Genomic DNA, 57,671 nt, shown 5'->3' on the forward strand with positions numbered 1-57,671 from the left:
TGATGATGATGGTGTCCGGGTGGGTGGGAGGTCAGGCGGTGGCGGCTGACGGGGTGGTTTCTTCATCGGCGAAGCGGATCCGGATGGCGTCGAATTGCGGCGCCACCGACAGGAAAGCGTCCACGATGGCGGGGTCGAAATGGCTGCCACGGCCTTCCGTGATGATGTCGACCGCCTGCCGGTGCGAGAACGGCGGTTTGTAGACGCGCCGTGAAATCAGCGCGTCGTACACGTCGGCCACCGCCATCAGGCGCGCCGACAGGGGGATTGCCACGCCCGCCAGGCCTTGCGGGTAGCCGGAGCCATCCCACTTTTCCTGGTGCGAATAGGCGATTTCCTTGGCATAGCGCAGGAACGGAATGGCGCGGCCCAGCTCACGCTCGGCCTGTTCGATGGCGTCCCGGCCCAGGGTGGTGTGGGTCTTCATGATCTCGAATTCCGCCGCATCGAGCCGGCCGGGTTTCAGCAGGATGCTGTCCGGTATGCCGACCTTGCCGATGTCGTGCAGCGGCGCCGATTTGAACAGCGCATGGATGGTGTCGTCGGACAGTTCGGCGCGGTAGCGTGCATCGGGCCGCAGCTGTTCGGCCAGCACCCGTACGTAATGCTGGGTGCGGCGGATATGGTTGCCGGTTTCGTTGTCGCGGGTCTCGGCCAGCGACGCCATGGCGCGGATCGTCACGTCCTGGATATCGACCACTTCCTGCGTGCGCTGCGCCACTTCCTGTTCCAGCTGTTCAGCGTGGTTGCGCAGCAGGTCGCGCGCCAGCTTCAGTTCCAGGTGGTTGCGCACGCGCGCCAGCACGATGCCCGGATTGATTGGCTTGTTGATGTAGTCGACCGCGCCCAGGTCCAGCCCGACCCGTTCGTCGTCGGACGCGCTCATCGCGGTCAGGAAGATCACCGGGATGCGGCGCGTGGCCGGGTCTTGCTGCAGGCGGCGCATGACTTCCAGGCCGTCCATGCCGGGCATCATGATGTCCAGCAAAATCAAGTCGGGCGGCTGGGGTCCGGCCGCGATCTGCAGCGCGCGCTGGCCGTTCGGCGCCAGCTTGACCTTGTAGTGGTCGCACAGCAGGCCGCTCATCAGGCTCAGGTTGTCGGTGGTGTCGTCGACCACCAGCACGGTGCGTCGTTCAGGGGCTTCAAGGGCAGTATCCATCGCTTCACTTCATTCAGGTGTGGCTTCAGGGGTGGCAATAGCGCCGGGGATGGCGCGGATGGCGCGCAGCATCAGCAGCGCGGCGAACAGGTCGAGCGCCTGCATGCGCCGCGCCAGGTCCGCATAACGCGGTCCCAGCGCGGCCTGCAGCAGCGGCCCGGCCTGTTCAAACAGGGTGTAGGCGGCGAAATCGTCGCCGGCCAGCAAGTGATCGAGGTTGTCGAGCAAGGGCTCGATGGCCAGTCCGCTGGCCTCCGCCGCCCGCGCGCCGCGCAATCGCTCCGGGTGGAACCATAGCGGCGGCAGCGCGGTGGGCAAGGGGGGCTGCGGATACCAGCCCTTGCGTGGCGCGCGGTAGGCATCGGCCGCCGCCAGGCAGGCATGCAACACGCTGCCGCCATCGGCTTGCTGCGACGGGCGGGCAAAGACATAGACCCGGGCCGGCACGCCGGTGACGGCATGGCGCAGGCGCAACTGGGCAAACCACGGTGCGGGCTGCCTGGCGGCGCGCGCTAGCGCCGTGGCCAGGCGCCGCTGGCTGGCGGGATCGAACAAACCATACAGTTGGCCGGGATCGCGCAGGCAGTCGTGTGGCGTCAGGCCGGTAAAGGCGGTGATGGACGGGTCCATGAATTGGCAGCGCCAGCGCTGTCCGGCGCCGAGCCGGAATTCGCAGGCGGCCAGCTGCAGTTGCCCGGCGATGGCGCCGGCCCGGCGCGCATGGCGCCACCGGCGGCGCAGCAGCACGGCGCCCAGGGCGCCGAGCGCCAGCGCGGCGGCGATGGCGGGCCATAGCGGGATCAGGTCGCGCATCGCGGTTCTCCTGGCGTGGCCGCGCCGGCGCCTTGGCGGCCGCGTGCCTTGTCCTGGTACATGCGGCGGTCGGCCAATTGCATCAGCTGTTCCGGGTCGAGGCTGTCGCCGGGCCAGCGCGCGGCGCCGATACTGGCGTCGATCAGTGGACCGTTGACGGCGGCGCGCAGGCGGGCGGCGGCGCGTTCCAGCTGGCTGTCGCAGGTCACGCCATGGATCAGCGCGACGAATTCATCGCCGCCCAGGCGGCCGACAAAATCGGCGCCGCGCCGGAACTTCAGCAGCCGCTGCGCCATGTCGCGCAGCAGGGCGTCGCCGGCATGGTGGCCATGGCGGTCGTTGACTTGCTTGAAATGATTCAAGTCCAGGACGATGACGCCGAAGCCCAGGCCGGTGCGCGCCGCCTGCGCGGCAAACTGTTCCAGCTGTTCCCCGACATGGCGCCGGTTCGGCAAGCCGGTCAGCACATCTTCGCGCGCCAGTCCGTGGCCCACCTCGCGGGTGCGGCCATTGCAGGCGATGCTGGCGCAGCAGGGGGCGGCTGCCATGCCGATGATGCAGGGCAGCAGCAACGCGGCGCCGCTGTCGCCGGCCGCCAGCGCGGCGGCGCCAGCCGCCAGCAACAGCAGGGCCAGCCAGCGCCAGCCGGGCTGCGCGGCGCGGAAGCGCAGCACGCCTTCGAGCGCCAGCAGGGCCGCCAGCAGCACCAGCGTGATGGCCAGCACCGGCCACAGGTCTGCCGCCATGTCCGGGGCGGCCAGCGCCGCCAAGACCGGACCCAGGAACGGCGCCGGCAGCACGGCGCCGGCCGCCGCGGCCCACCAGGCCGTGCCGGGAAACGCGCGGTTGGCGTGCCAGATGGCCAGCATGGCCAGCGCCGACAGCAGGCAGAGCGGCTGCAATACGGCGAGCAGGGTGGGAACATCGAAGCGGGACATGGCGCGGACGGAATTAGCGTACGAGGGTGCGATAAATCAAACCGCTTTGAATTTTTAAATAAGCCATTTGATTCGTAAACATTGCAAAATTTCCTGTGTATTCGTGGCGCTGCGGCCTTGCCGCGGGCGGGATAAAAAAAGGGGCCTCGTCGGGCGATGGCGGACGATGGGGGCAGGCCCGGGGAGCTAAAGATTACTAAACAAATGTGAGTTTAGTTTAATTTCCAGTTTGCATCAATGTTTGCGTGATCTCAATCCAACAAGTTGCCAGGATGCTTCAAACCGGTTTCAGACGCCGCCGGGGAAACCCTTTCGACTCTGGTGGTCAGGCCACTGTGCAGGATGCGGAAGGGAAGGCAGCAATGTAGTTTTGTTTCTAAATGAAATAAATCCACGCAAAATCGCTGAAAAAGAAGCTTTATGGCTACATCTTTTGATTAAATATCAACTTGAGCGGAGTGTAGCATGGCTACATTTTTGAACTCAATAGGGATGTGGTATGACCGCAATGCCAAACCACGGAATTGGCATGACCGGATGCCGGCAATGGGGTGCTGTAGTTTCCCTTTGGAATGTCTTGCTGCTATAGGGAAATTGTTGCGGAATGGAGGTGATGCACGGCCGCGCCGGGCCGTGGAAATGTGAATTTAGAGGAAAGACTCTAAAGTGTTTTAGCGCACGCCAGCGGCGCTGCTGCCGCGCACGATGACATGCGCCGGCAACAGGGTGTCGCCGGCGGCCGCGCCGCCCAGCAGCAGGGTGGTGGCCGTGTGGCCGAGGCGTTCCTTGTCGACGTGGACCGTGGTCAGCGGCGGTTCGGCAGCCTGGCCCGCTTCGCTGTCGCCATAGCCGGCGACGGCGACGTCCTGCGGCACGCGCAGGCCCGCGTCCTGGCAGGCGCGCATGATTTTCAGGGCGGCGTCGTCGTTGCAGGCGAAGACCGCGTCGGGACGGGGCGCCAGCGCCAGCAGCCTGCGGGCGCAGGCGGCGCCGGACGGGTCGTCTTCGCCGAGTTCCAGTTCCAGGTCGGGATCGGCCAGGATGCCCGCGTCGAACAGCGCCTTGCGGTAGCCGCGCGCGCGCTGCAAGTGGGCCTGGTGGGCCGGCGCCGTGCCGACATAGGCGATGCGGCGCCGTCCCAGGCTGATCAGGTGGCGCACCGCCGCCATGGCGCCGTCCAGGCTGTCGCCCTGGACGCAGGCATGGCCGGCGGCGTGGTGATCGACGCAGACCATCGGCAGCGCCAGCGCGGCCAGGCGCGCCAGCACCGGCGGCTCGAAATAGCCGGCGCACAGCAGCAAGTCCGGTTCGTGGCGCTGCACCAGCTTTTCGATGGTGTCGTCGGGGCCCAGCATCAGCAGTGACAAGGTGGCCAGGTGTTCGCGGCAACAATCTTCGGCGCCCTGCAGGACGCGCCCATAGGCCGAATGGGAGAACACGTCGCCGGCGCCGCGGCGCTGGACATACAGCACGCGCCGGGGCGGCTTGCTGCGCAATTTATTGCGGTTGTAGCCAAGCTGGTCGGCGACCTGCAGGATGTGTTGCCGCAACTCGTCCGACAGCCCCTCGTTGTCGTTCAGGGCGCGCGACACGGTACCGGACGAGACGCCGGCCTTGGCGGCGATATCGCGCAATGTGACATTGGGCATGGTGGGAAAAGCGAAGCAACGAAAAGCGCTATCTTACATTGCGACTAAACAAATGTACATGTTGCGTATTGTTGCGTAGTGCTACGGATTGCGCCCCGCGCCGGACTGTGCTGGAACCGTATGGGGTCGTGCTCAGTCGTGGCAGCGCACCAGCACGGCGGTGATGTTGTCGCGGCTGCCATCGCGCTTGGCCATGGCCACCAGTTCCGCGCAGCATTGCGGCAGGTTGTCGCGGGTGGCGCGCGACAGGATGGCGGCGATGGTTTCCGGCGTGGAGTTGCCGTACAAGCCATCGCTGCACAACAGGTAGACGTCGCCCGGCGACATCGCCTGCGTCTGCAAGTCCGGCTTGATGCCGGGGGCGGGGCCGAGCGCCTGCAGCAGCAGGTTGCGGGCCGGCAGCGGTTCGCGCATGCCGGCTTCCAGCGCCTGCTGGTACAGCGTCTGGTCGCGGGTCAGCTGGTTCAGGCGGCCGTGGCGGAAACAATACAAACGGCTGTCGCCGACGTGGAAGATGAACACCGGGCCGTGCGGCGCCACTTGCCACATGCCGGTCAGGGTGGTGCCCATGCCGGCGCCGTCGGCCTGGTGGTTGGCACGGTTGGTCTGGTACATGCGGTCGTTGGCGAATTCCACCGCGTCGTGCAGCGTGATCATGGCGCGCATGGTGGCGTCGGTCCAGGTGGCGTCCGGGTCGGCCTGCACCGGATCGAACGCGCTGGCGTGGAAGGCGGGAACGGTGGCGTCCTGTACGGCCGGCGGCAGGTCCGACTGCGCCGCCTGGATAAACCCGTGCAGCAAGGTGATGGCGTCCGCGCTGGCGATTTCACCGGCCTCGTGGCCGCCCATGCCATCGGCCACGACCACCAGGCCGATGTCGGGCGCTATGAAGAAATTATCCTGGTTGGCGTCGCGCACCGTGCCCACGTCCGTCAATCCATATGCAACACCCATGTCCATGTGGTGCAGGGTCGACGGAGATAATTGCTTCCAGTTGCCCAAGGTGTCTCCTGTCGTTGAAAATATAACAAAGCCCAGGACCGCATGCTAGCATGCGCAGTGACGCAATGGGAGACTTGGCTGCATGGAAGAGAAACAACAACGGACTGGCGTGGAGGGCTCGGTGGACGCGGAACACGCGCCGCCGCAAGGTGATTCGGCCGGGCGCAACGCCGCGGCCGAGGCGCGCGCGGCCATCCTCGCGCGCCGCGTGGCCGCGCTCGAAGCCGTGGTGGCGGTGGAGCGGCGCATGCGCGATGTGCAGGAAATGACGGCCCGCGCGGCGGCCGGCCAGTTGGCCGCGCGCGACGGCCAGGCCGACATCACGGTGCCGCGCCCCCATGCCCATCCGGTCGACGACGATGCGACGATTCCCGTGCCGCATTACCATCGTCCCGACGGCGCGGCGCCGCGCCCGCCCGCGCCGCCCGATCAACCTGGCCAGTCCGGCGACATCGCCGCACTCCATGCCGATGCCGATGCCCACGCGCACCCGCCGGCGCGGCCGACACCTTCACAGCCAGCGCCATTGCAGCCCGCGGCGGCCCACACGTCCACGCAGCCGCTGGGGCATTCGGAGGGCAGCACCACGGCCACGGTCTCCACGGTCTCCACGGTATTTACGCAGCCATCCCGTTCGCTGACCGGGCAAAGCCGCCCGCAGCCGCAGCGCGGCGCCTTGCCGGACCGGATGGCGGTGCCGCCGCTGCCGGCCATTCATAACCGTTCGTTCCAGCCCGGCGCCGCGAGCCCGCTGGCGCTGGCGCCCGGCTTTGAATTGTTTGAATACCGCATCGACGCCGTGCTGGGACAGGGCGGCTTTGGCATCACGTACCTGGCCACCGACATCAACCTGAACACCAAGGTGGCGATCAAGGAATACCTGCCGGCGGAATTCGCCACCCGCGCCAGCGACAAGTCGGTGTCGCCGCGCTGGCCGGAAGACAATGATTTTTACCTGAACGGCCTGGAGTGCTTCCTGGTCGAGGCACGCACGCTGGCCACGTTCCGCCATTCGAATATCGTGCGCGTGGCGCGCTTTTTCGAAGCGCACCGCACCGCGTACATGGTGCTCGAATATGAGCGGGGCCAGGCGCTGAAGCAGTGGTGGGACGGCCACAAGACCATGCCCGAACAGCAGTTGCTGTCGCTGGTGCAGCCGCTGATGGATGGCTTGTCGCTGATGCACGAAGCGGGCTTCCTGCACCGCGACATCAAGCCGGACAATATTTATGTGCGCAAGGAAGACGGCAGCTGGGTGCTGCTGGACTTCGGCGCGGCGCGCCAGACGGTCGGCGGCATGCAGGCCATGGCGGACGTGGTCACGCCCGGCTATGCCCCGCTGGAGCAATACCAGGGCGGCGCGCAGGGCCCCTGGACCGACATTTACGCGCTGGGCGCGACCCTGTACTGGATGATCACGGGCGCCAAGCCGGCGCCGGCGCCGGAACGCGACAACGGCATGGCGGAGTATGTGCCGGCGCTGACGGCGGGCAAGGGCCGCTACAGCGAAGAATTCCTCGGCGCGGTCGATTGGGCGCTGGCCGTCAAACCGCAAGACCGTCCGCAAAGCATCGCCGAGTTTTCGCAGCGCCTGTTCGCGTCGCACGCCGGCACCCTGGGCTTGCAGGAAGCGCTGCGCGCCAGCGAGCAGGATGGCAAGCGTACCGTCAAGCAGGGCGTGCGCAAGCTGGGCAAGTCGCTGTTCCGGCCCGCGTCGTGGCCGCTGGTGGTCAAGATGACGATCGCCATGGTGCTGGCGGCGCTGCTGCCGATGATCATTACCGCGTACTACAACTTGAACGGCAGCGTGTCGGCCGTGTCGTCGAGTGAGTTGCGCAACCTGGAAAGCCTGGCCCAGGCCACGGCGGGCCGCATTTCACAACTGATCGCGGACAGCCGCTACCTGGCCAATTACCTGGCCACCGACCGCGATTTCATCGATTACCTGCGCGCGCCCACCGACGCCAAGAAAGCCGTGGTCAGCGACAAGCTGGCCAACCTGATCAAGACCAATCCCGACGCGCACCTGATGTTCCTGATGGATAAGGAGGGTACCGCGCTGGTGTCGAGCGAACCGGGGGTGGCGGGGGTGAACTTCAAGTTCCGCCAGTACTTCCAGGAAGCCATGAAAGGGCAGCCCTTCATGACCGGCGTGATTATCGGTTCCACCGCCGGCAAGCCGGGCGTGTATTACGCCAATCCGGTCTTCGATGACCTGGGCAACGTGATCGGTGTGGTGGTGCTGCGCATCAAGGGCGCCACCATTTCCGCGATCCTGACCGACGTCAGCGCCGGCAGTTCCCGGGTGCCGTTCATGATCGATGGCGACGGCATCCTGGTGCACCATCCGGACCAAAACCAGCTGTATCGCAGCCTGGCGCCGCTGCCGAAAGCCACCCTGCAGAAAATCGTGGCGGACCAGCGCTTCCGCCGCCACCGGATCGAAAGCGTCGACATGCCGGAACTGGCGCAAGTGCTGATCGGCGCGAAGAAAACCGGCAACATCAGTTACCACTCCACGCTGTCCGGCGTCGATGAACACGCGGGCTATGCGCCGGTACAGGGCCACAATTGGGTGGTGGGCGTGACGGAATCGCGCACGCGCTTCGAAGAACCGTTGAAACGCTTGTTCAGCCACGTGCTGTACAGCGTGGCGCTGGTCGGCCTGGTGTTCCTGGTGCTGGCGGTGATGTTCACCCGCAGCATCACGCGGCCGGTGGTGCGCCTGACGGAAGCGGCCAATGCGCTCAAGGATGGCGACTTTGACCGCGCCAACATCCGCGTCACCAGCGCCGATGAAATCGGCCAGCTGGCGCGCACCTTCAACGTCATGATCGACGTGCTGCGCCAGCGCGAACGGGAGCGCCAGCGCGGCAAGCTGGGGCACCAGGGGCGCGATGACGCGTGACGCGGTGGTGTGCGTTTTGGTTAGATTATTGCTAGCTGGAAAATGGTAGGATGCGTGCTTTTCGCGTTTTATTGTATCCCATGGCCGCCGCAACTCCGACTGACGACTTCGCATCCGACTCTTCCACCGCTGGCACCCTCACAGCCGGTCAATCAAGTACCGGCACCCTGCATTACGGGGACCACGACTGGCTCAAGCTGGAGATGGCGGCCGGCGTTCCTTACCTGTTCCAGTTCAACGGTGAGCGGTTGCAAATTCCCGGTGGTTACGCTTGGCCATTGTTGGCGTTGCGAGATGCGAATGGCGTGAAGGTGGCCGAGACATCCGGTTACCACTACTATTCACGGACGTTCGTGCAGTACGCATCGGTCACGGGAGGCACGTATTACCTGGACGTGAGCGTAGAGGGAGGCATTGGCAATTATGCGGTAACGATGAAGCAGATGGAACCGGATCTCCGGGCGTCACAGCCAGCAGGAGCGCCCGTCCTGGCCGCAGGTAGCAAGGTGGAGGGCGTGTTTGATTATGACGGTGACAGTGACTGGTACAGTTTTCACGCGGAAGCAGGACAGCACCTGAAATTCAGCACGCCCAAAGGACCCGCGTCGGATGCGAGGTTTGCTTCCCAGTATGACTTCTACGACGTGACCGGCAAGCTGCTGGAATACGACTTCCCTTTTGAACCCTTGGTGTCAGGCGACTATTACGTTGCATTGCGGGGGGACGACAAGGGTACTTACACGCTGCAGATGGCAGAACTGTCGGACGACTATGCGGGGCACACGTCGACCAGCGGCCGGTTGTCGCCTGGCGGGACGGTATCAGGAACAATCGAGTATACCTTCGACACGGATATGTTCCGCATGCCTGTCGAAGCGGGCAAGATATATACCGTGCGTTTCTCGGGTATCTCCGAAGACCTGTTTAATGTGGTAACGCGTCTGACTGATACAGATGGGGTGCGGTACCAGCTTGCCGTGAATGATGGCGCATCCAGCTTCATGGCAAAAAGTACCGGGGACTACTTCTTCTCGTTGGGTTCATACGCGAACAGCCTGCCTGCTGTGTCCGGCGCTTATACGCTGCAATTGAGCGTAGGCCAGTCCGACGACCATGGCGGCGATGCGGCCCACGCCACGGGGGCAACGCTGGGCCAGCCAGCCAAGGGCGCGCTGCAAGGCGGCGGAGATACCGATGTCTTCAAAATCGAATTACAGGCTGGCGTGACCTACCAGCTGGAAGCCGCATCCAGTACGGCTGGGAGGTCCGCCATGCTGGTGCTGAAAGATGGGAGCGGCGACATCATTGCGGGTGAGTACCAGTGGGTCTCCAAATTTACTGTAACGCCGCGCGAGGCAGGGACGTACTTTGCTTGCATTACTGGAAATGAACTGACCTATACGTTCAACGCGGTGACTGTACCGGACGATTTTGGTGCCAATATCAGCAAGCCGGGGTATCTGCCCATTGGCGGCAGCGCACAGGGGGCAATTGAAAGCAGTGCCGACAACGACTGGTTCGCGGTCCACCTCACTGCCGGGGTGACATACTGGTTTGGCAGCGAATCCCTGGACAGCACCCAACACATGAAGTACAGCGGCCCGCACCTTGCCCTGGTCGATGCACAGGGCAAGGACCTGGCATCGCTGCCAACCGGACTGGCCTCCGATGTCAAGGCTACGATGTCCTATGTACCGGAATATTCCGGCACATACTATGTCAGTGCGAGGAGGGCATTCAGTGATACCTACCCGGCCAACTATACCGTCACGGCGCAAATTGGCGAGCGCGATGACTATGGCGCGACCCGCGCCACTGCCGGCACGCTGCCTGAAAACACCCAGGTCAAGGGCCGGCTGGCGCTGGCCCAGGATACCGACATGTTCCGCATCACCGCCACGGCGGGCACCACCTACGTGGTGGAACTGACTGGCGGCAATGTTGGTTATTCGGACAGCGGATTATCCGTGCTGCTGGAAAGCGATTTGCCGACGGCGGGGGAATTGCGCGAGATCAGGAATTCCAGTTCGAAGACCACCGTGTTCGAGCCACAGGCCAGCGGTGACTACTATTTCACCGTCAAGGGCAACCTCTCTGTCACGGGTGACTATGCTTTGCGTTTGAAGCCAGTCCCTGGCGATACCATTGCGGCGGGCAAAACCACAACGGCCGTGCTGCAGGCGGGTCAGCGCATCGACGGTGTGCTGGAGTCGCGTTATGACGGCGACTGGTACAAGGTCGCGGTGCAGGAGGGACATACCTATGCGATGGAATTGCTGGGCGCGCTGAGCGGAAACGGCACGCTCGATACACATGCGGCGGTGCTAGGCGGCACGGATGACTGGGGCAGAACCACCAGCCTTAGCGATAGCTTTATGTACAGTGGCTATTCCGAACCGGTGACGACGTTTACGCCTTCTAATAATGGCGACTATTACGTGGGGGTGGATGGAAAAGGTGTGGCGGAAGGTAGCTACGTATTGAAGGTGACAGACATCACAAATGACAGGAAGGGGCCGGCGCTGACCTCCGTGTCGCACGGCGCCGACACACCGCTGGACTTATTCGACACAATCACGATGGCATTCGATGAGCGCATCAAGGCCGATGCCGGCGCCGTGGTCCTGAAAAGCGCCAATGGCGGCACCGTCGGCCTGAAAACTTTCAGCGGAACATTGGGGGCTGGGCCTGCGGCTGGCAACAAACTGGTGCTGGATCCGGGGTGGCGACTGGCGCCTGGCACCACCTATACGTTGGAACTGAAGGCGGGTAGTGTGGTGGACCTGGCTGGCAATCCTTACACAGGTCAACTGTCGTATACCTTCACCACCCGCCCCCTGCTGGAAACCGGCACCGCAGGGAACGATTACCTGAAAGGCGCCGGCGTTTCCGGCGAAGTTCGCGGCGGCGCCGGGACCGATACCGCGATGTTTACGGAACCCCCTTATTACTACAGCATCAATGCAACGGGCGCCGGTAAGTTCACGATCATCAACCGCTTTTCCAGCGACGCCGGCATAACGCTCGATGGCGTGGAACGCGTAATGTTTGGAATTGGCGCCGTTGCCCTGGACGTCGAAGGCGTCGCCGGCCAGGCCTACCGCCTTTACCAGGCCGCCTTCAACCGCACCCCGGACCAGCAAGGCGTCGGCTACTGGATCGCCCAGATGGACAAGGGCATGGCGCTGACGGATGTCGCGCGCAGCTTCGTCGCCAGCGCGGAATTCCAGAAGCTGTATGGCGCCACGCCAACGGATACGGCGTTTGTAGACCTGTTGTACAGCAATGTGCTGCACCGCGCGCCGGATGCGGCCGGCGCCGCCTACTGGAACGGGGCGCTGCGCGACGGCCTGGCGCGCGAACAGGCGCTGTCGTACTTCAGCGAGGGCAAGGAAAACCACGACGCCGTGGCCAAGCTGATCGCCAATGGCTTTAGCTATACCCCCTACGGTTGACGGCTTGCCGGCAGGTCGTCAACTCAGGCGTAATCAATAAACCACTGCTGCGCCCCGTCCTGCCAGCAGTGCGTGCCCTGTAACCCTTGCGCCAGTGCGCGCTGGTGGCCGGCATGGTCGGCTGCCGCCACGTGCACCATGGCGGTGACAGGGGCCGGCGCCGGCAGCAGCAAGTCGCGCTGCACCACCAGCCGCGCCAGCCCGCCATACACCACGGCATAGCGGCGCACGGTAAAGCCTTCCTTCATCAGGCCGCGCAGGCTGCGCATGTTTTCCGGCGCCACCGTGGCCGACACCAGCGTGCGGCCCAGTTCCCGGCCCAGCGCCATGCGTTCCACGATGCCGGCGCAGTGCAGGCGGCGGCCGCGCCATTCCGGTAGCGACGCCGCGCCGTCAAGCACGCACATGCGGGCGCGGTCCGCCGCGCCGAGGCGCAGCAGTTCCGCCATATGGTCGACGGTGGGGGAATCGAGTCCCAGCACGCCATACGCCACCAGGTCGCCGTCGGCGAAACAGCCGAGGATGCGGCCGCATTCGGCCACGTGCCGCTCAAAATGCTCGAGGCGGTCCGGCCGCACCATGCCGGCCGGCGTCAGCGCGGCCACATGGCTGTGCAGCGCGTGAATTGCCCGCGCCTCGTCGGCGCACATGGTGCGCCAGGTGAACACCACGTCGTCTTCACAGCAATTCATTTGAGGAGCTCCGCATAGTTAATGACTTTTAATGGCGGATATAAATCCAGTTCGGCGGCCACCGACATGTTGACCAGGTAAGAGAAGCGCGCCAGCGTTTCAACCGGGATCGAGGCGGGCTGCCGCCGCTCCACCAGGATTTGCGCAGCCTTGTGGGCGGTCAGGCGGCCCACGTTTTCATAGCCGGACACCAGCCCGAACAAGGCCTTGCCGTCGCGCAGCGCGACTTCGGTCGCGGAAAACGTTGGCAGGCGGCGCGCCAGCGCGGCTTCCGTCAGCACTTTGCGGTTGGCGGCCAGGAAGCTGTCCGGCCCGATGTACAGCAATTGCACGCCGCCGGCCGCCAACCGGTCCACCATCTGCGGCAGGGCGGAGGGCACCGGCTGGCCTTTGGGGTCCAGCGGCACCGGCCGTTCATCGAGGCGGAAGCGCTCCTGCGCCGCCACGGCCCGTAGCTCCTTCACGTTCACCACGGAATTCGGTTCGGCCGGGTTGTAGATGATGGCCAACCGGTCGAAGCGGCGGTAGGCGCGCACGGCATTCAATTGCTGCACGGCGGGGACCACGTGGGACGCGCCGGTCAGGTTGCGGCCGGAGGACGCCAGTGTTTTGACCAGGCCCGCCGCGACCGGCGAGGCCACCATGGTGAAAACAATAGGGATGTCGGTGACGTGTTTGGCGGGATCGGTTTGCCCCTGCTTGCCCGCCACCGCCAGGGTGACCGGCGTGCCCCAGGTGTAAATCAAGTCGGCTTCCAGCGCGCGCGCCTCCGCCACCAGCGCCGGGACCTTGGTGACGTCGAGCGCCACGTCGCGCACGATCAGCTCCACCGGGATGCGGTTCACCTCGAAATAATTGCGGAAGCCTTTTTCGACCCCGGTTTCGCCCCGGAACAGGATCATGTAGATGCGGTAGGGCCGGGCGCCCGCCGCTCCGGTGATGCCGGCCGCCTGCGCGCCCGGGGCGGCTGCCACGACCGGCCCCAGGCAGCCAGCCAGCGCCGCCGCTTCAATAAAGGTGCGCCGCTTCATGCCGCCGCTCCTTCCGCCACCGCGGCGCGGCTGGCCGCCGTGAAGACCAGCGCAAATACCAGCGAGGACACCAGCGCGAAGCCGCCCAGCGCCAGCATGGCGTGCGGCGCGCCGTGGCGCTCCACCAGCATGCCGGTCACCAGCGGACCGGCGGCGGCGCCCAGCCGCTCCAATAAACGGAACAGGCCGACGATCGGACCGGTGCCGGCATCGCGCGCCTCGCCGCGGGTGACCCGCGCCACCAGTACCAGCTGGGCGGAAATGCTCATCGACTGGCCCACGCCCAGCGCACCGATCCCCAGCATCACCATTTCGCTGGTGGTGCCGAAATAGATGGGCAGCATGCCGAGCCCGGTCAATACACCGCCCGCCACCACCAGCCGGGCATAGGCGTTATAACGGTCCGCCAGGTGCGCGAACAGCGGCGCCAGCGCCAGCGAAGCAAGGCCGTACAGCATCGTATAGCGGCCGATTTCGGATTTCGAATGGCCCAGGGTCGACAGCAGCACCGGCACCAGGAAAATTAAAAAGCCGGAATACAGGAACTTGGCGGGTATCCCGGACAGCACCGACAAGGCAATGAATCGGCGGTTGCGCGCCAGGCGGCCCAGCAGCGACAGGCTGGCGCCGGGCAGGGCCACAGGGGGGCCCCCGGCCACTGTACCGGCTTTGTCGAAATCGCCGCGGTGCGCGCCATGCAGTACCGCCGCCGCCAGCAGCGCCGCGCCCAGCGCCACCACGGCGCCGAGCAGGAACACCAGGCGGTAGCCGATGCGGTCGGCCAGGATGCCGCCCACGGCCGGCGCACAAATTTCCGCCACCATGATGGCGCCGACAAACAGCGCCATGCCCTTGGCGCGGTTGCCGGCATCGGTATGGTCGAAGACATAGCCCTGGCACGCCATGAACATCACGGCATAGCCGGCGCCGGTCACGGCGCGCGCCACCACCAGCGCCAGGTAATCGGGCACCAGCCCCGTCACGGCCAGCCCCGCCATGACCGTCAGCGCGCCGCCAATATAGCTGCTGCGCCGGCCCAGCCGGTCGGACCAGCCGCCCGCGAACGGCATGGTCAGTGCCACGCCCAGCAGGAAGGCCGTGATCGGCAGGCTGGCGTGCAGGCCGCTGTCGAGTCCCGGCGCGGGCAGCGACGCCGCATACACGGGCAGGAAGGGGCGCGACAGCATTTCCGCAAACATGAACAGGAAACTCAGTACGCGCACCAGCACGATGCGGTGCGTGACGAGGTCGCCTTCGGTGGTGGCACCGAACGTGTACAGCGACTTCAGGCGCCGCAGCAGCGGCTCGGCCTTCGCCGCGTTCAACGGCGCCTGCCTGCGCTGCTGTTCCGCGTCGCGCAGCAGCGCGTCGTATTCCCGGTTGGCGCTGGCCGCCAGGCCGTGCAAGTGCGCCGCGATGGGCACCCCTGGCGGGGGTGCGGGACGTTGGCGGAAGTCGCCCGCCGCGATGCGCGCCATCATGGTGACAATGTGGCGCATCGGCGCCGTGAAATTCAGGGTGACGATAAACCACAGGATTTCAAACGCGATCAGGAGGCTGGTGACCAGCACGATGCCGATGTCGTAGCGCAGCTCGCGGATGCGCGCCGCCACATAGCGCTGGTCGACGCCGACGTGCAAATGGCCGACGGTCTTCCCGTTCAGCACCAGCGGCAGCGCGGTATCGAGGAAGCGTTCGGGCGCGCTGGTGTCGGCCGTGGTGCTGCCATACAGGACGGTACCGGAACGGTCGCTGACTCGCAGGTACGCGAGGTCGCGGTTTTCCTTCAGCACGTCGGCAAAATATTCCGGCACCCCTTCCAGGCGCTGCAGCGGAATCCCATAGCCCAGCGCGCGCACCATCAGCGCGGATAACTCCACGCCCGTGGTGTGGGCCTTGCGGCCCAGTTCCGGCAACAGCCGCTGTTCCGACAGCGACCACGCATACAGCGACAGCGCGGTCTGCACCACCAGCAGCAGCGCCAGCACAAAGGCAAACAGTTGCCGCACCGGGCGGCCATACAGCCGCTCCGACGGGGCCGAGGCGGAGCTCATATCCGCGCCCCGGCGGCATTCTGGCCGTGCAAGGCGGCCCGCGCTTCCTGCAAGTCGCGCCCGGCCTGGCCGACCGCGCGGTTGACGTCTTGCGCCAGTTCCGATGCTTGCCGGTCGGGTTTGGCAACCTGCGGGGCATGCGGGTCGAACGCCAGCTCGATCGTGCCCAGGGTGCGGTCGATGCGGCGCACCCACAGCCGGATGCCCAGCGCCGCCAGCACGCCGGACAGGACGGTGGCGACCAAAGCGGCTTTCAGCAATTGCCCTGTGATGCCCGACATGAAGGCTTCATGGGCGCTGCGCGAATAATGCAGTTCGACCGCGCCCGCCATGACGCCGAGGTCATTGGACAGGGGCGACGCGACACGGATATCGCGCTTGTCCGGCGTGCGCCCGGTCGAGTAGACCGGCGTCCCGGCCGCATCGCGTACGATGATGGCGACAATGCCGGTGTCCTGCGCCGCCTCGAAATCAATCGCGGCTTGCGCGTTGCCCAGGCTGTTGATGGGCAAGCCGAGGTCGAGCCCGGTTTCCAGGTTGTCGCGCAGCGCGTTGACGGTAAAGCGCAGGCGCGAATCTTCGAGTTCGGACAGCGTGCGGTCGAGCTTGCCGATGTTGAGGAACACCGTCAGGGCGATCGCCAGCACCGACAATAAAATGATCGGGGCTGTAATCGTAACGCTGAGTCGTGACATCGCCATTGCAAACACACCAGGACCACTTGAATTGCAAAAATTGTAGCACTGTTGAGTTTGCTCAATATTGCTTTTCTACTACTGTGGTTGTCCAGTGTGGCAATGGCGCCATAAATTACTCGTAAGCGCCCAATCTGCGCTGTTCATCCGGCGAAAAGTGCGCATTGCGCAGGCTTTGTTCGGCCTGGGCATCGCCCGGCTGTGCCAATCCGGCGAGAAGTACCTTGCGTTCCGCAAGGTACGATTGCATGCGGCGCTGCCACGCGGCCTCGTCGCGGTCCACTTCCGCCATGCGGGCGGCGGCATTGGTGTCCAGCACGGCGGCGCGCAGGCGATAGATGTCGTTGTCATCGGCGCCCTGGGCGCGGCGCTGCGCCACTTGCTCTTCCAGCCGCACGATGCGCAGCGGCGCGTCGCGCTGTTCGCGCAAATGCTCCGGCAGGCGCGCATCGAGTTCGGCCAGTTTGCGCATGCGTTCCGGCGCGGCCAGGTTGCGGTCGGCGTCGAGTTCGAGGCGGGCAATGGTGTCGGCGGCATAGGCGTCCGCTTCGCTGAACAGGCCGGCCGCTTCCTTCTGCGTGAAATACTGGCGGCGCAGCGCCAGCATGGCGTCATGCCGGGTGCGGGTATCCCTGGCCAGGTTGCCGACCGGGCGCAGGCTGCGTTCCAGGCTGGCCAGCGCCCGCTTGTATTCGATATAGGCGTCCAGCAGGCGGCGCGCTTCGGTGGCGGCGGCGGGGCGCAGGCGCTTGTCCAGTTCCCGCGCCGCTTCCGCGCGCACCGCTTCCAGGCTGGTTTCGCCGAGACCGGCAAGGTAGTAATCAAACAGGTGACCCAGTTCCGCATCGACCACCAGCGCATTGGCGCCATCGTGTTTCAAGGCGCCATCGGGCGTGGTGCCTTCCATCGAGCGCACGAAGGCGAAGGTGCGTTCGCCGCTGGCCGCCGGCGCCTCCGTGGGCGGCGTCTCGGTGCCGCCAACCAGCCAGCCACCCAGCATGGCGGTGGCGATGATGCCCGCGACAATGGCGGCGCGGTTCACTTGTGCTTTCATGCGCTCGGCTCCCGGTGAAATTAAAGGCCCAGGCCCTGCAGGCGGTTGGCCTGCTGGCGGTAGATCGTCACCGGATCGGTTTCAAACAGGTTGCCGATGCCGACCAGCTGGTTGACTTCATCGGCGTGGTTCAGCGCATAGTCGTCGCGGATCACGCGGCCCAGGTGGCTCGAGCAGCTGGCAACCAGGCCATCGTTTTTCTCGCCGCCAAAGGCCAGGGCCGTCACGGCCAGGAACGGGTCCAGCGCATCGAACACATTGGTATACGAGCGCGCGCCGCTCCATGAGAAGTACTGCACGCCGTTCACCTGGTAGGCGCCTTCGCCGCAAGCGGTGGTGGGGATGCCTTGCGGGTGCTTGGCATTGAACGCCAGCGAACCCGCGGTGGACAGCGATTCGGCCGCGCCGCGCGAACTTTGCGGCAGGGTCGGGCTGCCGGAAATCAGGCTGATCAAGCCGCCCAGCGCATTGGCGATGTCGTATGAAACGCCCGGCGCGGCGCCGATCAGGATATCGGCGACCTTGGAGCCTTTATTGACGCCGCCCACGCTGGTGACGGACGCCACCAGGTCGGGCCGCACGGAAGCGACGTAGCGCGAAGTCGGTCCGCCGTGGCTGTGGCCGACCAGGTTGACCTTGGTGGCGCCGGTGGCGGCCAGGATTTGTTTTACCTGCAGCAGCAATTGTTCGCCGCGCACTTCGGTCTTGTTGGCGGCCGAGACCGACGTCACATAGACCGTGGCGCCGCCGCTGCGCAGGCCGGACGCGATGCCATAGAAGTAGTCGACCGGGCCCAGGCTGTCAAAGCCGAACAGGCCGTGCACCAGCACGATCGGGTACTTGGTTTGGGTGTAGCCGGCCGCCCACGAGGGGGCGGGCAGGGCCGTGATAGCGATGAGGAACAGCGCCAGGGTCTTCCAGAAGCGTTTTTTCATGTGGTGTCTCCATTCGTTTAGTTTTATGCCCTGCGAAGGGCTGAAACGAATGTAGCACCGCACCAAAAAGGCACGATCGTGCTGGCTCCTGGCGCCATGCGGTTGGCTCGCGCGGCAAGCCTGGCGTTGTATCTCTGTCTTTACTGATGTGGCTGGTTGACTTCGCCTTGCAGAGGCGCGGTGCCCGCCGTTGCGGCCTCGCCGGCCGGCGCGGCTTGCAGGTCGAGATCGATCGTGCGCACCGTGGCGTCATCGAGGTACTCGCTGTACAGCCACTCGCCGTCGCGCTGGGCCAGGCCTTCGGGCGCCGGGAAGTCTTGCGGCGGCCGCTTTTGCAGCGCGACTTTCATGTAATCCATCCAGATCGGCAACGCCAGGGTGGCGCCGAATTCGCGGCCGCCCAGCGACTTCGGCTCGTCGTACCCCATCCACGCGACGCCGACCACGCCGCCGCCATAGCCGGCGAACCAGCCATCGACCGCGTCGCTGGTGGTGCCGGTCTTGCCGGCCAGGTCAAGCCGGCCGATGCGCTGGTACGCCTGCGCGCCGGTGCCGCTGCGCACCACTTCGCGCATCATCTGGTCGGCCAGGAACACGTTGCGCGGATCGAGCACGCGGTTGCCTTCCTGCGCCACCACCGGCGGCTTGGTCTCGCTGATGATCTTGCCGTCGCCATCGACGATTTTCGCGATCAGGTAAGGTTGCACCTGGTAGCCGCCATTGGCGAACACCGCGTACGCGCCCGCCATTTGCTGCGGCGTGACGGAACCGGTGCCGAGCGCCATGGTCAGGTTTTGCGGGTGCTTCGGCAAATCAAAGCCGAACTTTTGCAGGTAGTTGTGGGCATACGGCACGGACACCGCGCGCAGCAGGCGCACGGTGGTGACGTTTTTCGACTTGGCCAGCGAGGTGCGCATCGACACCGGGCCGTCATAGACGCCGTCGTCGTTTTGCGGATTCCACGCGCTGTCGCCGCCGTCGAGCGACAGCGGGCTGTCGTTGATCAGGGTGGCGGGGTAATAGCCTTTTTCCAGCGCGGCCGAATACACGAACGGCTTGATGGCGGAGCCGGGCTGGCGCCAGGCTTGCGTCACGTGGTTGAACTTCTGCAGGTTGAAGTCGAAACCGCCAACCATTGCGTGGTAGCCGCCGGTATTGGCGTCGATCGAGACGAAGGCGGCGGCCACTTGCGGCACTTGTGTGATGGACCAGCGGGTTTTTTCCGGCTTTCCTTCGGCCTTGATGACGCGGATGACGGCGCCGGGGCGGATCTTGAATTCCGGCTTGGCATTGGCCGCCAGCGCCTGCGCCGCCAGTTTCAGTCCGTCGCCCGTGACTTCGATTTCCTCGCCATCGATGGTTTCCGCCTGCACCGACTTCGGATTCACGGCCGTCACCACGGCCGGGATCAGCCGGTCGCTGCTGCGGCGTTTTTGCAGCACCTGGTCGATCGCGTCTTCGCGGTCTTCCGGGTCGTCCGGCAAGTCAATATAGGTTTCCGGGCCACGGTAGCCGTGGCGCTGGTCGTAGGCCAGCACATTGCGGCGCACCGATTCATAGGCGGCGTCCTGGTCGGCTTTCAGGATGGTGGTATAGACACTGATGCCGCGCGTATACGCTTCTTCCTTGAATTGCGCATACACTTGCTGGCGCGCCAGTTCCGCCACGTATTCCGCGTGGGTGTCGAATTCCTGGCCCTTGGTCGAGACGTGCAGCACTTCCTTCAGCGCGTCCTGGTATTGCTTTTCCGTGATGACGTCCTGGTCGCGCATGGCTTTCAGGATCAGGTGCTGGCGCTTGCGGGCCGCCTTGGGATTGACGGCGGGGTTGTTGCGCGACGGGTTTTGCGGCAGGCCCGCCAGCATGGCGAATTCCGCCACCGACAGTTCGTTCAACGCCTTGCTGAAATACGCCTGCGACGCGCTGGCGAAGCCATACGAGCGCTGGCCCAGGTAAATCTGGTTGATGTACAGTTCCAGGATCTGGTCTTTGGTCAGCGCCGCTTCGATGCGGTAGGCCAGCAGCACTTCCGCCAGTTTGCGGCCCGCCTTCTTGTCACGGCTGAGGAAGAAGTTCTTGGCCACCTGCATGGTGATGGTGGAACCGCCCTGGCGCAGGCTCATATGGCGGATATCGGCCTTCAATGCGCCCAGCGCGCGGATCCAGTCGATGCCGCCGTGGTCGTAAAACCGTTTATCCTCGATCGCCAGGATGGCTTTCTTCATCATTTCCGGCACGTCCTTGACCTGCACGAAATCGCGGTGTTCCTCGCCAAACTCGCCGATCAGCGCGTTGTCCGCCGTGTAAATACGCAACGGAATCTTGGGCCGGTAATCGGTCACGGCGTCAATCGCGGGCAAGTCGGGCGCAATCACCAAGGCCATGTAGCCGGCCAGCGCGGCGGCGCAGGCGCCCGCGCCAATGCCGCCGATGATCAGGGCGCGTTTCAGGAAGGATGAATTCAAGTCAGACACCTGTGGTTGCAAAGAGCGGCCATTATAGACTACGTGCCTGGCAGAAAAACTGCGTTACAAACCCGGCCCCATGGCGCGAGACGCGCATGCTATTCTTGATTTTTTTGCAAAGGAGAAACAATGCGCGCGATGTCGGCCCTGGGCTGGTTGTTGATGTTGGGGAGTGTGAATGCGTCGGCACAATCTGTGACGACGGTCGATTGCGGCCGCCTGCTGGATGTGAAGGCCGGGGTGTGGCGTGACAAGGTCACGGTCACCGTGGAAAACGGCGCCATCAAGTCGGTTGCGCCCACCGGTGCGGCGAAAGGCGCCATCGACTTGTCGTCGCAATCGTGCCTGCCGGGCCTGATCGACATGCACGTGCACATGACCTCGGAAACCCAGCGCCAGGTCGAATCCTTGCGTGCGGCGATGTCGCTGGACGCGGCCGACGACGCTTACCGCTCGGTGCCGTTCGCCGAACGCACGCTGAAAGCCGGTTTCACCACGGTGCGCGACCTTGGCGCGACTGATGGCTTGAATATCGCGCTGAAACGGGCGATCGCGGCCGGCCATATTCCCGGTCCGCGCATTTTCACGGCCGGCACCATGATCGCCACCACCGGCGGCCACGGCGACCATTCGAATGGCTTGTCGCGCGAACTGGCCAGGGCCAAGGGTCATCCGACCCCGTACGACGGCATCATCAACGGCCCGGAGGAAGCGCGCGAAGCGGTGCGGGCGCGCTACAAGGAAGGCGCGGACCTGATCAAGATCACCGCCACCGGCGGGGTACTGAGCCAGGCCAGCAGCGGCCAGAACTCGCAATTCACGGATGAGGAATTAAAGGCGATTGCCGCCACCGCCAAGGATTACGGCTTCCGCGTGGCGGTCCATGCGCATGGACTCGAAGGCATCAAGCGCGCGCTGCGCGCCGGGCTCGATTCCATCGAACATGGCACCTACATGGATGAGGAAGCGATTGCGCTGTTTAAAAAGTCGGGCGCCTATTACGTGCCGACCATCAGCGCGGGCCGCTATGTGGCCGACAAGGCCCGGGAATCGGATTACTACACGCCGCAAGTGCGCCCGAAAGCGGCCGCCATCGGTCCCCTGATCCAGTCGACCTTTGCCCGGGCCTATAAAGCCGGCGTGAAAATCGCGTTTGGCACCGATGCGGGTGTGTTCCCGCATGGCGACAATGCGAAGGAATTCGCGTACATGGTGGAAGGCGGCATGCCGGCGCTGGAAGCGATCCGCTCCGCGACCCTGAACGCGGCCGCGCTGCTGGACCAGGGCAACCGCCTGGGCTCGGTGGAAGCCGGTTACGCCGCCGACCTGATTGCGGTCAGCGGCGATCCATTAAAAGATGTCAGCCTGCTGCAGAAGGTGACGTTTGTAATGAAGGACGGCGTGGTGTACAAGCGCTGAGCAGTTCCACCGGGGCCAGATGGTCCGCCCTGTTGTATGCGTCATCATGCCGCGCGGCGTCGTCCTGTCCCGGGACGGCGCCCGCGGCGCTGACCAGATCCGGCTGGTACTGGTGGATCAGCACATCGAGCCAACCGTCGAGGCGGTTGAAGCGGTAGCCCAGTTGGGCGGCGCGCGCCGTATCGAGCAGCAGCGGGTGCGGCAAATCAAACGGGCTCAAATTGCCCTGGGTGGACAGCGGCAGCGCCCGCGCCCTGACGCCCAACACTTCGCCCACGCGGCGCTGCAGGCCCAGCGCCGACAACTGGCCGCCACTGGCCGCATTCACCGGTCCCGTAAAGGTTTGCAAGGCGCTCCAGTGCAGGAAGGACGCGGCCGTCCCGAGGTCGATGAACGAGGTGGTCGCCTTGCCATTCGCGTACAACAGCGCCTGGCCGGTTTGCACCAGGCCCACGTAGTACGCCAGCGGATCGTCGCTCGTGGCGCTATTGCCCAGCACATGGGCCAGCCGCACGGAGACGAACGGCAAACCGCCATCGCGCTGCAGGACCGCTTCGGCCTGGCGCAGGCCCGGCGCCAGGTTTTCGCGGGCGTCGACCGGATCGTTCCAGTCGCGCCGCCAGTCGATGGCTTCCCTGTCCAGGTCGAGCGCCTGCTCGTCAAACGGATCGCCGTGGCTGCCGATGTGTCCACGGTAGACGGCAATCGACGACGCCATCACATAGCGCCGGGTTTTCCCCTTGAACACGTCCAGCGCGATTTGCGCGGCGAGCGGCGAGCGGTTCAGCAAATCAATCACCACGTCGAACGCGGCATGGGCAAAGGCGGCGTCCATGGCGGCGCGGTCATGGCGGTCCACCACGATGCGGCGGACCTGGGTGCCGAAGCTGTCGGCGGTGCGGCCACGGCTGGCCAGCGCCACCGCGTGGCCCGCTTTCAGCAACTGCCGCACCAGAATGGCGCCCAGTGCGCCCGTGCCACCGATAACCAAGATATTCTTACCCATGTTACTCTCCTTGTCGTGTGCGTCGAGTGATGGGTTTATTCTGCGCCTGCATGGCGCACTGCACAAACGAGAAAATTGCCGGTCTAAGCATAAGAAAATCTAATTCATCATGGCCAAACCCTTGCGCAGCCTGTCCGGGCTGATCGATCTGGAAGCGGCTGCCCGGCTGGGCAGCTTCAAACTCGCGGCGGAAGAGTTGCACAAGACGCCCGCCGCCGTCAGCCAGCAAATCCGCCACCTGGAGGAAGAGCTGGGATTCACGCTGTTCCTGCGCCATCCGCGCAACGTGGAATTGACAGAAAAGGGGCGGGATTTTGCCGCCACCGTGTCGCGCGTGCTGGCGGATTTGCGGTTGAAAGCGGCGGCGCTGCAAAACTCGTGCGAAGAAAAAGTGCTGCGCATTTCCAGCACCCATTCGTTCGCGCTGAAATGGCTGGCGCCGCGCCTGACGCACTTCACGCGCCTGCATCCGGAACTCGACATCCGGCTCGACGCCAGCGACCGCGTCGTCAGCCTGGAAGATGACTCGGTCGACGTGGCGATCCGCTATGGCGGCTTCGAAGCGGGCGACCCCGGTGTGTTGTTCCCGGAGCGCCTGGTCGCGGTGTACAGCCCGGACATGCTGCCGCCCGGACGCACGGAATTCACGCTGGAGGATCTGCGGTCACTGCCGCTGCTGGACGAGGGCAGTAACCTGTACTGGCACCGCTACATGGCCGCCAACGGCTTGCCGGCCGGCTGCTACGACATTTCAAAAGGCTACAGCCACTGGGGCGTGCTGACCCAGGCCGCCGTGGCGGGGCAGGGCGTGGCGCTGGCCGCCTGGAGTATCGTGTACGAAGACGTGCGCAAGGGCGCGCTGCGCCTGATCCACGGGCGGCCGATCCCGTACAAGTCGGGTTACCGGCTGCTGACCAACGTAAACAAGCAGGGGCAGGCCAAGATCGAGGCGTTCCGGGGCTGGCTGGTGGAGGAGGTGGGGCGGATGGCGGGGGCGCTGGCGGCGTTTGAGGCGGAGTTTGATAATGGACGGGAATTAATGGGCGCGACTGGTTGAAGCGGTATAATCAAGGACGCTCTGCACCCTTACACCTGATCTGTGAGGAACGCATATGCCTACCATTAGTACCTTTTACGGTCTGGTCATTCAGATGTTTTTCAAGGACCATGCGCCGCCGCACTTCCACGTGAAATCAATACGTTGTCCCTGACAGAGGGCAAGTTACCGCGCAGGGCGTTGAGCCTGGTGCTGGACTGGGCTGAACTGCATCAGGCTGAACTGTTGGATGATTGGCAGTTATGCCGGGATATGCAGAATCCGAAACCAATTCCTCCGCTGGAGTAAAACAATGAACTGGGATGTGACAGAAGTGCGAGTGCTGGAAGACTTTTCCCTTGCTGTGCGCTTTCGCGATGGGCTGGAGGGCGTGGTGAGGTTTTTGCCCAGCTTCTTCCGCGGTGTTTTCTCACACCTGTCCAGCATTCCTGAGTTCCAGAAGGCGCATGTCGTTGATGGTGTTGTGACGTGGCCAGGAGAGTTGGATTTAGCGCCGGACGCGATGTATGACGAGATCAAGCGTTGTGGTGTTTGGATGCTGAACTGAAGTGGCGCTACAGCTTTTTCGACATGAACACGCGGCTGATGCCCTGCTGTTCGGAGCGTATTTCCCCAAAGCTGACCCAGCCATTTTTCTGGTAAAAGCCGGGCGCCTGGAAGCTGATGGTGTACAGCACGGCAGAACTGCAGCCACGGTTGCGCGCTTCCTGTTCGAAGGCGTGCAGGATTCGGGTGCCCAGTCCTGATCCACGTAAGGCGTCGGGCAGGTAAAACAAGTCGAGGAACGCCAATCCCAGCGAGGTCCTGCCGGTGATGCCGCCCACTACCGCATTGCTTTCCGGATCCCGGACGATGACGCACAGGGGGCGCCGGTCCGTGACGCCACCCGCCAGTTGATTGAACTCATCGAGGCCGTCGCCCAGAAACTGCTCGAGCGCGGGATCGGATTGGTCGCTGACAACGATGGCATGCTGGTTCAATTTTTACCTTTATCTAAAGTATCTAACATATCCAATTGAAGCCGCAGCGGTTGCCGTGGCCTCAGCGTCACGTTCATCACGGGTTCTGGCGGCGCCATGCCCGGCAGTGGCGCCAGGGCAAAGCGCTGCAGCACCATCGCGGCAATGACCGTCATTTCCGCCATCACCAGGTGCTGCCCCAGACAAATGCGGGGCCCGGTGCCGAACGGCATGTGGGCGCCGCGCGGCGCTGTTGTTGATGCCCCTGCGACGAAGCGCTCGGGATGGAACGCCTGTGGCTCGGGGAACCAGCGCGCGTCGTGCTGCATCAATTGTACCGGGATGGTGAACAGCGTGCGGGCAGGGAATTGCCAGCCGCCGAGCGTGATGGGCGCGGTGGCGCGGCGGCTGATCAGCACTGCGGCGGCGGGATACAGCCGCATGGTTTCCTGCAAGGTGGCGGCCAGGTAAGGCAGGGCGCCGATATCCGCCGCCGAGGGCGTGCGGCCGTCCAGGCACTGCCGGACTTCGGCGCGGGCCGCTTGCTGGGCCTGCGGATTGGCCGCCATGCACCACATCCACCAGGTCATGGTGGCGGCGGCGGTTTCATGGCCGGCCAGGAAGGTCGTCATGCATTCATCGCGCACGGCGCTCAACGGCCATGTTGCCGGATCGGCCTCGTGCAGCGCCAGCAGGCGCGCCAATAAATCATCGGGCCAGGCGTCGCGCGGCAATTGCAAACGGGCCGAGATCTGGCGTCCGACCAGGCCATCGAGCAATGCCATGCCTTTATGTTTGGCGCGCTGCGACGGCAGCCAGCGTGGTGGATTGAAGGGCCAGTAGAATTCGCCGTTGGCGGCCACCGAGACGTCATGCAAGGCTTGCGCCGCCGCCGGCGCTTCGGCAGCGATATCGCTGGAAAACACCATGCGCGCGATGACTTCCATCGTCAGGGTGGTCAGCTCCTGTTCCACCGGCCATGCGCCGGGCTGCCATGTGGCCAATGCCCTGGCGGTGCACTGTGCCATCGCCGGCACCAGCGCCGCCGATGGCTTGGGCAGGAAATTCGGTTGCAAGGTGTGTCGTTTGGTGCGCCACGCTTCCCCTTCGGCCACCAGCACGCTGTGGCCATGCAGCTGCGAGAACACCTCGATACCGCGCTCCCAGCGCACCAGCGCCGCGTGGTGCTGCACGAGCAATTCCCGCACCAGCGCCGGGTCCGTCACGACGATCGTATGTTCCGGCCACATGCGCAAGTGCACCAGGTCGCCATACGACTGCTGCCAGCCGCGCAGGGTGCCGAGTAAATCTTTGGACATTTGCCGCAGCAGGCCCCAGCCGGTGATGCCGGGTTTGGGGCCGGGCGGCCACGTGCCGGCAGGGCGTGGCAGCGCGGCGGCCGGTGCAATTGCCGGTGCGGCGGACGCGGGGCACGCTGCGGCCGCTGGCATGCCGCTCGTGCCGGGCGCGATGGCGGCGGTTGCCGTGGTGGACGAAGGCGCGCCCGGTGTGGCGGCCAGTGGGGCGTCAGGCACTGCGCCTGCGCCGTGGTAGGGGCATTGGGGAGCGGTAGTCATGGCACGGATTTTCCATCATCGCTTGCCGACCGTATTGAACGGAAACGACATTCCGCATGCACGCGGCGATTGCTATACTTTGCGTCCATGATATCTTCCACCAGCACCGATCCGGTCACCTGTCCCACGCGATTCGCACGCGCCCTGCGCGTCACTGCCAACGCGGGCAGTGTCCCGCACAATTGCCTGATCCCCGCGCCGCCTGCGCTGCAAGGCGTGCTGGCCGCCCTGATCTGCCGCGACACCAGCAAGGCTGACCTGAGCAGTGCGCAACGCCTGTCGCACTTTCCCGCCTCGCCGCTGATCACCCTGTCGTGGTACCACGGCCTCGATGCGGGCCTGGTGCACGACACCGCCGATGGCCCGGTGTGGCAACCGTTCGGTGCGCGCATCGTGTTGTCCGGTAGCCAGTCGCAGCCCGTCACCGGTTGGGCGCCCACCACCGGGCGCGGCTACATGGCGTGTTTTCCGGCGGATGTGGCGCAAGCACTGTTTGGCATCGAACTGGGGGGCATTCACGACCGCTTCGTACCGGCGCGGGACTTGCTCGACGCATCCTGGACGCCGCTGCTCGACGCCTTGTTGCAGGCGCCCGATGACGCCGCTACCCGTGCGCTGCTGGAGCAGTCCCTCGCGGCGCGCTGGCGCGCCATCAACGGCGACGCCTCGCCGCTGGCGTCGGTGCGCCAACTGGGGCGCCATTGGGTGGAGCGGCTGGCGCTGAAAGCCCATGCGTGGCAGCGCGATGTCAGCCCGCGCCACGTGGAACGCAAGATCAAGTCGTACAGCGGCCGCTCGCTGCGCGAATGGCAGGCGCTGGTGCGCACGGAAAGCCTGTTCTTCGCGGCGCGCGACCGCTATGACGCCGGCACGCCGTTCAACTGGGCCGAGCTGGCGCTGGAAGAGGGATTTGCCGACCAGGCCCATATGAGCCGCGCCGCGCGCCACATCACGGGGTTCCCGCCCGGCGAATTTGCCCAGAGGTTCACCGAAGACGAATCGTTCTGGATGTACCGCCTCTGGGTGTAACGTGTCACAGAATTTGCCAGCCCGCGCCACATCGCGTATCTTTATTCCAGTGCAATAATTTCTTGTGGGTAGCAGCATGGCGGCACAGCATGACATTGAGTGCGATTTACTGGTGGTGGGCGGCGGCATCAATGGCGCGGGAGTCGCGCGCGATGCGGCCGGACGCGGTTTGTGCGTGGTGCTGTGCGAAAAAGATGACCTGGCCGCACACACCTCGTCGGCTTCCAGCAAGCTGATTCACGGTGGCCTGCGCTACCTTGAATATTACGAATTCGCGCTGGTGCGCAAGGCGCTGATTGAACGCGAAGTCTTGCTGCGCAGCGCGCCCCACATCATGCGTCCGCTGCGGTTCGTGATGCCGCACCGCGACGGCTTGCGCCCCGCCTGGATGATCCGTACCGGATTGTATTTATACGATTTACTGGCGCGGCGCGAAATCCTGCCGGGATCGCAAGGCGTGAATTTGCGCTGCCATCCTGCCGGGCGTCCGTTAAAACCTGAATTCAAAAAAGGTTTTGTGTATTCCGACGGCTGGGTCGATGATGCGCGGCTGGTGGTGTTGAACGCCATGGACGCGTGCCGCAAAGGGGCCGCGATCCGCACCCGCACCGCCTGCACCGGCCTGCGCCGCGAAGCCGGCGCGTGGATTGCCACCCTGCAGGGCAGTGACGGCTTGCCGCAAACCGTGAAGGCGCGCTGCGTGGTCAACGCGGCGGGCCCGTGGACCATGAACCTGCTGGGCATGGCGCTGCCCGAGCGTGATGTGCGGCCGCTGCGGCTGGTCAAGGGCAGCCATATCGTGGTGCCGAAGCTGTTCGAGCATGACCACGCGTATATCTTCCAGCATCCCGATGGCCGCATTGTGTTTTCGATCCCCTACGAACTCGATTACACACTGATCGGCACCACCGATCTCGATTACAAGGGCGATCCGGACAAGGTGGCGATCGATGGCGGCGAAGTCGATTACCTGTGCCGCCTGGCCGGGGAATACTTTGCGCAGCCTATCGCGCCATCGGACGTGGTGTGGACGTATTCCGGCGTGCGTCCGCTGCTGGAAGACCCGCAACGTTCGGCAAAGGCGCTGACGCGCGATTACAAATTTTCCGTGGACGAGGATGGCGCGCCGCTGGTAAATATTTTCGGCGGCAAGATCACGACCTTCCGCAAGCTGGCGGAAGAGGCCGTGGACCTGGTGTGCAAGGCGCTTGGCAGCCCGAAGCCGCGCTGGACGGAAAAAGCCTGCCTGCCCGGCGGCGATTTGTACGGCGATACGCCGCAGAATTGCGCGGTGCTGCGTTACGGCGAATGGGAACACAAGATCAAGGACCAATATCCGTGGCTGCCGCCGGCGCTGGCGGCGCGCTATTGCCGCGCCTATGGCACGCGCATCCACACCTTGCTGAGCGGCTGCACGTCGCTGGCGGGGTTGGGCGGCGAATTCGCGCCGGGATTGTATCTGGCGGAAATCGCTTATTTGCGGCGCTATGAATGGGCCATGACGGCCGAAGATATCCTGTGGCGGCGCACCAAGCTGGGCTTGCACACCCCGCCGGACACGGCGGCCCGCCTGGATGCCTGGCTGGCCGCCAACCCTGTCGGCAGCCCCGGCGCGGTCAGCGCCCCTGCATCCGCGTAATCACCGATTTCGTCGCGAATTGCACGGCGAGCGCGCAGGCAAACGCAGTACCGAACGCTTGCGCCACCGCGCCTTCGCGTAGCAATTGCGACAGCACCAGGCAAAACACGGCAAACGCGTAATAACCGGGCACCATGCCGCGCAACAGCGCGATGGCAAACGCATTGCCCTGGCGCGCATGGGAAAAGCCCACCAGCACCGTGCTCATGGTCGGGAACATGGCAAAGATGCCGGACAGGCGCGGGCCCATGGCGGCCGCGCCATAGCTGACCGCCAGCACCAGGAGCGCCGCCGCCGCCATTCGCCATGGCAAGTCGCTGGCGCCGGCGGGCTTGCCGGACGGCGCGGGTGCCGCGATCTTCGGGAACAGGAACGGCGTCACCAGTAGCGCCGCGATGACCAGCGCGAAGCACGCTGTTACGGGAATGGTGAGGGTCTTCAAGCCCAGCACGGCGAGCGCATACACGCCCAGCGCGGCCAGCATGGAGGCGGCAATCCCGCCGCGCATGGCAACGCGCGCGTAGGCCACGCTGAAGGCCAGCACCGCCAGCACCGCGCTCAGGGTGCCTTGCGCGGCGTTCGCGGCAAACTCGGGACCCTGTTCGGCGGTAATGGTCAGCAGGACCGGTCCGGCGACGATGGGGAAAGCGGACAGCCAGCCGGCCACGGTCGGACCCCAGCGGCGGCCGGCCAGGGTGACAGCGCCGATCAGGGCGGGGGCGAGGAGGAGTTTGAGCAGCAGGGTGGGCGCCATGGGGTGTCCCGGAAGAAAGGCGCTAGTGTAATCCTGTCTATACAAGATGGCAATGCGGCGGCATGGTCAGCTGGACCCATGTGTGCGCGAATTCGTATAGAAGTCATTCTCCAATGTGACAAATTGTGAGAATACTCCTACAAAAAGATTGATATAATTCCACATTAGTTGTGACTTTACCATTGTTGGCGGAGCTGACGCGCCGCCAACCGGCAACGCGCGATGGGCTATTCAGCATGCGGAAGTGTCTCTCCCCCGCTGTTCATCCTTGGCCCAGGATTCCCGTGTTTTTCGCTTATCTCCGTTTCCATGCGGCGCGGCTTTACCGTGCCCAGCCTATTGTTGTGCTGACGCTTACCGCGTCGGGCATGGCTTTGGCCCTAGTGAGTGATGGAGCGGATGGATTATTAATTGTTGTAAGTTTTATTTCTGGGGCATGCTTCGTAAAGCTTTTAATATCTTAGTCTCGGCGGTTTTGATTAGGATTTGTTCTAGTTCAACTCAGGCCTATGTCAAGTTCGAGCATCGTCTGTTTCTATATTAGGGACGTGGTTGCAACGGTGATGAATGCCCCGGACGGTAAAATAACTGCGTGCCACGGCGATAGGGGTGTTTATGCAGTATCTCCCGCCACCATTATTAGCGCGTCGCTCAGTAATAAATGATACTGGGTGGAAGATGGATCGTCTTTTTCAGTATTGAAGTCTGTCAAAGTTTGTTTTTTGAAAAGAATTGCTTATTCTTCCCTCGTTCTGCTGGGCGATTAACTTAATAAATATATGTTTTTAAATATCGCTAAACTTAGTCTGCTTCGTTCTTTTTTTACCAATTCGGTATTCGCGTCATTGTTGTTGCTTTGGTTTTCTGTGGATGCAGTAGCGTTCCCTAATGTCATTCTGAAGAATCGTGATCAGGTTATCCTGAATAATTTTGATAAGGTCGCAGTCACCGCTGGAGATAGTATTGGAGTTTCTTGGGAGGCAACCGATACGTCGTCTCTTTACCAAAATTGCACGAAAGCAGGAGGCAGCAACTTCAAGGGGGTAAATTCGTCATCCGGTACAGTTTCTGATGTCGCGCCAGTTGATTGGATCGGTAAAAATGCTACTTGCACATTTTTGGCATATGGTGCTGGTATAGATAGCCAATATCGAGTAATTGAAATTGAGACTGTACCGCTCCCGGAAGTTGAATTTATTAATTTTCCCGAGCAGATTTATGCGGGCGCAGAGACTACCATCGCCTGGAAAGCCACTTATGCAAACTTGGTTTCGCTCACTTGCACGATTAACGGCACAAAGGTGCTTGAGGAATTCTCGTACTCGTTGAATGGTTTTAAAACTTCAATTATTGATACAAAATGGGCTAACGCCACTGCCAAATGCGAACTCAGCGCAAGCAATACCGCGTCGCGTGGAAGAATAACTATTTCGAAGGAAGTCTCTGTTGTCAAGCGTCCTCCGCCCATTGCCATCCCGGTTATGAGCCCTCCTGATGCAACCGTTGGCAAGATGTTCACTTTCAGTTGGACATTGGAGAATACAAACTCCTTCTCGGTAGATTGCGATGATGGGAAATTTACCGCAAATTCGGGAGATAAAGTTAGCGGTATTGTTCCTCCTGAATGGGCTGGCCGATTAATTTCCTGCTATGTAGCCGCTGCTGGCAGTAGCGGATCTGTAATAAAGTATGCCTATTTGTCTGTCGCCGCTGGCACTGATACGTCATCATACAAAGGGAATTTTGATGCGATGAAGGATGGCCTCCTCGATGGCTGGGCCTGTCGTGTGGGAAGTAAGGACAAACTTAAGATCCAAATCTATGCAGGTACTCGTAATGACTTAGGGGACAAGATTGGCGATGCGGAAACGAATATCGACAACGACGGGATTGTTGGCACACTATGTGGCACCTCTGGAGCAAGCCACCGATGGGCATTGGATATTTCCGGCATCGTCACCCAGCATACGGGCAAGACGTTGCGAGGTTATGCCATTGCTTCTGACGACTCACTGCGGGAGTTTCCCGGCTCTGGCACGCAGGTGGTGCAACCTTTAACACCAGCGTTGAAGGGCCATGTCCAGAATCTTACCTACGATCCAAATCTTACGGTCAATGGCTGGACCTGCAACCGGGGGGATGCCCGTTTGAACCGGGTATATGTATATTTTGGAGGAGATAGTACCACCGGCGAGCGAGGGCCGGAAATTTATGCAACGAACACGGAGAACGGCTCCGATCTTCATAATATTTGTGGTACAAGTAATAATCATTATAGCTTTAAAATTGATCTCTCTGACTATCATAAGTCGCAAGGAGGGAAAAGCCTCTATCTGTACGGCGTTTCATCGGACGGAATGCAGTCTAAGCTGCTTGATAATTCCGGAAACGTGTATCTTCCTGTCGCTAATAATAACGCAAAAGTTTCTGTAGAATTGCCAACCGGTATGGTGGCAGGGGGGCTGTATACGGCCAAAGTAACTGTAACGAATACAGGAACGACGACCTGGAAACCCTATGATGCAGCGACCGATAAAGGGTTTGCACTTGGTGCTGTTGGTGGAAATGTCATCTGGAGTACGGAACAGCGAGTGCATTTGTCCCAAGCTGTTCCCCCGCAAGGATCTTATACATTCACATTCAACATCAAGGCGCCGCCCACCGCTGGGAATCACGCGTTCCAATGGCAGATGATTGAAGGAAGTGTGTGGTTTGGCGATGCCACCTCTAACATTGTTCCAGTTGGTGCAGTACAGAATACCGCGACTGTTACCTTGGTTGGGACGAATACCAACCAGAGCGTGGCGCCTGGAACTGCCGCTAATATCCCGATCAATGCTTCAGCTGAAGTAACTACCGGGCAGTTAAGCAAGCTGGCAATCCTCGTCCGATATCCGGACGAAGCGACCTATCGCGCGACGCCATTAACGGTTGTGCAGGGCTCGATGAAGCTGCTTGCCCTGAATGAGCTGATTACGCTTTACAGCGGCAGCTACCAAATTGTGGCGAGGGCGTACGAGAGCGATACCAAGTGGACTGATTCCGCACCGATTGTAGTAAACGTTTCAGGCAATATCCTGAAGGGCAAGGTTGCTGGCGTTCGGTTGAACGCAGCTGGTGTGCCGGAGTTGACTGGCTGGCTATGTGATGCATCGCTGGTACAGAATTACCAGCTTTTCGTCAATGCCCCTCCAGCGCTGGGAGGCGAACAGTTGCCTGTTACCGCCAGTACCGCAATCGTCGCGGCTTCCTCTAATCGCGCAATCCAGGACCAGTGCGGCACTACTGCGAATGTGCAGCAATTTACGTTCGATCTCTCCAGCGCTACCCAGACGCATCCAGGCAGGGCTCTCTACGTGAAGGCATTGGGAGCGGGATCCGTATCGACCATTCTGGCGTGCGATGACCGTACCTGCAATGTGCCGGGGACGCTGCGCATTGGCATTGTTACGCCTGATAACAAGAAGACGTACACGGCGAATCCTGTATTTATTTCTGCCAGGGTCACAGGGCACACGTCGCCTGCTGAAGTGTCGTTCAATATTGAGGGTAACTGGGTATCGGGCGAGCTTGGAAGCGATGGACTGCATATCGTAAACCATTCGGGCCTTGTTCCACGCGCAGAGCCTTATCACGTCTATGCGCGGGTACGCTCGGGCGATTTCACTATTACGAGTGAAGAGCGGGAGTTCTACCTTGGTAGCGGCACGCCTGGGACGCCGACGGTGCCAGGGACGGATCCGGTGGTTTTGGCGGCGACGCTTGATGTGATTTTTGGGTTGTTGCTGGATGATGCCAGCGCTACCGTGCCACCGGCTGACGGGACAGGGAGTACTGGTGGAACTGGCGCAGGAGGTACGGTTCCGAATACGTTGACTAGCGTCGGCATTGCGCCGCCTCACTTGACTGATCCGGATGCCGGCACGTTGCCGGGTGAACTTGGCGTGTCCGCTTCCGGTGCGGCGAGCTACAGTATTCCAATCGTGGTACCGCCGGGTACGGCGGGCCTGCAGCCGAACCTGTCGCTCAACTACAGCAGTTCGGCGCAGAACGGCATCCTGGGACTGGGCTGGAGCCTGAGTGGTCTGTCGAGCATTCACCGCTGTGGCAAAACCATTGCACAAGATGGTGTCAACAACCGTATCGGCTTTACCACTGCTGACCGCCTGTGCCTGGACGGACAGCGTCTCGTACTGGCCAGTGGTTCGAATGACGATACGGCTTACTGGGCTAATGGAGCAGTATTCCATACGGAGATCGATAGCTTCAGCCGTATTACGGCGCAGAGCACCGGCGATGCGCGTACTTTCAAGGTTGAGAGCAAGGACGGTCGTATCGCGACCTATGGCGATACGAGCCGCAACGCGCGCGTACTGGCTTATGAAGGCTTTGAAAGTGGGGCGCGCAAAACCGGTGCGCTGACGGCGCGCAGCCAGGCGCAGTCGTGGGCGATCGATCGTATCGTTGACCGCAGCAATAACCACATCAGCTATCACTACGCACAGTCCAATACGACAGGTGAGCATTGGCTGACGACGATTCGTTATGGCGGTAACGGCCTGGCGCCACATGCACTGGTGCGACTCACTTATGACGATTGCGACATAAACTGCAACGGTAACGCACGACGCACCGATGCCTGGACTCGTTACATCGACAGCACTCGTAACGATTTGCGGTTGCGGGTGAGCCATGTCAAAACCTACGTTGGTAACGATTTGTCTGGCGAGCCGGCCGATGCGCAACTTGTGCGTGATTATGTACTTGGTTATGAATACAGCCCGACCAGTGGTCGCAGCCTGTTGAACAAGGTTGCCGCCTCCGCGCGTCATCCCGTGTCGGGCGTCATCGAGAGCTTGCCTCCGACGACGTTCGCGTGGGGCAAGCCGAAAGCTGGAGTTGTTCCGGGATTTACACGGTGGGGGGAGTGGCCTAAGGCACCGATACTGACCACCAATGGCGATTATCTTGGTACCGGTGTTTCTGCATACCATGCGGACTACTTTGCATTCAATGACTTTGAAAACCACGGTTATGTGGATGTGCTTGAAAAGCGTAAAGCGTCTGTTGCTTCACTTGGCCACAAGACGACCGCTGCAATATTGGCTGAAATGAGTAATCCGAACGTGCCGGGTACGATGTTCGATAATTACCGGTACTTTCACAATAACGGCAGCGGATTTGTCGAACACACTTATCGTCTGAGCACAGGCAGGAAGTTTGTGGTCATGGAAGTGGCAGATTTTGACGGTGACGGTACCCCTGACTTGCTGGTTTCGTCCGAGGACGGTCCACGTATCTGTCTGTCGCCACTTGGAAGCGGCAATTTGCCCGCTGTAGGCACGCCGATTGTATTCAATTGTGATTCGGGCATGCTTGCGGTAGGAGGTAATACTACAGGCGAGGTGCCTTTTGCAATTGATGCCCTTGGTAGCGGACGCTCTGGTCACTACAGCAAGATGTACAGCGCGACCGAGGCAACATTCTGTTATTTGAATTCGTGTGCGCCTGACAAGACCGCACCGCGGAATGTGCTGGGCTACGAATATCAGAACGACAGCATGCCCGGTACGCCGACGCATGATTACGTCAGCTTTGTACAAATGGTGGATCTTGGCGGCACCGGCAAACCCTATGAGGTGCGTGCTACTCGGCCACATTTCATCGGCAGGACGGCAGATATTGGGGGGGGCGAAATGACCCTCAATACCTGGATTAATCCACAGCCGTTCGTGGTTGTTACCGATTTCCGCGCACCGAATGCTGCCGGTGCGGGTGTGAAGTTGTTTGATAGCTATGGTTACCCCGAGTACAAGGATCTGTGCAAATCCTCGGCGTGCACTCCTTACGGTTTTGAAATGCCCAGTGCCGGCGCAGGTTATTCTGCGGACTTCAATGGCTCCGGTTATAGCAGTTTAGCGTTCGGCTTTTATGAAAATGGACGTGATCCGGTAACCAACACCTCCATCTACAATAAGGCAAGCATGACAGTTTGCCTGTCGACCGGTAGTGGCCTTGATTGCCGCATCCGTCAAAAATACAGCGGCACGCAGTTTGCGGCGGTACGTGCGGTTGGCAACTTTGTTGGCGATGGCGCGCCAGCCATATTGGTGGAGGGGATCACACAAGGGGCGACAGGATCGGGCGTGGTTCCATACAATAACGGCAAAATTAGCGTATGCCGCCTGAAAGGCGACGATACGACGGATGGGACAAGCACTAGCGACAATAATATGACTTGTGCTCAGTGGGACGGTGCCACCTTACCGTATCTGACTGTGGCCGATAAATCGTTCTTTGTAGACCTTCTGGGTACGGGTAGGCCGCAACTAATTGTCTACCGTAGTGGCTACTTCACTGGAACAACTTCTGATACCTGGCTTGAAAAGGGCCAGTGGGATGTGTATGTACCGACTGATGTTGCTGAACCCGGACAGGCCCTGGATCGTATCTATCAGGTCACAAATGGTCTGGGTTCCCGGTCGTCCGTAGAGTATAAGGACGGACTGGTGAACGGCGTCATTGGTCGTGACGGCGACACCGATCTTCCTGCCGATACCTACCCGACGCACCTGACACCGCAGACCGGCAAGATCGTCAGCAAGCTGTCTGTCGGCAACGGCTACAAACCGGAGCGCACAACGAGTTACCGTTACTTTGACGCCGCTATCGATGTGGCGGGCCGCGGCTCGCTGGGCTTTGGCACGGTGAAGTCAACGGATGATCAAACTGGAATTGAAACCACGACGCGCTACAGCCAGAAATGGCCGACCACTGGCATGGTGCGCAAGATCACGGTGAAGTCGGGTAGCGTGATTTTGTCGCATACGGACAATTCGGTGACCAGCAAGCCTGATACGCCATCTGCTCCGCGCTACTTCCCTTATGTGGGAGGAAGCACTGTCGAGCGGCGTGACCTGGATAGCAGCGAACTAGGGAAGGTCGTTACAACTAATACATACGATGACTATGGCAATCTGACGCTGCAGGAAGTGACCAGCACAGGCAACGGCACCTATAAGGCTTCGGTACGAACGGAGTTCATCAACAACACTTCGGCATGGCTGATCGGCTTGCCGGAACTAATGACCACTACTAAGTCGGTGCCAGGGAATCCATCACCGGTACCGAAGGACGGAGTACGGAAGGTCAGCTTTAAATACAACGCTGCGACGGGCCTGCTGGATAAAGAAATTGTGGAAGAGGGTGACACGAAGCTGGAGGTGGTGACTGAGCATCTGCGTACGGGTAATACTTTAGGACTGGTCACGGAGAAGCGACAGAGCTGGTACGACAACGGGACTGTCAAGTCGCGTTACGTGAAGACTACATACGATGCCAAAGGCCGTTTCCCACAGGGCACGACAAGGCAGGTCAACGCCTTTGCCGCAAATGACTTGAGCGAGTCTTATGCCCATGTCGCAGGCACCGGCGCCCGTGCGTCGATGACGGATGCTAACGGCCTTGTCACGCAGTGGGTGACCGATGGCTTTGGCCGGGTGCGCAAGGAGTCGCGGCCGGATGGCAATGAAACGCTGGTGTTGCTGAAAAAATGTGCTGGCGCTTCCTGTGCTGAAATTGGCGAAGCCGCAATTGTTCAGATCACCATGCAATGCCGTGACAGCGGTACGGATCTTGCCAAGGCATGCCATGGCGGTACTCAAACCGCTGTGCCCCAGCTTGTCTTTAGTGACGAAGTTGGACACGCGGTACGCACCCAGAGCTACGGCTTTGACGGCAGTGCGACGTATGCCGATACGCGTCATGATGACTTGGGACGCGTCAATGCCACCTATCACCCCGCGTTCTACGACAGTAAGCTCAATCCAGTTGGGACGCTGGAAAGTGCGACGGAAACCAGCTATGACATCCTGAACCGCATTGAGATTCATTCGGTTCGCAATGAGGATCGCACGCTCAAATCCAGTCTGACTAAATATCAAGGCTTTGAGGTGATTCAGACCAATGCACTTGGCCACAAGCGCTATGAGACCCGTAACGTATTGGGGCAAGTGCAGGCAATAAAAGATGCGAACGGTGGGCTGACACAGTTTGCCTATGAACCGTTTGGCGGCCTGAGCAAGACGATTGATCCACGTACTAATGAAATCATCGTTGAGTATGACACGCTGGGCCGCAAACTTGCCTTGGTTGATCCTGATCTGGGACGGATCGAATACAAACCGGATCCGCTGGGTCGCATTGTGTTTCAATCGAGCAAGCTGCAGCGCGACAAGGGGGAGGAAACCAAGTTCACGTATGACCTCGTTGACAGGATGACCAACCGCTACGAGAAGGATATGAATGCAGTATGGGTGTTCGATACGGCGCTGAAAGGCAAAGGTCAACTGGCCGAAACGTACACGTTGCGGAACAATGCGCGTGACTACCAGCGCAAGCACGAGTACGACAGCGTTGGTCGCCCATCGAAGACCTCGCAGGTGTTGACTGACGCGGTCTATACCAGTGAGAACGGCTATGACGCCTGGGGCCGTGTTATCACTCAGAGTTACAAGCGCGGTTCCGGCGCGACCAAGGCATTTGACCTGCGCTACAACGAACGAGGCTATTTGGCGACGGTGGAGCGGAATGGCAAGTCTTTGTGGAAGGTAGTCAAACAGGATGCATCCAACCGCATGCTGGAAGCAGCGTTGGGGAATGGCCTGAGGCATGTGGTGACGATCAACCCTTATTCCGGCCGTGTCGAGCGTGACCAAGCTAAGACAGTGGAGGAAGGCAAGCGTGTCGATCAGTCTTACCAGTACGATGTGCTGGGTAATGTCACCCAGCGTAAGCAGGATTGGGACAATATCCTGCACACCGAGGACTTCACGTATGACAACTTGAATCGCTTGGAAACCAGTACGTTGCACGGACAAAGCAAGCAAACGTACACCTACTTTGCAGACGGCAGCATGCGCTTGAAAACTGGGGTGGGGACAGGCGAGTATGTGTATCCAGCGCAGGGGCCAGGCGCCGTGCGCCCGCATGCAGTGCAAAGCATTACTGGAGGGATCAGCTTCCGCTACGACGACAACGGCAACATGCTGAGTGCAGGTGACAAGACGGTTACCTGGGCGAGCTTTGACATGCCGCTGACGATTACGAAGGGAAGCTCAAGCAGTACGTTCCGCTATGGCACAGAGTTGCAGCGCGTGCGGCAGGACCGCAGCGACGGCATGGTCATTCACTATGCTGGGGCACAGGAAGTGGAAACCCAGGGCACCAAGCTGGTTGTCAAGACTTATTGGCCGCATGGTTTGGGGGTGGAGATTGATACGACCGAAGACACGGTCGTGAAGCCGACCGTATTGCTGTGGTCTCATAAAGACCGGCTGGGCAGTCCGGTGGCGCTGACCAATTCAGCTGGCGTTCTTGAGGATCGTCTAGCGTATGATGCCTGGGGTAAGCGCCGCTTGATCCCTGGGGATGAAACGCCAATCGATAACAAGGGCTATACGGGCCATGAGATGCTGGATCAGTTGGACCTCGTGCACATGAATGGGCGAATCTACGACCCATTGGTTGCCAAGTTCCTGTCGGCTGACCCGTACATCCAGGACTACTATAACGGCCAGAACTACAACCGCTACTCGTATGTCCTAAATAATCCGACTAACCTGACGGACCCTACCGGCTACGAATGGTCGGACTGGGTGCCTGTCTATGGCAGCGTCCAAGATTTCAAAGCCTCAGTCTCGGATGGGAATTTTAAGACAGCTGCCCTACATGGCGCTCTTGCAATTGGCGATGGCGTGACGCTTGGCTTAGGCGCAATCGTCAAAAATGGCATCAAGGCCATCATCAAGGCCGAAATCAAGCATGAAGCCGCTACGGCATTGGCGAAAGAGGGAGGCGAGCAAGCTGCGCATGCAACAGCAAAAGCTGGAAAGCAGGCAGAACAGGTAGCAGCTAGGAATTCGGAAAAGGCTGCGAGCGAAGGTGCGGCAGCTGAGTCAAAAGGTGCAGCGACAGCATCCGAGCGGGCAAAAAATCCTGGCAAGCAAGAGAAGACGTACGAGACTTATACGAAGGAAAACCCTGAGACTGGCGAGGTATATACTGGCCGAACAAGTGGTAAGGGAACACCAGAGAAAAACGTTGCGCGTCGAGACGCTGGCCATCACAAGTACGACGATGGCTTTGGCCCAGCCCAACTCGATAAGTCTTCGAAAGACCCGAATGCGATTAGAGGACGTGAGCAACAGTTGATTGATAAGAATGGTGGTTCGAAGTCGCAGGGCGGGACGTCTGGCAATGACATTAACGGTATCTCGCCGAAAAATCCGAAGCGAGATAAATATATCGAAGCAGCAAAGAAGGAGTTTGACAAGAGATGACGAAGCGCTCGCAGTACCGCCGAAAGGTCGGCGACATTGTGAAGATAGACCTAGGCGATGGTACGAGCGCGTTCGGCCGTGTGCTGACCGAACCGCTCATGGCATTTTATGAAATGAGAAGCGCGACTGAGCCGCCCTTGGAGGAAATAGTCGCGGCACCTATCTTGTTTAGGATTTGGGTCATGAACAACGCCGTTACTTCTGGGCGGTGGCCATCGATTGGAAACATCCCTCTTGATGAGAATCTGGAAGCAGAGCAGACCTTTTTTAAGGTTGACGCCATGACTAAAGAGTACAGCCTTTATAGGGGGGGCGAAGATGTTCCGGCCGAGCGAGAGGAATGCATTGGTTTGGAGAAAGCGGCCGTCTGGAGTGCTAACCACGTTGAGGATCGCCTGCGTGACCACTTTGCAGGCGTTCCTAATAAGTGGGTGACATCTCTTGCTCCCTAGATCGGGGAAAATCTTTTGCAATCGGCTGCGACATCCATAAAATAGTTCACGAGATGCAAAGCGATTTGCACTCTTCTACGAACCCGCCTAGTGCCAACCGCACTACTCGTGTTCTGAACATTGCCAGGTCAGGCTAGTGTTCAGGGCGCGAGCCGGCGGGAACGATGAAGGACGAAACCAAACAGTCTCCAAGCCTGACCGCTTCTGTTTGTTTTTTTGTGCTTAAAAATCTCCGTCTTGCCAGTAAATCCTGAATCAACAGGTAGGTGCCCCGTGTGTGAACAACATACACCCAGCGGGGAAGGGAGTCATCGTGCTCATGGGCAATTTTCGGTCGGCGTCAACACGTTATGTCTGGCGCCCCTGCGCGGCTGCCAAGCCAGTTGGTGCGCCTTAATGGCGCACGGATTGAAGGGGTGACGGCGCGCGCGCCTGCGGTGCGTGCGGCCGCGCTGCGCCGGTAGTCAGAGGAAGGTACAAACCAGTCAGGCGCTCCGGAGCCCGCGCCTGCGCTTACCGCCGTGCGTTGCCGGTAGTCAGGTGGAACGTAACGGCAACCCCCAGTCAGGGTTACGGGGCGCGCTTGTGCCTCGTTTGCCGCCGCGCTGCGCCAGCAGTCGGAGGGAAGAACAACCCAACCCCGAGTCTGTATGCGGTGCAAGGTGCGATGCAACCCGATGCAACCGGCGTGCAGGCCAATGCAACCGCCCAGGTGAAAAGCAAGCCGAGAAACAGGCACGAGAGATAGGAATACAAAACCCGGACGGGTTTGAATTCATATCGTGCCCAAGGGGTGCTCCTTTGAAGCCCGGTTCGCCACGGCGTGTTGAAAAGCCGTAAGCGTGCAGCCGCGCCACCTGTGATTTCATAGCAGAAGACCGGATACTTCGATCATTTGATCGGAGACCGTATGGCAGGACAAGAGAAGCAGACATCGTGGGAAGAGCGGCTGGCGGCATGGAGGGGCAGTGGCGAATCGATGCGGCATTCGTGCAGTGCGGCATGGCCAGCTGGACCCATGTGTGCGCGAATCCGTATAGAAGTCATTCTCCAATGTGACAATTTGTGAGAATATTCCTACAAAAAGGTTGATATAATTCCACATTAGTTGTGACTCTACCATTGTTGGCGGAGCTGACGCGCCCGCCATCCGGCAACGCGCGATGGGCTATTCAGCATGCGGAAGCGTCTCTCCCTCGCTGTCCATCCTTGGCCCAGGATTCCCGTGTTTTTCGCTTATCTCCGTTTCCATGCGGCGCGGCTTTACCGTGCCCAGCCTTTTGTTGTGCTGACGCTTGCTGCGTCTAGCACTGCATTGGCCGTGTCCGCGCTGGTGTATGTGGAGCAGCGGCACGAGGCGCAGCAGGCACAGGCTGATTTGCAGCGGCTGCAAACGGCCGCCAATGGTATGAAGGCCAAGGCAGAGGAAAGCAAGCCGGAAAACACGCCGGAAATGGATTTGCCGGTATTCGATAACGTCGCGCTGGTCCAGTCGCTCAATGCCACTGCCGCGGAAACGCAATTAGCGCTCGACGAAGTGGGTTATTCCCTGGATGAGGGCAGCAGCGAACCGTATTTGCGTTACCGCATCACCCTGCGCGTGGCCAGTAATTACCGCGCCATCCGTGCCTTCAGCGACCGTTTTACGACGGACATGCTCAATGTGTCGCTCGACTCCATCAGTTGCGCAAGGCAGGACGTCTCCACGGTGCCGCTGACTTGCGATCTGGCATTTTCCGCGTTTTACCGCAGGAGCCTGCGTGGATAAGGTCGCTGCCTTGCGCAAAGCGTTATTGATTGTGGGGCTGGCGGCCACGGTCTATGCATCGTTCGGTACGGACGGCGAGGGGCCTGAAATCGTCCAGGCCACTGTGCCGTCGGCGTCGGCGCGGCAACCGCTGGTCAGCGTGGCGCCCGCAGCTCAACTTGCCGACGAGCGGGAGGCGGAGTCCGATGGCAGCGACCCGTTCGCGCCCCGGATTTGGACACAGCCACCACCACCGCCGGAGCCGGTCAAAGTGGTGACGGCAGCGCCGCCGGTGGTGGCGGTGACGGTGCCGGAAGGGCCGCCTCCGTTGCCGTACCAGTTCATGGGGCGCCTCAATGATGGCGACGACCAGGTGGTCTATCTGGGCCGTGGTGATCAGGCGCTCGTGGCGCGCATGGGCGAAGTGCTGGACAACACCTATAAGGTGACCGGCATCAGTGTGGCCCAGATTGAATTCGAACATTTACCGACCAAACAGCGGCAAGCCTTAGCCCTGCAAAGCAACTAAACCATGCGTACTCAACCAACGACCTTCCGCTTGCGGCCTTTGACTGCGATGACTGTGGCAGCAGTGGCGCTGATGCTGGCAGGCTGTAACTCCGCGTTGCATCACCGCCGTGGCATGGTGGCCCTGGATAAACGCGAGTATGCGGATGCGGTGCGCGAACTGGCCAAGGCGGCTGAATTGGCGCCGAAGGATGTCGAATACCGGCGCGACTGGCTGCGCACGCGTGAAACCCTCACGGACAAATTGCTGGCCAACGCCGCGACGGCCCATGCCGAAGGCAAAGATGCCGAGGCGGAGAAGGCGTACCGCACCATCCTGCAATTTGACGCAACCAATGCCAGGGCGCTGGCCGGGCTGGAAACACTGGCGGAGGCCACGCGTGCCAACGCGGACGCGGCGAAAGCACGGGAAGCGTTCAAGCGCGGCGATATACCAGCCGCCTCGGAACTGGTGGCGCGCGCGTTGAAGTCGGCGCCCGGCCACGCGGAAGCGCGCGCGGTCAGGCGCGATATCGAGACCCTGCAGGCGCAGGAAGCAACGGCCGCGCCCAGTTTGGGCGCCATGTACCGCAAGCCAATCAACCTGGAATTCCGCGAAGCCAGTTTGAAGTTCGTGTTTGATGCGCTGTCGCGCACCACCGGCATCAATTTCATTTTCGACCGCGACGTGAAATCGGAGCAGCGCACCACGCTGTTCCTGAAAAACACCACGCTCGATGACGCGATCGACGTCATCCTGTCGACGGCCCAGCTGGAAAAGAAAGTCCTCAATCCCAGCAGCGTGCTGATTTACCCAAATACGCCGGCCAAGAACAAGGAATACCAGGATTTGCTGGTCAAGGCGTTCTATATGTCGAACGTGGAGGCCAAGAAGGCGGCGGAAATGCTGAAAGCCATCCTGAAGGTCAAGGATGTCTTCGTGGACGACAAGTACAACATGCTGATCCTGCGCGAAAACCCGGAAACCATCGCGCTGGCCACCAAGCTGCTGGCGCTGCATGACCTGGAAGAGCCGGAAGTCATGCTGGAAGTGGAAGTGCTGGAAATTAACCGGACGCGCTTGCTGAACCTGGGCGTGCAATGGACCAGCCAGTTCACCGTGTCGCCATTGTCCGGTAGCACGACCAGCACCGGCACCGGCGCCAGCGGCAGCACGGGAGCCTCCACCATGAAGCTGAGCGACTTGAAGGCGCTGACGTCGGCCGGGATCGGCATCACCGTGCCGACCGCGACGCTCAATCTCACCAAATCGGACGGCGACGCCAATCTGCTGGCCAACCCGCGCATCCGTGTCCGCGACCGCGAAAAGGCGAAGATCCTGATTGGCGACAAGGTGCCGGTGGTAACGACGACCACGGCAGGTACCTTTGTCACGGAAAACATCCAGTACCTGGACGTTGGTCTGAAACTCGACGTGGAACCGGATATTCACTTGCGCGACGAGATCGGCCTCAAGCTGAGCCTGGAAGTGAGTTCCCTGGTGTCGTCGATCAAGACCAGCAATGGTTCGCAGGCGTACCAGATCGGTACTCGTAACTTCACCAGCGTGTTGCGCTTGAAAGATGGTGAAACGCAAATCCTGGCGGGACTGATCAGCGATGAAGACCGTTCATCGGCTAGCAAGTTGCCACTGGTGGGCGATCTGCCATTGGTGGGGCGTTTGTTCGGGAGCCAGAACGATAACCGCCAAAAAACGGAAATCGTACTGTCGATCACGCCGCACCTGATCCGCAATATCCAGCGCAAGGATGCTTCAGCGGAGACGTTCTGGTCCGGCACGGAAGCCACGCTGAGCAGCAAGCCGCTGCGCCTGCGTAATTTTGATGCGGCAACCGGCGCGGCGGCGCCCACGCCCACGCCGGGGGCAGGCGCCGCACCGGTTGCGCCTGGCGTGCCGCCGGCAACACAGCCGCAGTCGCAGCAGCCGCCTGCATCGCCGCCGGATGCGCCCAAGCTGCAATGGCTGGGTCCCTCGTCGGTCAAGGCAGGCGAAGTGTTTACGTTGCAGCTGACAATGGACAGCCCGGACGCCCTGCGCGCCGCCTCCCTGCAACTGGCGTTCAATCCCGCCGAATTTGAAATTGTTTCCATTGGCGATGGCGCCTATTTTGGTCCCGAGGGAAAAGGGACGTTCAGCCACACCATCGACAATGCGGGTGGCCGCGCCTCGCTGGGCGCCAGCGGCACCGATGCCGCCGGCGTGAAAGGACCGGGCAAGCTGTTGACGGTGCAGCTGCGGGCGAAGAGTGTTTCCCCGGCGGCGCAGGTCAGCGTGATCGGAATGACGCCAATCGGCGCGCAACGTGCCGTTTCCCGTCCCGGCTTGCCGTATTCGCATCAGGTCACGGTGACGCCATGACGCGTGTACTGAACAAGGGGCGCAGTGCTGGTTTCAGCCTGATCGAATTGCTGGCCGCGTCGGCCATCATCGGGCTGCTGGCATCGGTGGCGGTTCCCTTCATGGAAACGGCGTTGAAACGCCAGAAGGAGCAGGCGCTGCGCGTCGCCCTGCGCGACATCCGCAACGCGCTCGATGCCTACAAGCAAGCCACGGTGGACGGACGCATCAAGATCGACGACGGAAAGAGCGGGTATCCGCCAGCGCTGCTCGATCTCATTGGTGGCATTGATGATGCCAAAGACCCGAAGAAACCGAAGATGATTTTCCTGCGCCGCATTCCACGCGATCCGTTTTATGGGGATAACAAGACCGCCGCCGCCAATACCTGGGGTGTGCGTAGTTATGCCTCGTCCAGCGACAGTCCGCAAGCGGGTGAAGACGTGTTTGACGTCTATTCCAAATCGGACCGGACGGGATTGAACGGCGTGCCGTACAAGGAGTGGTGATGCGGCGCCATATAAAAGGTTTCACGCTGATTGAATTGCTGGTGGCGCTGGCCATTGTCGGGCTGATCGTCGCGATTGCCGCGCCGCGCTACTTCAGCAATATCGACCGCACCAGGGAAGACGTGCTGCGCGAGGATTTGTACCTGATGCGCGATGCGATCGACAAGTTTTATGCGGACCGCAATGCCTATCCGGCCGAGCTGGAAGACCTGGTCAAGGAAAAATACCTGCGCGCGATTCCGAAGGACCCGTTCACCAGCAGCAACCGCAGCTGGGTGGCGGTGCCACCGGAAGATGCGGCGCTGGGCGCCGTCGCGGGTGTGCGCAGTGGCGCGCCCGGCACCGGCAAGGACAACACGCGGCTGGCGGACTGGTGACCTATGCGCAGGCAGCAGGGGTACAGCTATGTGGTGGTGATGTTCTTGGTGGCGGTGCTGTCGCTGCTGTCCGTGCGGGCGCTGCGCAATACGCTGACCGAGGAACGGCGCTCCAAGGAGGCGGAATTGCTGGCGACCGGCATCGCCTACCGGAACGCGATCAAGGGGTATTACGACAATGCTCCCGGCACCGGCAGGATTTATCCGGAAAGCCTGGAGGCGTTGCTGGAAGACCGGCGCGGAACGAAGATCCGAAAGCATTTGCGCAAGCGCTTTCGCGATCCCGTCACCGGCAGCAAGGACTGGGGCTTGGTTTACCTCGACGACGAACAGAAGCAGATCATCGGCGTGTATTCATTCTCGGCGCAGCGCCCCGTGAAACGCGCCGGGTTCCCGGACGAGATGGCGGGATTCACCAACGCGGCCAGCTACCGCGACTGGAAATTTATTTACAAGCCTCGATAAGGATAGGCAGATGCAACGCAAGCAACGAGGTTTTACGCTGCTCGAATTGCTGGTGGTGATCGTCATCATCGGCCTGCTGGCGGCGTTCGTCGCGCCGAAGTATTTCGGCCAGATCGGGAAATCGAAAGCGCAAATTGCCCGGGCGCAGATCGAGGCATTCGACAAGGCGCTGGACCAGTACCGCATCGATACCGGCCACTATCCGCCGGCGTCGCCCGGCCTGGTGGCGCTGCACGTGCAGCCGGCCAATGAACCGATGTGGCATGGCGCCTATGTCAAGAAAGGTATTCCTCCCGACCCGTGGGGCTTTGCGTACCAGTACAAGATGCCGGGCACCGATGGCCGCGATTTTGAACTGGTGTCGCTGGGCGGCGATGGCAAGCAGGGCGGCGAAGGTGAAAACGCCGACATTTTCAACTATTAATCAGAACTCCGTCATCTCATGCAGTTCAAGGCCAAGGTACTGAGCGCCGCGCAGGGCGTGCAGCAAGTGGAAGTCAGCGCCGCCAGCGAGGACGAGGCGCGTCGCGTGCTGGCGTCGTCCGGCGTGCGCGTGCTGGACTTGCGCGCGGGCCGTAGCGGCTTGTCCGGTGGCGGCAGCCGCACATCGTTCAACTTGACGGTATTTAACCAGCAACTGTCGTCATTGCTGGAAGCCGGGCAGACCGTGGTCGATGCGATTGAAATCCTCGGCAAGAACGACCGCCGCGAGCAGCACCGGGCCGTGTATAACGCGTTGTTGCAAAGCCTGCAGCAAGGTAATCAACTGTCCGAGGCCATGGCCGGCCTGCCGTCCGTGTTCCCGTCGCTGTATGTGGCGATGGTGCAAGCCAGTGAAACCACCGGCTCGGTACGCGAGGCAGTGGAGCGCTATATGCGCTACCAGAAGCAGGTCGATGACATCCGCGGCAAGCTGACGGCGGCGGCAACCTATCCCGCAGTGTTGCTGGGCGTGGGCTTTCTGGTGATTGGCTTCCTGATGCTGTATGTGCTGCCGCGCTTCAGTGAAATTTATGATGACGGCGGCGCGGGGCAGGGGCATGGCGGCTTTGTGCAGGCGTGGGGTGGTTTCGTGCGCGAAAACACATTGCTGGCATGGTCGATCATGGCGACGGTCTGCGCCGCCGTGGTGGCGATGGTGCTGCACCCCGGGTTGCGCGCGCTGGCTTACCGCAAGCTGATGGCCACACCGTGGCTCGGTGAGCGGGTATGGATACTGCAACTGGCGCGCCTGTACCGCACCTTGGGCATGCTGCTGCGCAGCGGCGTCAGCGTGCTGGCAGCCATGCGCATGACGCAGGCGTCGCTGCCTGCCTCCATGCGGGGCGACCTGGCGCTGGCGCTGAAAAATGTCAGTGAAGGCAAAGCCATGTCGCGCGCCATGACGGAATCGCACCTCAGCACCGAAGTCGCGGAACGCTTGCTGGTGGCGGGAGAGTCGTCCGGCAACCTCGATGAAATGATGGAACGTATTGCTGATTTCTATGACCAGGAAACCGCGATCTGGATCGACACGGCGGGCCGGTTGATCGAGCCTGTGCTGATGCTGGGGATCGGCCTGATTGTCGGGGCGATCGTGCTGATGTTGTACAGCCCTATTTTTGACCTGGCGAATATCGTATAAATCCTATGCTGACACTACCGATACTCGATGAGGTGCGGCAAGCCGCACAACCGCCGCTGCGCTGGCTGGACCTGTTGGCCGGCAAGCTGGATGTGCCGCTCGCCGATGCGCTGATCCAGGCCGCTGGAGCATTGGGCTACAGCGCAGTCGATGCCGACCGGATCAGCCGTATGGTTCCGGCATTCGACCGTGCAGGCTACAAGGACATGCTGGAACGGCTGGTGATCGTGACGGCGGTTGAGGATGGCGGCTTGCTCGCCGTGATTGGCTTGCCGTTTGATGCGGCGGCAGGCAGCTGGCTGGCGGCTTTGCCGCTGGCAGAAATCTGCCTAGGCGACCCGACGGTGATCCGCGAGCGGCTCGAATCGTTCGAATCGACGTTCAGCGCGGTGGCCGATGCGGTCGGCATCGAGGAAGTCAGCGAGATCGAGCGCGACGCCAGCGCCGATCTCACCTTGACCGCGATCCAGGGCGAAGCCAGTCCGGCAGTCCGTCTGATCAATTCCACCGTGTTCGATGCGCTGCGGATGGAGGCCAGCGACATCCACCTGGAGACCTTGCCGCAGGGTCTTGTCATCAAATTCCGTATCGACGGCGTGTTAAACCATATCGCTACGGTCAACAATCCGACCCTGGCGGAGCAAGCGATTGCGCGTATAAAAGTGTTGGCGGAGCTGGACATCGGGGAAAAGCGCGTACCGCAGGATGGCCGCTTCCGTGTCGCCAGCAAGGGGCGCGACATCGATATCCGGGTCTCGATCATGCCGAGCATCCATGGGGAAGACGCGGTGCTGCGGGTGCTGGACAAGAAAGCCCTGATCGACAGCGTGCAACGGCTGACGCTTGATTCGCTGGGGTTCGATGGCCAGACCATCCGCCTGTTGCGCCGCCTGGCGGCGGAACCCTACGGCATGATGCTGGTGACAGGTCCAACCGGCAGCGGCAAGACCACGACCTTGTATGCGGCGCTGACGGAAATTAACCGCGGTGAAGACAAATTCATCACGATTGAAGACCCGGTGGAGTACCAGTTGCCGGGCGTGCTGCAGATCCCCGTCAACGAAAAAAAGGGACTGACCTTCGCGGTCGGGTTGCGTTCGATCCTGCGTCACGATCCGGACAAAATCCTGGTGGGCGAAATCCGCGACCCGGAAACCGCGCAGATCGCCGTGCAGTCGGCATTGACGGGCCACATGGTGTTTACCTCGGTGCACGCCAATAACACGTTCGACGTGATCGGCCGTTTCATGCACATGGGTGTCGATCCTTATAACTTCGTGTCGTCGCTGACGGGGGTGGTGGCACAGCGCCTGCTGCGCCAGAACTGCCAGCATTGCAACGAGCCGGTGGAACTGGACAAGGAATTGCTGGAGGAGTCCGGCATCCACGATCCGGAGAACTACCGCTTCCATGCCGGACGCGGTTGCGCGCAATGCCGCAACACAGGCTTTAAAGGGCGGCGTGCGATTGCCGAAGTGCTGCGGCTGACCGATGAAATCCGCGAAATGATCATTGCCCGGGCATCGATCCGCGCCTTGAAGGAGCAGGCGCGGCGCGAAGGTATCCGCTTCCTGCGCGATGTGGCGCTGGACCTGGTGAAGGCAGGCCACACGACTTTGCAGGAGGTGAACCGTGTCACTTTTGTGGCCTGAGCGTATTACGGTTGGGCTGTTCCCGGGCCATTGCTGGTTGCAGCGCGGCGCGGCGGTGGTTACGCACGTTGGCGATTTCGCCGGTGCGGACCAATTGCTGGAGGCGTTCGTCACCATGCTGGGGGCGCTGGAAAAACCGTTGCGCAAGGGGACTCGTGTGCAGTTGCTGGTGTCGGACAGCGTGGCTTTTGTGATGCCGCTGGCGTGGCAGGACTTGCTGACGTCGCCGGATGAGTTGCGTGCCTATGCGCGGGCGGGTTTTGAGCAGCGCGGTGTGCCGCTGGACGATGGCTGGATGGTACAAACGGGGTTCCGGCATTTCCGCTCGGCGGGCATTGCCTTTGCGATGCCTGGGCTGTGGATGGCCCGGTTGCTGGAAATGCTGGCGGCACGGGAACTGAGGCTGGCGTCCGTGCTGCCGGTGTCGGCGGCGGCGTACTGGCGGCAGCGCTCCGGCGCCGCGTGCAAAAGCATCGTGTTGCTGCGCGAGCCGGAGCGCCTGACGGCCATGGTGGGGCAAGGCGCACGGTTGCTTGACCTCGATGTGCAGCCGGTTGCCGGCCAGGCCGAGCAGGCGGCCACGCGCCTGCTGAAACGGCTGGCGATTGCGCATGGGCCCATCCAGCAGATCAGCGAATGGCATGCGGAAGCCGACAGTAACGTATCGCTGGCGTCCGTTGCGACGGCGTGTTTGCCGGAGGCGGCTGTGACGCGGCTGCCATTGCACGCATGGAAGTGAGCGGCGAATGATGAATTACTTAAAACCCTTGCCGCGCCATGGCATGCAGTCGATGTTGCTGGCGTTGATCATGCTGGCGGGGGCGGCGTGGCTGGTGGCGCTTGGGCAGGCTGAGCGCGGAAAGGTCGTCGCCTTTGGTGGACAGGAGAAGGCCTTGCGCCAGGCAAACAAGCCGAAGCCGGCGCCCACATTGACCAAGACGCAGACCGAGGATTTAAAGCGGTGGGGGGCATTGAAGGCGGAACGTGGTTTTAACTGGGCGCCGCTGTTTGCGGCCGTGGAGCGGGCGGGCAACCCGGACATTGAATTGCTGGCATTTCAGCCGGATAAGGCGGGGCGCCGGGTCGTCTTGCGCGGGGAAGGCAAGGATGGGGTTGCTGTGGTGGAGTTTATTGAGCGGCTTAATGCGCAAAAGGTGCTGCAGGACGTGCATTTGACGCGGCAGAAAAGCATGCAGCGTGGACGCCTGGTCACTATGGCATTTGAGATCAAAGCTGGTATTTAGGTGGCGGGAAGTTGGTCGAAATTACGAAGTATCTAAAAGGAGAAATTAAAGATGAAATTCAAGAAAACGCTGTTTTCTGTATCAATGGCATTGTCGTTGGTGTTTTGTGCCAAAAGTGATGCTGCTACGTATATGAAAGTGGGCATTGTTGCTGGTATCTATGTGGAAGATAAAGGAAGTAGTGGATTCACGTCTGCGACAATAGCCGGTTTTATTGGGACAGATGCTGGAAACGAATGTCCTACCAATGACGGAATGGTCAGTCTGGCTCTAAGAAATGATGATACTGGTAAGCGCCAGTTAGCCATATTGCTCGCTTCACAGATGGCAGGTAAGAAGGTTCGGGTAAGGGTTGATACGTCCAGGAAAGAAGGTGGGCATTGTATCCTGTGGCTTCTTGAACGCATGGAATATTGAAGAGGAAATTCCTTATATTCTAGATGGGCTTCGACGAGTAGTATTCCATTGGTTTTGTCTTTGGCGTGCGCCCTGTCTGAAATTGAGCAATTCTTGGTACTATTTCTACGAAATTTTTTTTGATTAAGCCTCATTATGCTTCGTGTTTTTATATTCTTTGTTCTTTCGTTTTTTAGCACGCTGTCTTTTGGTGTGGAAAATGGCGTGTTGAAGGGCGCGGTAACAAGTTATAACCAAGACATACTGAAGGGCTGGGCGTGCTTCGTTGGTATTAGATGGGATGTCCCCATCTATGTCTATTTTGTGGATGGGCAGGGTGATAGACAAAAACTGATAGCTTTCCAGTATTCCAGCAAAACGGACGAGCCGGGGCAGAGTCATGATCAGGAATGCAATACAGCGACCAATATGCACAGTTGGAGCGCATATATTCAACCAGGTACTTATCCCGGACGAAAGATAGAGGTCACCGCGCAGGATTGGGGAACGAATACAGAAATACCTTTGCCTAGTTCGCAAGTGTTTTATACGGCCGGAGTTACATTTAACGGCGCGAAACTCAAGTCGGCTGTTTTTCCGTCAGTAATGGAGGCCGGGAAAAAATATACTGTTTCATTCACATTCGAGAACACGGGCACGCGCACCTGGAAGGCGCCTGTATTCACGGGTGGACACCACCTTGGGCTGAACGATGCGGAATTTAGTTCGCCATGGGGTGTGGACAGAAAACCTGTCTCAGGAGATGTTTTACCCGGAAAGGAAACTACTTTTTCATTTGAGGTGACAGCGCCAACCAGTGCTGGAGTTTATCCTTTTTCCTGGCGAATGTATGAGGGAAGCAGATCGGCAAAGTTCGGGGAGACTGCTGGTTCATCTAATAGCATCACTGTTTCCAGTGTTGTGGTAGCGTCTGGTAATGTGAAAGGGGCGATTGATCAACCCGCGGATGGCAGAGTCGGTGGTTGGGCTTGCGAAGTTGGTACTCGTCAATCGGCCAAGGTGCATTTATATGCTGGTACCGGCAATGATATTGGCGATAAAATAATTACCAAGGCGGATATTGTTACCCAAGAATCGCACGAATCGGCAGTGGCTACGCAATGTGGAACTTCTGACATAGAGAATCCGAAACCGACGCACCGGTGGAGTGTTGATATCAGTGATCAGGTTGCAAAGTACTCCGGGCGTATTTTGCGCGCCTATGCTGATCGGGGGGATGGAGTTTTACGTGAAATAGAAAATTCGGGCCGTTGGAGCATTGCTCCGCTGAAATCCGCCATCCGGGGTAACGTGGAGGGGATTGCAATATCGGCGCCATATCCTTCCGTCACGGGATGGAGTTGTAATCGCGGTGATTCCAATTCCACCCGGGTGCACGTTTATATTGGGGGCGAAATTGGCGTAGGCGTCGCCGTCCCCGAAGAGGTAACAGAGGATCCCAGCGGTGAGGATTTGGCCTTCGAGTGTGGCTTCGCCAGCGCAAAATACCGTTTCAGTATCGATCTGACAAACTACCAAAAACAGCATGGTGGCCGGAAACTGTACGTGTATGGGGTTTCCGCTGATGGCAAAGTGTCCGGCAAACTGAATAATTCGGGAAATGTGGAACTGCCTGTCGCGCTCAATAAAGCGGAGCGGGTGGCAACTGATTTGCCTTCCAATATGGCCGCTGGTGGGCAATATTCAGCCAAAGTGACGATGAGGAATGTCGGCACAACGACTTGGAAACCCTATGACACAGCAACCAGTACTGGCTTTGCCCTCGGCGCTGTCGGGGACAATGAGGTCTGGCGCTCAGAGCGGCGTGTACTGTTGACCCAAGCCGTTCCGCCGCGCGGAGAATTTACCTTTACATTCAATATCAAGGCTCCGGCCGTTGCCGGCAGTTATCCGTTTGCCTGGCGTATGCTCGAAGAAAACGGGGATTGGTTTGGTGATGCGACACCGGACACGTTGGTTCCGGTCGGTCCGGCGCAAGCCCCGGTGACGATGACGTTCACGGCGTCTAATACCAACCAGAGCGTGGCGCCAGGAACTGCCGCTAATATCCCGATCAATGCTTCAGCTGAGGTAACCACCGGGCAGGTAAGCAAGCTGGCAATCCTCGTCCGATATCCGGACGAAGCAAGCTATCGCGCGACGCCATTAAAGGTTGTGCAGGGCTCGGCGAAACTGCTTGCCCTGAATGAGCTGATTACGCTTTACAGCGGCAGTTATCATATTCTGGCCAGGGCCTACGAGAGCGATACCAAGTGGACTGATTCCGCACCGATTGTCGTGAACGTTTCAGGCAATATCCTGAAGGGCAAGGTTGCCGGCGTTCGGTTGAACGCAGCCGGTGTGCCGGAGTTGACTGGCTGGCTATGTGATGCATCGCTGGTGCAGAATTACCAGCTTTTCGTCAATGCCCCTCCAGCGCTGGGAGGCGAGCAGTTGCCTGTTACCGCCAGTACCGCAATCGTCGCGGCTTCCTCTAATCGCGCAATCCAGGACCAGTGCGGCACTACTGCAAATGTGCAGCAATTTACGTTCGATCTCTCCAGCGCTACCCAGACGCATCCAGGCAGGGCTCTCTACGTGAAGGCATTGGGAGCGGGATCCGTATCGACCATTCTGGCGTGCGATGACCGTACCTGCAATGTGCCGGGGACGCTGCGCATTGGCATTGTTACGCCTGATAACAAGAAGACGTATACGGCGAATCCTGTATTTATTTCTGCCAGGGTCACAGGGCACACGTCGCCTGCTGAAGTGTCGTTCAATATTGAGGGTAACTGGGTATCGGGCGAGCTTGGAAGCGATGGACTGCATATCGTAAACCACTCGGGCCTTGTTCCACGGGCAGAGCCTTATCACGTCTATGCGCGAGTACGCTCGGGCGATTTCACTATTACGAGTGAAGAGCGGGAGTTCTACCTTGGTAGCGGCACGCCTGGGACGCCGACGGTGCCTGGAACTGATCCGGCGGTTTTGGCGGCGACGCTTGATGCGATTTTTGGGTTGTTGCTGGATGATGCCAGCGCTACCGTGCCGCCGGCTGACGGGACAGGGAGTACTGGTGGAACTGGCGCAGGAGGTACGGTTCCGAATACGTTGACTAGCGTCGGCATTGCGCCGCCTCACTTGACTGATCCGGATGCCGGCACGTTGCCGGGTGAACTTGGCGTGTCCGCTTCCGGTGCGGCGAGCTACAGTATTCCAATCGTGGTACCGCCGGGTACGGCGGGCCTGCAGCCGAACCTGTCGCTCAACTACAGCAGTTCGGCGCAGAACAGCATCCTGGGACTGGGCTGGAGCCTGAGTGGTCTGTCGAGCATTCACCGCTGTGGCAAAACCATTGCACAGGACGAGGTTAACGACCGCATCGGGTTTACCAATGGCGATCGCCTGTGTCTGGATGGTCAGCGCTTGGTACTTGTTAATAAAGCGCTGACCGATGAGAATTATTGGTCAGCAGGTGCCGAATTCCGTACCGAAATTGACAGTTTTAGCCGCATTACAGCGGAAGGCCCTATCAATGCGCGCACTTTCAAGGTTGAAAGCAAGGATGGCCGCATCATGCTGTACGGCTACGATTCGGCCAAGGTGATTGCCTATGCCGGCTATGCCGAAGGCAAGAAGTTGGACAAGCTGGTTGCCCGTTCGGCAGCCCAGTCCTGGGCGCTGCATAAAACCAGCGACCGGAGCGGCAATTGGATGCAATACCAGTACAGCCAGAGCGATGGCACGGGCGAGCACTGGCTGCACACGATTCGCTACGGCGGTAACGGCCAGAAGCCGCATGCGGCCGTATATATTGCTTACGCTGACCGCCCTGATAGCTGGACGCGCTATCTGGATGAGACGCGCCGCGACCTGCGCTTACGCGTCAGACAGATAACGACGTACGTTGGCGACAACCTGGAAGGCCAGCTGTTGGACCCCAACATGGTGCGCCAGTATGCATTCACTTATGACTTGAGCCAAAGCAGCGGGCGTAGCCTCCTGACGACCGTGGAAGCCTGTGCGCGCAACACGGGCACGGGGGGGCTGGAATGCCTACCGAAGACAATATTTGAATGGGGGCAGCCGGATGCGACCAAGGCGCCCGGTTTTGTGCCGATCGGCAAGTGGGCTAACGCGCCCAAATTAACGACCAATAGAAAGAGCGGTTCGGACAAATGGTACGCGCTGCGTGCCGATTTTTTCGCGTTTAGCGATTTCGATAACGACGGTATCGGTGACGTGCTGGAAAAGCGCGTCGCTTCGCCTGAACCGCGTACCTTGACCGCAGAATCGTATCCATACGAAATATACGCCAACCCGATTGCACCAGGGACGTTGCGGCCACAGTACGCTTACTACCGCAATACGGGCAAGGCCGCTACCGGCTTTGATACATACACTTATCGCCTGAGCACGGGAGAGGATTTCGCCGTGCTGGATGTGGGGGACTTTAATGGCGATGGCGCCCTGGACGTGCTGGTATGGACGGAAAAGAACAATGTCAAGCGTTCCCGTATCTGCACCTCACCGCTGGCCCAGCCGGGGGCGTTGGGCGCGCCCGGGTCGACGATTATTTTCGATTGCAACAACAGCTATAGTTCGACCGGTGAAAACCACGAGCAGAGGTTGCCGTTTGTCGTCGATGTGATCGGCGATGGCCGTTCGGCCCACTATGGCCCGGTCAACAGCGGACAAGCGCCGTTGTGCATCGGCACGGCAGCCTGTTTTAATGACTTGTCGCCACCGACGCGCGTGCTCAATCATTCCCATGCGGATCCCCGTGAACCTCGGGATCCATTGCGTGACTATACGGCGTTTACCCAGATGGTTGACTTTGCCGGTATTGGCAGGCCATATGACGTACGCTGGACGAACCCGTATTTCGTTTACCGCTCCAGCGACGTTGACGGCACGATACTTGAAGACAAATGGTACAACGCGCAGCCGGTGGTGTCGATTACTGGCTTCCGCAAGCCGGGCACGCCGCTGGCGGAAGTGCGTGACATCGTCTATCCGGAATATTTCCCCTGCACCGGTGAAAACAACAGCTGTTTCCCATACTTCTTCGATCAGCCGTACCAAGGGGGCGCGCTGTCGGCAGACTTCAATGGTTCGGGCTACACCAGCCTGGTGTTTGGCTTCGTCGAAGTGAACCAGGGGCCGGGGCCGAAATACCAGCGCGCCGAATCGACGGTTTGCATCTCGACCGGCCGCGGTTTTGACTGCGGTGTACGCGCCAAGTACAGTGGCCGTCCCGCCAGCAGCGGCGATACCGCGTATTCGGTGATTCACGCAGTGGGCAACTTCGTGGGCGATGGCGCCCCTTCGATCCTGGTGGAGAAGCTGTCATACGCAACGAATAATCCGCAACGCAGCGGCCAGTTGCAGATGTGCCGCCTGAGCGGCGATGCCACCGCGAACGATAAGAGCGATGCCAACATAGTGTGCCGCGACTGGAGCGGCCCAGGATTGCCGTCACCGGGCTCCGGCAACGTCCCCCGCGATGCGGTGTATTTCATGGATTTAATGGGTACTGGCCGGACCCAATTGGTGAAATATCACAGCGGTAAGTATGAGGGCGACACCTGGAACGACACCTATAGTTGGGAAGTGTTCGCGCCGGTGGACCAAGCAAGGGACAAGCAGGCGTTGGACCGTATTCATCAGGTGACCAATGGCGTCGGGCTGGTCTCGACGGTG

The 57,671-nt window shown here is 60.9% G+C and carries 39 protein-coding genes and 1 pseudogene (2 of these 40 cut by a window edge); 23 read left to right on the plus strand and 17 right to left on the minus strand.

Annotation, left to right across the window (positions count from 1 at the left end; all coding sequences use genetic code 11):
• From AC1RRC_RS01670 to AC1RRC_RS01695, 6 genes are all read right to left on the minus strand, one after another.
• Window position 1, minus strand: partial view of a hypothetical protein gene (locus tag AC1RRC_RS01670; RefSeq protein WP_493053506.1) — a 1-nt sliver only. 407 nt of this gene lie to the left of the window's left edge; just 1 of its 408 coding nucleotides falls inside the window; only part of the start codon is in view: it crosses the left edge, with 1 base visible at window position 1; its stop codon lies beyond the left edge, outside the window.
• A 30-nt stretch (window positions 2–31) separates the two neighbouring features.
• Complete coding sequence (locus AC1RRC_RS01675; protein WP_493053507.1) at window positions 32–1,162, minus strand: HD domain-containing phosphohydrolase; 1,131 nt, start codon at window positions 1,160–1,162, stop codon at window positions 32–34.
• 9 nt (window positions 1,163–1,171) lie between these two features.
• Complete coding sequence (locus AC1RRC_RS01680) at window positions 1,172–1,975, minus strand: hypothetical protein (protein WP_493053508.1); 804 nt, start codon at window positions 1,973–1,975, stop codon at window positions 1,172–1,174.
• Entirely contained in the window at window positions 1,963–2,913 is a 951-nt protein-coding gene (locus AC1RRC_RS01685; protein ID WP_493053509.1) for a GGDEF domain-containing protein, read from the minus strand. Before AC1RRC_RS01685 ends, AC1RRC_RS01680 begins: the two co-directional genes overlap by 13 nt.
• A 671-nt stretch (window positions 2,914–3,584) precedes the next feature.
• Entirely contained in the window at window positions 3,585–4,562 is a 978-nt protein-coding gene (locus tag AC1RRC_RS01690; RefSeq protein ID WP_493053510.1) for a LacI family DNA-binding transcriptional regulator, read from the minus strand.
• A gap of 132 nt (window positions 4,563–4,694) precedes the next feature.
• Complete coding sequence (locus tag AC1RRC_RS01695) at window positions 4,695–5,564, minus strand: PP2C family protein-serine/threonine phosphatase (protein WP_493053511.1); 870 nt, start codon at window positions 5,562–5,564, stop codon at window positions 4,695–4,697.
• Between the two features lie 82 nt (window positions 5,565–5,646).
• On the opposite strand from AC1RRC_RS01695, the gene AC1RRC_RS01700 reads away from it, so the two are divergent.
• Together AC1RRC_RS01700 and AC1RRC_RS01705 are read left to right on the plus strand one after the other, a co-directional pair.
• Window positions 5,647–8,472, plus strand: coding sequence for a protein kinase domain-containing protein (locus tag AC1RRC_RS01700; protein WP_493053512.1), 2,826 nt, complete (start codon window positions 5,647–5,649; stop codon window positions 8,470–8,472).
• Between the two features lie 50 nt (window positions 8,473–8,522).
• On the plus strand, window positions 8,523–11,927 hold the full coding sequence (locus tag AC1RRC_RS01705; protein WP_493053513.1) for a DUF4214 domain-containing protein: 3,405 nt from the start codon (window positions 8,523–8,525) through the stop codon (window positions 11,925–11,927).
• A 23-nt stretch (window positions 11,928–11,950) separates the two neighbouring features.
• On the opposite strand, the gene AC1RRC_RS01710 is transcribed toward AC1RRC_RS01705, so the two are convergent.
• The 7 genes from AC1RRC_RS01710 to AC1RRC_RS01740 all read right to left on the minus strand — a co-directional run bounded on the left by AC1RRC_RS01710 (window position 11,951) and on the right by AC1RRC_RS01740 (window position 20,853).
• Window positions 11,951–12,619: a hypothetical protein gene (locus AC1RRC_RS01710; RefSeq protein WP_493053514.1), complete on the minus strand. Its 669-nt coding sequence runs from the start codon at window positions 12,617–12,619 to the stop codon at window positions 11,951–11,953.
• Window positions 12,616–13,650: an ABC transporter substrate-binding protein gene (locus AC1RRC_RS01715; RefSeq protein ID WP_493053515.1), complete on the minus strand. Its 1,035-nt coding sequence runs from the start codon at window positions 13,648–13,650 to the stop codon at window positions 12,616–12,618. Before AC1RRC_RS01715 ends, AC1RRC_RS01710 begins: the two co-directional genes overlap by 4 nt.
• A complete protein-coding gene (locus tag AC1RRC_RS01720) occupies window positions 13,647–15,704 on the minus strand; it encodes an MFS transporter (protein ID WP_493053516.1) in 2,058 nt (685 codons plus the stop codon). The genes AC1RRC_RS01715 and AC1RRC_RS01720 overlap by 4 nt, the downstream gene beginning before the upstream one ends.
• Window positions 15,701–16,399 carry a hypothetical protein gene (locus AC1RRC_RS01725; RefSeq protein WP_493053517.1) on the minus strand — a complete coding sequence of 233 codons (699 nt, stop codon included), beginning with the start codon at window positions 16,397–16,399 and terminating at the stop codon, window positions 15,701–15,703. Before AC1RRC_RS01725 ends, AC1RRC_RS01720 begins: the two co-directional genes overlap by 4 nt.
• A 115-nt stretch (window positions 16,400–16,514) precedes the next feature.
• Window positions 16,515–17,453 carry a lipase secretion chaperone gene (locus tag AC1RRC_RS01730; RefSeq protein WP_493053518.1) on the minus strand — a complete coding sequence of 313 codons (939 nt, stop codon included), beginning with the start codon at window positions 17,451–17,453 and terminating at the stop codon, window positions 16,515–16,517.
• A gap of 20 nt (window positions 17,454–17,473) precedes the next feature.
• On the minus strand, window positions 17,474–18,388 hold the full coding sequence (locus tag AC1RRC_RS01735; protein WP_493053519.1) for a lipase family alpha/beta hydrolase: 915 nt from the start codon (window positions 18,386–18,388) through the stop codon (window positions 17,474–17,476).
• Between the two features lie 140 nt (window positions 18,389–18,528).
• The gene (locus AC1RRC_RS01740) at window positions 18,529–20,853 is read right to left on the minus strand and encodes a penicillin-binding protein 1A (RefSeq protein ID WP_493053520.1); all 2,325 of its coding nucleotides are present in this window, start codon (window positions 20,851–20,853) and stop codon (window positions 18,529–18,531) included.
• A 129-nt stretch (window positions 20,854–20,982) separates the two neighbouring features.
• Here AC1RRC_RS01740 and AC1RRC_RS01745 point away from each other — a divergent pair, with 129 nt between their 5' ends.
• Window positions 20,983–22,272, plus strand: coding sequence for a metal-dependent hydrolase family protein (locus AC1RRC_RS01745; protein ID WP_493053521.1), 1,290 nt, complete (start codon window positions 20,983–20,985; stop codon window positions 22,270–22,272).
• Here the strand turns inward: AC1RRC_RS01745 and AC1RRC_RS01750 are convergent.
• Entirely contained in the window at window positions 22,214–23,278 is a 1,065-nt protein-coding gene (locus AC1RRC_RS01750) for an NAD-dependent epimerase/dehydratase family protein (RefSeq protein ID WP_493053522.1), read from the minus strand. The genes AC1RRC_RS01745 and AC1RRC_RS01750 overlap by 59 nt on opposite strands.
• 109 nt (window positions 23,279–23,387) lie before the next feature.
• On the opposite strand from AC1RRC_RS01750, the gene AC1RRC_RS01755 reads away from it, so the two are divergent.
• From AC1RRC_RS01755 to AC1RRC_RS01765, 3 genes and pseudogenes are all read left to right on the plus strand, one after another.
• Entirely contained in the window at window positions 23,388–24,335 is a 948-nt protein-coding gene (locus AC1RRC_RS01755) for a LysR substrate-binding domain-containing protein (RefSeq protein WP_493053523.1), read from the plus strand.
• A 55-nt stretch (window positions 24,336–24,390) separates the two neighbouring features.
• Window positions 24,391–24,623, plus strand: a pseudogene (locus AC1RRC_RS01760) (DUF4160 domain-containing protein).
• Between the two features lie 4 nt (window positions 24,624–24,627).
• Window positions 24,628–24,882: a DUF2442 domain-containing protein gene (locus AC1RRC_RS01765; protein ID WP_493053524.1), complete on the plus strand. Its 255-nt coding sequence runs from the start codon at window positions 24,628–24,630 to the stop codon at window positions 24,880–24,882.
• A gap of 7 nt (window positions 24,883–24,889) precedes the next feature.
• On the opposite strand, the gene AC1RRC_RS01770 is transcribed toward AC1RRC_RS01765, so the two are convergent.
• Entirely contained in the window at window positions 24,890–25,315 is a 426-nt protein-coding gene (locus AC1RRC_RS01770; RefSeq protein WP_493053525.1) for a GNAT family N-acetyltransferase, read from the minus strand.
• Window positions 25,312–26,871 (minus strand): cytochrome P450, encoded by a 1,560-nt coding sequence (locus tag AC1RRC_RS01775; RefSeq protein WP_493053526.1) that lies wholly within the window; start codon window positions 26,869–26,871, stop codon window positions 25,312–25,314. The genes AC1RRC_RS01770 and AC1RRC_RS01775 overlap by 4 nt, the downstream gene beginning before the upstream one ends.
• Before the next feature lie 87 nt (window positions 26,872–26,958).
• Here AC1RRC_RS01775 and AC1RRC_RS01780 point away from each other — a divergent pair, with 87 nt between their 5' ends.
• Together AC1RRC_RS01780 and glpD are read left to right on the plus strand one after the other, a co-directional pair.
• Window positions 26,959–27,900, plus strand: coding sequence for a helix-turn-helix domain-containing protein (locus AC1RRC_RS01780; protein ID WP_493053527.1), 942 nt, complete (start codon window positions 26,959–26,961; stop codon window positions 27,898–27,900).
• A gap of 76 nt (window positions 27,901–27,976) precedes the next feature.
• Window positions 27,977–29,539, plus strand: a complete 1,563-nt coding sequence (gene glpD, locus AC1RRC_RS01785) for a glycerol-3-phosphate dehydrogenase (RefSeq protein WP_493053528.1) — start codon at window positions 27,977–27,979, stop codon at window positions 29,537–29,539.
• Here the strand turns inward: glpD and AC1RRC_RS01790 are convergent.
• The gene (locus AC1RRC_RS01790; RefSeq protein ID WP_493053529.1) at window positions 29,517–30,293 is read right to left on the minus strand and encodes a hypothetical protein; all 777 of its coding nucleotides are present in this window, start codon (window positions 30,291–30,293) and stop codon (window positions 29,517–29,519) included. The genes glpD and AC1RRC_RS01790 overlap by 23 nt on opposite strands.
• Window positions 30,294–31,072: 779 nt before the next feature.
• Between AC1RRC_RS01790 and AC1RRC_RS01795 the strand changes: the two genes are divergently transcribed.
• The 15 genes from AC1RRC_RS01795 to AC1RRC_RS01865 form a co-directional block, all read left to right on the plus strand.
• The gene (locus AC1RRC_RS01795) at window positions 31,073–40,633 is read left to right on the plus strand and encodes a SpvB/TcaC N-terminal domain-containing protein (RefSeq protein ID WP_493053530.1); all 9,561 of its coding nucleotides are present in this window, start codon (window positions 31,073–31,075) and stop codon (window positions 40,631–40,633) included.
• The gene (locus AC1RRC_RS01800; RefSeq protein WP_493053531.1) at window positions 40,630–41,085 is read left to right on the plus strand and encodes an immunity 26/phosphotriesterase HocA family protein; all 456 of its coding nucleotides are present in this window, start codon (window positions 40,630–40,632) and stop codon (window positions 41,083–41,085) included. The genes AC1RRC_RS01795 and AC1RRC_RS01800 overlap by 4 nt, the downstream gene beginning before the upstream one ends.
• Before the next feature lie 1,321 nt (window positions 41,086–42,406).
• Window positions 42,407–42,853: a hypothetical protein gene (locus tag AC1RRC_RS01805; protein ID WP_493053532.1), complete on the plus strand. Its 447-nt coding sequence runs from the start codon at window positions 42,407–42,409 to the stop codon at window positions 42,851–42,853.
• Complete coding sequence (locus AC1RRC_RS01810; RefSeq protein WP_493053533.1) at window positions 42,846–43,361, plus strand: hypothetical protein; 516 nt, start codon at window positions 42,846–42,848, stop codon at window positions 43,359–43,361. The genes AC1RRC_RS01805 and AC1RRC_RS01810 overlap by 8 nt, the downstream gene beginning before the upstream one ends.
• A 3-nt stretch (window positions 43,362–43,364) precedes the next feature.
• Window positions 43,365–45,719: a secretin GspD/PilQ domain-containing protein gene (locus AC1RRC_RS01815; protein ID WP_493053534.1), complete on the plus strand. Its 2,355-nt coding sequence runs from the start codon at window positions 43,365–43,367 to the stop codon at window positions 45,717–45,719.
• Window positions 45,716–46,207, plus strand: a complete 492-nt coding sequence (locus AC1RRC_RS01820) for a prepilin-type N-terminal cleavage/methylation domain-containing protein (RefSeq protein WP_493053535.1) — start codon at window positions 45,716–45,718, stop codon at window positions 46,205–46,207. The genes AC1RRC_RS01815 and AC1RRC_RS01820 overlap by 4 nt, the downstream gene beginning before the upstream one ends.
• Window positions 46,207–46,584, plus strand: a complete 378-nt coding sequence (locus AC1RRC_RS01825) for a type IV pilin protein (RefSeq protein WP_493053536.1) — start codon at window positions 46,207–46,209, stop codon at window positions 46,582–46,584. The genes AC1RRC_RS01820 and AC1RRC_RS01825 overlap by 1 nt, the downstream gene beginning before the upstream one ends.
• 3 nt (window positions 46,585–46,587) lie before the next feature.
• Window positions 46,588–47,049 carry a type II secretion system protein gene (locus AC1RRC_RS01830; protein WP_493053537.1) on the plus strand — a complete coding sequence of 154 codons (462 nt, stop codon included), beginning with the start codon at window positions 46,588–46,590 and terminating at the stop codon, window positions 47,047–47,049.
• A gap of 10 nt (window positions 47,050–47,059) precedes the next feature.
• Window positions 47,060–47,473 (plus strand): type II secretion system major pseudopilin GspG, encoded by a 414-nt coding sequence (gene gspG, locus AC1RRC_RS01835; RefSeq protein ID WP_493053538.1) that lies wholly within the window; start codon window positions 47,060–47,062, stop codon window positions 47,471–47,473.
• 18 nt (window positions 47,474–47,491) lie between these two features.
• Window positions 47,492–48,673: a type II secretion system F family protein gene (locus tag AC1RRC_RS01840; RefSeq protein WP_493053539.1), complete on the plus strand. Its 1,182-nt coding sequence runs from the start codon at window positions 47,492–47,494 to the stop codon at window positions 48,671–48,673.
• A gap of 5 nt (window positions 48,674–48,678) precedes the next feature.
• Complete coding sequence (locus tag AC1RRC_RS01845; RefSeq protein WP_493053540.1) at window positions 48,679–50,325, plus strand: GspE/PulE family protein; 1,647 nt, start codon at window positions 48,679–48,681, stop codon at window positions 50,323–50,325.
• Complete coding sequence (locus tag AC1RRC_RS01850) at window positions 50,306–51,064, plus strand: hypothetical protein (protein WP_493053541.1); 759 nt, start codon at window positions 50,306–50,308, stop codon at window positions 51,062–51,064. Before AC1RRC_RS01845 ends, AC1RRC_RS01850 begins: the two co-directional genes overlap by 20 nt.
• 7 nt (window positions 51,065–51,071) lie before the next feature.
• Complete coding sequence (locus tag AC1RRC_RS01855; protein WP_493053542.1) at window positions 51,072–51,569, plus strand: hypothetical protein; 498 nt, start codon at window positions 51,072–51,074, stop codon at window positions 51,567–51,569.
• 51 nt (window positions 51,570–51,620) lie between these two features.
• Complete coding sequence (locus AC1RRC_RS01860; RefSeq protein WP_493053543.1) at window positions 51,621–51,986, plus strand: hypothetical protein; 366 nt, start codon at window positions 51,621–51,623, stop codon at window positions 51,984–51,986.
• Between the two features lie 135 nt (window positions 51,987–52,121).
• Window positions 52,122–57,671: the 5' portion of an NBR1-Ig-like domain-containing protein gene (locus AC1RRC_RS01865; protein ID WP_493053544.1), read on the plus strand. 3,852 nt of this gene lie beyond the right edge of the window; 5,550 of the gene's 9,402 nt are visible here — the first part of the coding sequence; the start codon lies at window positions 52,122–52,124; its stop codon lies beyond the right edge, outside the window.

The organism is Pseudoduganella sp. GW821-FHT12E03 (assembly GCF_058807115.1).

Coding starts and splice junctions, on each gene's coding strand:
- AC1RRC_RS01755 (WP_493053523.1), top strand. CDS start 23,388: ATGGCCAAACCCTTGCGCAGCCTGTCCGGGCTGATCGATCTGGAAGCG.
- AC1RRC_RS01840 (WP_493053539.1), top strand. CDS start 47,492: ATGCAGTTCAAGGCCAAGGTACTGAGCGCCGCGCAGGGCGTGCAGCAA.
- AC1RRC_RS01710 (WP_493053514.1), bottom strand. CDS start 12,619: ATGAATTGCTGTGAAGACGACGTGGTGTTCACCTGGCGCACCATGTGC.
- AC1RRC_RS01825 (WP_493053536.1), top strand. CDS start 46,207: ATGCGGCGCCATATAAAAGGTTTCACGCTGATTGAATTGCTGGTGGCG.
- AC1RRC_RS01720 (WP_493053516.1), bottom strand. CDS start 15,704: ATGAGCTCCGCCTCGGCCCCGTCGGAGCGGCTGTATGGCCGCCCGGTG.
- AC1RRC_RS01680 (WP_493053508.1), bottom strand. CDS start 1,975: ATGCGCGACCTGATCCCGCTATGGCCCGCCATCGCCGCCGCGCTGGCG.
- AC1RRC_RS01790 (WP_493053529.1), bottom strand. CDS start 30,293: ATGGCGCCCACCCTGCTGCTCAAACTCCTCCTCGCCCCCGCCCTGATC.
- AC1RRC_RS01675 (WP_493053507.1), bottom strand. CDS start 1,162: ATGGATACTGCCCTTGAAGCCCCTGAACGACGCACCGTGCTGGTGGTC.
- AC1RRC_RS01735 (WP_493053519.1), bottom strand. CDS start 18,388: ATGAAAAAACGCTTCTGGAAGACCCTGGCGCTGTTCCTCATCGCTATC.
- AC1RRC_RS01800 (WP_493053531.1), top strand. CDS start 40,630: ATGACGAAGCGCTCGCAGTACCGCCGAAAGGTCGGCGACATTGTGAAG.
- AC1RRC_RS01780 (WP_493053527.1), top strand. CDS start 26,959: ATGATATCTTCCACCAGCACCGATCCGGTCACCTGTCCCACGCGATTC.
- AC1RRC_RS01715 (WP_493053515.1), bottom strand. CDS start 13,650: ATGAAGCGGCGCACCTTTATTGAAGCGGCGGCGCTGGCTGGCTGCCTG.
- AC1RRC_RS01750 (WP_493053522.1), bottom strand. CDS start 23,278: ATGGGTAAGAATATCTTGGTTATCGGTGGCACGGGCGCACTGGGCGCC.
- AC1RRC_RS01820 (WP_493053535.1), top strand. CDS start 45,716: ATGACGCGTGTACTGAACAAGGGGCGCAGTGCTGGTTTCAGCCTGATC.
- glpD (WP_493053528.1), top strand. CDS start 27,977: ATGGCGGCACAGCATGACATTGAGTGCGATTTACTGGTGGTGGGCGGC.
- AC1RRC_RS01730 (WP_493053518.1), bottom strand. CDS start 17,453: ATGAAAGCACAAGTGAACCGCGCCGCCATTGTCGCGGGCATCATCGCC.
- AC1RRC_RS01830 (WP_493053537.1), top strand. CDS start 46,588: ATGCGCAGGCAGCAGGGGTACAGCTATGTGGTGGTGATGTTCTTGGTG.
- AC1RRC_RS01765 (WP_493053524.1), top strand. CDS start 24,628: ATGAACTGGGATGTGACAGAAGTGCGAGTGCTGGAAGACTTTTCCCTT.
- AC1RRC_RS01855 (WP_493053542.1), top strand. CDS start 51,072: ATGATGAATTACTTAAAACCCTTGCCGCGCCATGGCATGCAGTCGATG.
- AC1RRC_RS01725 (WP_493053517.1), bottom strand. CDS start 16,399: ATGTCACGACTCAGCGTTACGATTACAGCCCCGATCATTTTATTGTCG.
- AC1RRC_RS01845 (WP_493053540.1), top strand. CDS start 48,679: ATGCTGACACTACCGATACTCGATGAGGTGCGGCAAGCCGCACAACCG.
- AC1RRC_RS01685 (WP_493053509.1), bottom strand. CDS start 2,913: ATGTCCCGCTTCGATGTTCCCACCCTGCTCGCCGTATTGCAGCCGCTC.
- AC1RRC_RS01705 (WP_493053513.1), top strand. CDS start 8,523: ATGCGTGCTTTTCGCGTTTTATTGTATCCCATGGCCGCCGCAACTCCG.
- gspG (WP_493053538.1), top strand. CDS start 47,060: ATGCAACGCAAGCAACGAGGTTTTACGCTGCTCGAATTGCTGGTGGTG.
- AC1RRC_RS01815 (WP_493053534.1), top strand. CDS start 43,365: ATGCGTACTCAACCAACGACCTTCCGCTTGCGGCCTTTGACTGCGATG.
- AC1RRC_RS01795 (WP_493053530.1), top strand. CDS start 31,073: ATGTTTTTAAATATCGCTAAACTTAGTCTGCTTCGTTCTTTTTTTACC.
- AC1RRC_RS01690 (WP_493053510.1), bottom strand. CDS start 4,562: ATGCCCAATGTCACATTGCGCGATATCGCCGCCAAGGCCGGCGTCTCG.
- AC1RRC_RS01860 (WP_493053543.1), top strand. CDS start 51,621: ATGAAATTCAAGAAAACGCTGTTTTCTGTATCAATGGCATTGTCGTTG.
- AC1RRC_RS01775 (WP_493053526.1), bottom strand. CDS start 26,871: ATGACTACCGCTCCCCAATGCCCCTACCACGGCGCAGGCGCAGTGCCT.
- AC1RRC_RS01700 (WP_493053512.1), top strand. CDS start 5,647: ATGGAAGAGAAACAACAACGGACTGGCGTGGAGGGCTCGGTGGACGCG.
- AC1RRC_RS01745 (WP_493053521.1), top strand. CDS start 20,983: ATGCGCGCGATGTCGGCCCTGGGCTGGTTGTTGATGTTGGGGAGTGTG.